54 protein-coding genes and 1 pseudogene (1 of these 55 running past the window's edge) are annotated in these 54,109 nt (G+C 69.8%); 27 read left to right on the top strand and 28 right to left on the bottom strand.

The genetic code is table 11. The annotated features are described in order from the left end of the window. Positions 1–277: 277 nt before the first annotated feature. Complete coding sequence (locus QSK05_RS31450; protein ID WP_285601025.1) at positions 278–1,021, bottom strand: hypothetical protein; 744 nt, start codon at positions 1,019–1,021, stop codon at positions 278–280. Between the two features lie 352 nt (positions 1,022–1,373). Between QSK05_RS31450 and QSK05_RS31445 the strand changes: the two genes are divergently transcribed. The 5 genes and pseudogenes from QSK05_RS31445 to QSK05_RS31425 all read left to right on the top strand — a co-directional run bounded on the left by QSK05_RS31445 (position 1,374) and on the right by QSK05_RS31425 (position 6,242). Beyond that, positions 1,374–2,531, top strand: coding sequence for a PucR family transcriptional regulator (locus QSK05_RS31445; RefSeq protein ID WP_285601024.1), 1,158 nt, complete (start codon positions 1,374–1,376; stop codon positions 2,529–2,531). Positions 2,532–2,638: 107 nt separating this feature from the next. Next, positions 2,639–3,553 (top strand): annotated as a pseudogene (locus QSK05_RS31440) (ACP S-malonyltransferase); the annotation flags it as partial. A 38-nt stretch (positions 3,554–3,591) separates the two neighbouring features. Further along, the gene (locus QSK05_RS31435) at positions 3,592–4,602 is read left to right on the top strand and encodes a beta-ketoacyl-ACP synthase III (RefSeq protein ID WP_285601022.1); all 1,011 of its coding nucleotides are present in this window, start codon (positions 3,592–3,594) and stop codon (positions 4,600–4,602) included. 119 nt (positions 4,603–4,721) lie between these two features. Continuing rightward, positions 4,722–4,979 (top strand): acyl carrier protein, encoded by a 258-nt coding sequence (locus tag QSK05_RS31430; RefSeq protein ID WP_231484633.1) that lies wholly within the window; start codon positions 4,722–4,724, stop codon positions 4,977–4,979. Positions 4,980–4,985: 6 nt separating this feature from the next. Beyond that, positions 4,986–6,242 (top strand): beta-ketoacyl-[acyl-carrier-protein] synthase family protein, encoded by a 1,257-nt coding sequence (locus QSK05_RS31425; RefSeq protein WP_285601021.1) that lies wholly within the window; start codon positions 4,986–4,988, stop codon positions 6,240–6,242. A 130-nt stretch (positions 6,243–6,372) separates the two neighbouring features. Here QSK05_RS31425 and QSK05_RS31420 read toward each other — a convergent pair whose 3' ends face one another. Continuing rightward, positions 6,373–6,876 carry a DUF3145 domain-containing protein gene (locus QSK05_RS31420; protein ID WP_214157210.1) on the bottom strand — a complete coding sequence of 168 codons (504 nt, stop codon included), beginning with the start codon at positions 6,874–6,876 and terminating at the stop codon, positions 6,373–6,375. 344 nt (positions 6,877–7,220) lie between these two features. Between QSK05_RS31420 and QSK05_RS31415 the strand changes: the two genes are divergently transcribed. From QSK05_RS31415 to QSK05_RS31405, 3 genes are all read left to right on the top strand, one after another. Further along, positions 7,221–8,306 (top strand): S-(hydroxymethyl)mycothiol dehydrogenase, encoded by a 1,086-nt coding sequence (locus tag QSK05_RS31415; RefSeq protein WP_352303287.1) that lies wholly within the window; start codon positions 7,221–7,223, stop codon positions 8,304–8,306. After that, positions 8,303–8,941: an MBL fold metallo-hydrolase gene (locus QSK05_RS31410; RefSeq protein ID WP_285601019.1), complete on the top strand. Its 639-nt coding sequence runs from the start codon at positions 8,303–8,305 to the stop codon at positions 8,939–8,941. The genes QSK05_RS31415 and QSK05_RS31410 overlap by 4 nt, the downstream gene beginning before the upstream one ends. Positions 8,942–9,106: 165 nt before the next feature. Continuing rightward, positions 9,107–9,772: a hypothetical protein gene (locus QSK05_RS31405; protein ID WP_285601018.1), complete on the top strand. Its 666-nt coding sequence runs from the start codon at positions 9,107–9,109 to the stop codon at positions 9,770–9,772. An 8-nt stretch (positions 9,773–9,780) separates the two neighbouring features. On the opposite strand, the gene QSK05_RS31400 is transcribed toward QSK05_RS31405, so the two are convergent. Next, positions 9,781–10,542 (bottom strand): hypothetical protein, encoded by a 762-nt coding sequence (locus QSK05_RS31400; RefSeq protein ID WP_285601017.1) that lies wholly within the window; start codon positions 10,540–10,542, stop codon positions 9,781–9,783. A 110-nt stretch (positions 10,543–10,652) separates the two neighbouring features. On the opposite strand from QSK05_RS31400, the gene QSK05_RS31395 reads away from it, so the two are divergent. Further along, the gene (locus QSK05_RS31395; protein WP_285601016.1) at positions 10,653–11,156 is read left to right on the top strand and encodes a metal-dependent hydrolase; all 504 of its coding nucleotides are present in this window, start codon (positions 10,653–10,655) and stop codon (positions 11,154–11,156) included. A gap of 9 nt (positions 11,157–11,165) precedes the next feature. On the opposite strand, the gene QSK05_RS31390 is transcribed toward QSK05_RS31395, so the two are convergent. Then, the gene (locus QSK05_RS31390) at positions 11,166–11,477 is read right to left on the bottom strand and encodes a hypothetical protein (RefSeq protein WP_285601015.1); all 312 of its coding nucleotides are present in this window, start codon (positions 11,475–11,477) and stop codon (positions 11,166–11,168) included. Positions 11,478–11,692: 215 nt separating this feature from the next. On the opposite strand from QSK05_RS31390, the gene QSK05_RS31385 reads away from it, so the two are divergent. Together QSK05_RS31385 and QSK05_RS31380 are read left to right on the top strand one after the other, a co-directional pair. Next, complete coding sequence (locus QSK05_RS31385) at positions 11,693–12,985, top strand: bifunctional glycosyltransferase family 2/GtrA family protein (RefSeq protein ID WP_285601014.1); 1,293 nt, start codon at positions 11,693–11,695, stop codon at positions 12,983–12,985. Between the two features lie 96 nt (positions 12,986–13,081). Next, positions 13,082–13,855: a tetratricopeptide repeat protein gene (locus tag QSK05_RS31380; protein ID WP_285601013.1), complete on the top strand. Its 774-nt coding sequence runs from the start codon at positions 13,082–13,084 to the stop codon at positions 13,853–13,855. Positions 13,856–13,945: 90 nt separating this feature from the next. On the opposite strand, the gene QSK05_RS31375 is transcribed toward QSK05_RS31380, so the two are convergent. From QSK05_RS31375 to QSK05_RS31360, 4 genes are all read right to left on the bottom strand, one after another. Then, positions 13,946–14,179, bottom strand: a complete 234-nt coding sequence (locus tag QSK05_RS31375; protein WP_285601012.1) for an EF-hand domain-containing protein — start codon at positions 14,177–14,179, stop codon at positions 13,946–13,948. Between the two features lie 63 nt (positions 14,180–14,242). Continuing rightward, positions 14,243–14,884 carry an SIMPL domain-containing protein gene (locus QSK05_RS31370; protein ID WP_285601011.1) on the bottom strand — a complete coding sequence of 214 codons (642 nt, stop codon included), beginning with the start codon at positions 14,882–14,884 and terminating at the stop codon, positions 14,243–14,245. Continuing rightward, positions 14,881–15,333, bottom strand: a complete 453-nt coding sequence (locus QSK05_RS31365) for an SRPBCC family protein (protein WP_285601010.1) — start codon at positions 15,331–15,333, stop codon at positions 14,881–14,883. Before QSK05_RS31365 ends, QSK05_RS31370 begins: the two co-directional genes overlap by 4 nt. Positions 15,334–15,408: 75 nt before the next feature. Next, positions 15,409–16,350 (bottom strand): AraC family transcriptional regulator, encoded by a 942-nt coding sequence (locus QSK05_RS31360; protein ID WP_285601009.1) that lies wholly within the window; start codon positions 16,348–16,350, stop codon positions 15,409–15,411. Positions 16,351–16,626: 276 nt separating this feature from the next. On the opposite strand from QSK05_RS31360, the gene QSK05_RS31355 reads away from it, so the two are divergent. Continuing rightward, positions 16,627–17,145: an anthrone oxygenase family protein gene (locus QSK05_RS31355; RefSeq protein WP_285601008.1), complete on the top strand. Its 519-nt coding sequence runs from the start codon at positions 16,627–16,629 to the stop codon at positions 17,143–17,145. Here QSK05_RS31355 and QSK05_RS31350 read toward each other — a convergent pair. Continuing rightward, positions 17,132–17,509 carry a winged helix-turn-helix transcriptional regulator gene (locus QSK05_RS31350; RefSeq protein WP_285601007.1) on the bottom strand — a complete coding sequence of 126 codons (378 nt, stop codon included), beginning with the start codon at positions 17,507–17,509 and terminating at the stop codon, positions 17,132–17,134. The genes QSK05_RS31355 and QSK05_RS31350 overlap by 14 nt on opposite strands. A 130-nt stretch (positions 17,510–17,639) precedes the next feature. Here QSK05_RS31350 and QSK05_RS31345 point away from each other — a divergent pair, with 130 nt between their 5' ends. The 5 genes from QSK05_RS31345 (at position 17,640) to QSK05_RS31325 (ending at position 23,240) form a co-directional block, all read left to right on the top strand. Beyond that, entirely contained in the window at positions 17,640–18,491 is an 852-nt protein-coding gene (locus tag QSK05_RS31345) for an SDR family oxidoreductase (RefSeq protein WP_285601006.1), read from the top strand. 199 nt (positions 18,492–18,690) lie between these two features. Next, positions 18,691–19,821 (top strand): ROK family protein, encoded by a 1,131-nt coding sequence (locus QSK05_RS31340; RefSeq protein WP_285601005.1) that lies wholly within the window; start codon positions 18,691–18,693, stop codon positions 19,819–19,821. A 100-nt stretch (positions 19,822–19,921) separates the two neighbouring features. Beyond that, a complete protein-coding gene (locus tag QSK05_RS31335) occupies positions 19,922–21,427 on the top strand; it encodes a glycoside hydrolase family 3 N-terminal domain-containing protein (RefSeq protein ID WP_285601004.1) in 1,506 nt (501 codons plus the stop codon). Next, entirely contained in the window at positions 21,424–22,434 is a 1,011-nt protein-coding gene (locus tag QSK05_RS31330; RefSeq protein ID WP_285601003.1) for an ROK family protein, read from the top strand. Before QSK05_RS31335 ends, QSK05_RS31330 begins: the two co-directional genes overlap by 4 nt. Positions 22,435–22,460: 26 nt before the next feature. Further along, positions 22,461–23,240, top strand: coding sequence for a glucosamine-6-phosphate deaminase (locus QSK05_RS31325; RefSeq protein WP_285601002.1), 780 nt, complete (start codon positions 22,461–22,463; stop codon positions 23,238–23,240). Positions 23,241–23,370: 130 nt separating this feature from the next. On the opposite strand, the gene QSK05_RS31320 is transcribed toward QSK05_RS31325, so the two are convergent. Then, the gene (locus QSK05_RS31320) at positions 23,371–24,237 is read right to left on the bottom strand and encodes a spermidine synthase (RefSeq protein ID WP_285601001.1); all 867 of its coding nucleotides are present in this window, start codon (positions 24,235–24,237) and stop codon (positions 23,371–23,373) included. A gap of 131 nt (positions 24,238–24,368) precedes the next feature. On the opposite strand from QSK05_RS31320, the gene QSK05_RS31315 reads away from it, so the two are divergent. Together QSK05_RS31315 and QSK05_RS31310 are read left to right on the top strand one after the other, a co-directional pair. Next, on the top strand, positions 24,369–25,079 hold the full coding sequence (locus QSK05_RS31315) for a GNAT family N-acetyltransferase (RefSeq protein WP_285601000.1): 711 nt from the start codon (positions 24,369–24,371) through the stop codon (positions 25,077–25,079). Between the two features lie 44 nt (positions 25,080–25,123). Continuing rightward, on the top strand, positions 25,124–25,600 hold the full coding sequence (locus tag QSK05_RS31310) for an NUDIX hydrolase (protein ID WP_502879842.1): 477 nt from the start codon (positions 25,124–25,126) through the stop codon (positions 25,598–25,600). On the opposite strand, the gene QSK05_RS31305 is transcribed toward QSK05_RS31310, so the two are convergent. From QSK05_RS31305 to valS, 4 genes are all read right to left on the bottom strand, one after another. Continuing rightward, positions 25,597–26,241, bottom strand: a complete 645-nt coding sequence (locus QSK05_RS31305; protein WP_285600998.1) for a response regulator — start codon at positions 26,239–26,241, stop codon at positions 25,597–25,599. The genes QSK05_RS31310 and QSK05_RS31305 overlap by 4 nt on opposite strands. Next, positions 26,238–27,395 carry a sensor histidine kinase gene (locus QSK05_RS31300; RefSeq protein WP_502879841.1) on the bottom strand — a complete coding sequence of 386 codons (1,158 nt, stop codon included), beginning with the start codon at positions 27,393–27,395 and terminating at the stop codon, positions 26,238–26,240. The genes QSK05_RS31305 and QSK05_RS31300 overlap by 4 nt, the downstream gene beginning before the upstream one ends. A gap of 14 nt (positions 27,396–27,409) precedes the next feature. After that, positions 27,410–27,934, bottom strand: a complete 525-nt coding sequence (locus QSK05_RS31295; RefSeq protein ID WP_285600996.1) for a hypothetical protein — start codon at positions 27,932–27,934, stop codon at positions 27,410–27,412. A gap of 399 nt (positions 27,935–28,333) precedes the next feature. Continuing rightward, the gene (gene valS / locus QSK05_RS31290) at positions 28,334–30,949 is read right to left on the bottom strand and encodes a valine--tRNA ligase (RefSeq protein WP_285600995.1); all 2,616 of its coding nucleotides are present in this window, start codon (positions 30,947–30,949) and stop codon (positions 28,334–28,336) included. A gap of 96 nt (positions 30,950–31,045) precedes the next feature. Here valS and QSK05_RS31285 point away from each other — a divergent pair, with 96 nt between their 5' ends. After that, positions 31,046–31,732 (top strand): maleylpyruvate isomerase N-terminal domain-containing protein, encoded by a 687-nt coding sequence (locus QSK05_RS31285; protein WP_285600994.1) that lies wholly within the window; start codon positions 31,046–31,048, stop codon positions 31,730–31,732. Between the two features lie 13 nt (positions 31,733–31,745). Here the strand turns inward: QSK05_RS31285 and QSK05_RS31280 are convergent, their stop codons facing one another. Then, complete coding sequence (locus tag QSK05_RS31280) at positions 31,746–33,446, bottom strand: RecQ family ATP-dependent DNA helicase (RefSeq protein ID WP_285600993.1); 1,701 nt, start codon at positions 33,444–33,446, stop codon at positions 31,746–31,748. 82 nt (positions 33,447–33,528) lie between these two features. Next, positions 33,529–33,903, bottom strand: coding sequence for a nuclear transport factor 2 family protein (locus tag QSK05_RS31275; RefSeq protein WP_285600992.1), 375 nt, complete (start codon positions 33,901–33,903; stop codon positions 33,529–33,531). A gap of 139 nt (positions 33,904–34,042) precedes the next feature. On the opposite strand from QSK05_RS31275, the gene QSK05_RS31270 reads away from it, so the two are divergent. The 3 genes from QSK05_RS31270 (at position 34,043) to QSK05_RS31260 (ending at position 36,921) form a co-directional block, all read left to right on the top strand. Then, entirely contained in the window at positions 34,043–34,861 is an 819-nt protein-coding gene (locus QSK05_RS31270; RefSeq protein ID WP_285600991.1) for a helix-turn-helix domain-containing protein, read from the top strand. A 112-nt stretch (positions 34,862–34,973) separates the two neighbouring features. Continuing rightward, positions 34,974–36,038 (top strand): alpha/beta hydrolase, encoded by a 1,065-nt coding sequence (locus QSK05_RS31265; RefSeq protein ID WP_285600990.1) that lies wholly within the window; start codon positions 34,974–34,976, stop codon positions 36,036–36,038. A 97-nt stretch (positions 36,039–36,135) separates the two neighbouring features. Continuing rightward, complete coding sequence (locus tag QSK05_RS31260) at positions 36,136–36,921, top strand: nucleotidyltransferase domain-containing protein (protein ID WP_285600989.1); 786 nt, start codon at positions 36,136–36,138, stop codon at positions 36,919–36,921. A 9-nt stretch (positions 36,922–36,930) separates the two neighbouring features. Here the strand turns inward: QSK05_RS31260 and QSK05_RS31255 are convergent, their stop codons facing one another. Further along, on the bottom strand, positions 36,931–37,506 hold the full coding sequence (locus tag QSK05_RS31255; RefSeq protein WP_285600988.1) for a GNAT family N-acetyltransferase: 576 nt from the start codon (positions 37,504–37,506) through the stop codon (positions 36,931–36,933). Between the two features lie 201 nt (positions 37,507–37,707). Here QSK05_RS31255 and QSK05_RS31250 point away from each other — a divergent pair, with 201 nt between their 5' ends. Continuing rightward, the gene (locus QSK05_RS31250) at positions 37,708–38,280 is read left to right on the top strand and encodes a hypothetical protein (RefSeq protein ID WP_285600987.1); all 573 of its coding nucleotides are present in this window, start codon (positions 37,708–37,710) and stop codon (positions 38,278–38,280) included. Between the two features lie 22 nt (positions 38,281–38,302). Here the strand turns inward: QSK05_RS31250 and QSK05_RS31245 are convergent, their stop codons facing one another. From QSK05_RS31245 to QSK05_RS31230, 4 genes are all read right to left on the bottom strand, one after another. Then, on the bottom strand, positions 38,303–38,701 hold the full coding sequence (locus QSK05_RS31245) for a nuclear transport factor 2 family protein (protein ID WP_285600986.1): 399 nt from the start codon (positions 38,699–38,701) through the stop codon (positions 38,303–38,305). A 153-nt stretch (positions 38,702–38,854) separates the two neighbouring features. After that, on the bottom strand, positions 38,855–39,901 hold the full coding sequence (locus QSK05_RS31240) for an arabinan endo-1,5-alpha-L-arabinosidase (RefSeq protein WP_285600985.1): 1,047 nt from the start codon (positions 39,899–39,901) through the stop codon (positions 38,855–38,857). Positions 39,902–40,010: 109 nt separating this feature from the next. After that, positions 40,011–40,535, bottom strand: coding sequence for an META domain-containing protein (locus QSK05_RS31235; RefSeq protein WP_285600984.1), 525 nt, complete (start codon positions 40,533–40,535; stop codon positions 40,011–40,013). A gap of 129 nt (positions 40,536–40,664) precedes the next feature. Beyond that, positions 40,665–43,079, bottom strand: a complete 2,415-nt coding sequence (locus QSK05_RS31230) for a fibronectin type III domain-containing protein (protein WP_285600983.1) — start codon at positions 43,077–43,079, stop codon at positions 40,665–40,667. Between the two features lie 321 nt (positions 43,080–43,400). On the opposite strand from QSK05_RS31230, the gene QSK05_RS31225 reads away from it, so the two are divergent. Both QSK05_RS31225 and QSK05_RS31220 read left to right on the top strand, forming a co-directional pair. Next, complete coding sequence (locus QSK05_RS31225; RefSeq protein ID WP_285600982.1) at positions 43,401–43,811, top strand: nuclear transport factor 2 family protein; 411 nt, start codon at positions 43,401–43,403, stop codon at positions 43,809–43,811. Positions 43,812–43,863: 52 nt separating this feature from the next. Continuing rightward, on the top strand, positions 43,864–44,478 hold the full coding sequence (locus QSK05_RS31220) for a TetR/AcrR family transcriptional regulator (protein WP_285600981.1): 615 nt from the start codon (positions 43,864–43,866) through the stop codon (positions 44,476–44,478). A 35-nt stretch (positions 44,479–44,513) separates the two neighbouring features. Here the strand turns inward: QSK05_RS31220 and QSK05_RS31215 are convergent, their stop codons facing one another. The 7 genes from QSK05_RS31215 to QSK05_RS31185 form a co-directional block, all read right to left on the bottom strand. Then, entirely contained in the window at positions 44,514–45,716 is a 1,203-nt protein-coding gene (locus QSK05_RS31215; RefSeq protein ID WP_285600980.1) for an MFS transporter, read from the bottom strand. Positions 45,717–45,958: 242 nt separating this feature from the next. Continuing rightward, on the bottom strand, positions 45,959–46,540 hold the full coding sequence (locus QSK05_RS31210; protein ID WP_285600979.1) for a cysteine hydrolase family protein: 582 nt from the start codon (positions 46,538–46,540) through the stop codon (positions 45,959–45,961). After that, positions 46,537–47,199, bottom strand: coding sequence for a cysteine hydrolase family protein (locus tag QSK05_RS31205; protein WP_285600978.1), 663 nt, complete (start codon positions 47,197–47,199; stop codon positions 46,537–46,539). The genes QSK05_RS31210 and QSK05_RS31205 overlap by 4 nt, the downstream gene beginning before the upstream one ends. A 12-nt stretch (positions 47,200–47,211) precedes the next feature. Then, a complete protein-coding gene (locus tag QSK05_RS31200; protein WP_285600977.1) occupies positions 47,212–48,207 on the bottom strand; it encodes an ABC transporter permease in 996 nt (331 codons plus the stop codon). A gap of 2 nt (positions 48,208–48,209) precedes the next feature. Beyond that, a complete protein-coding gene (locus tag QSK05_RS31195; RefSeq protein ID WP_285600976.1) occupies positions 48,210–49,091 on the bottom strand; it encodes an ABC transporter permease in 882 nt (293 codons plus the stop codon). Beyond that, entirely contained in the window at positions 49,075–50,730 is a 1,656-nt protein-coding gene (locus QSK05_RS31190; RefSeq protein ID WP_285600975.1) for an ATP-binding cassette domain-containing protein, read from the bottom strand. The genes QSK05_RS31195 and QSK05_RS31190 overlap by 17 nt, the downstream gene beginning before the upstream one ends. 1 nt (position 50,731) lies before the next feature. Further along, the gene (locus QSK05_RS31185) at positions 50,732–52,297 is read right to left on the bottom strand and encodes an ABC transporter substrate-binding protein (protein ID WP_285600974.1); all 1,566 of its coding nucleotides are present in this window, start codon (positions 52,295–52,297) and stop codon (positions 50,732–50,734) included. Positions 52,298–52,575: 278 nt separating this feature from the next. On the opposite strand from QSK05_RS31185, the gene QSK05_RS31180 reads away from it, so the two are divergent. After that, positions 52,576–54,109, top strand: the 5' portion of a protein-coding gene (locus QSK05_RS31180) for a methyl-accepting chemotaxis protein (RefSeq protein ID WP_285600973.1). Its footprint extends 233 nt past the window's final position; only the first 1,534 of its 1,767 coding nucleotides appear in the window; it begins with the start codon at positions 52,576–52,578; its stop codon lies beyond the right edge, outside the window.

Here is a 54,109-nt window from a genome sequence, read left to right as displayed (position 1 = left end):
GGAACGTCCGATCCTCCTGCAGCATCGCGCTGATCGCGACCCGCTCCCCAAACGTCAACCGTTCACCCGGCACAAGCACCCTCCACCACCATCAGGACTGGTGCAACGACCGTACTAACCCGCCCCCTTGTTCGTGATCATGCAAAACCTCCCCGGAGTTCTAGAACTGTGGCGTTGAGAGTTCTAGAACCCTGGGGAGGTTTTGCATGATCACGGAAGGGTTATGGGGGCATGACGAAGGGGCCGGCGGAAGATCCGCCGGCCCCTTCGGTGACTTCTAGAACATCGTGGCGACGCCGTTCGCGCCGCCCACGGCGATGGAGCCGGTGGGCGGGGTGGAGCCCCGGCCCAGGCGGCCGCCGAGTTCGTCGCGCAGGGCCTCGGCCGCGGCCTGGTCGGGATGCTCGGCGAGGGCGGCCAGGTGCCGCCGGGCCTCGCTGAGCCGCTCGGTCTCGATCGCGGCCAGGATCAGCTCGCGGGCCGCGCCGATCACGTGCTCGCGGGGACGCCAGTGGCCGACCCCGAGGTTCAGGGCGTCGGTGGAGTGCCCGGCCTCGCGCAGCATGGCCAGACCCTGGGCCAGGGCCTCACCGGTGGCGTCGCGGTCGGCGGCGGTGCTGAGCCGGCGCAGGGCCGTCTCGCGGTCGTCGTCGATGGAGAGGCGGGCCAGCTGGATCAGGGGATACCAGGCGTGGTTGTTCTGGGCAACCTCTTCGGCCAGGGCCCAGATGGAGTTCTCCACCCCCCGCTGGGGGTCGCCGCCCTCGTGGTTCTCAGCGGCCATCGCGCCGACGATCTCGGCGAGCCGGTCGAACGCGGCGAAGTCGTTGGGGTCTTCCCCCAGACGGGCGCGCAGTGCTTCTTCCTCGCTGCGGTCCTCGTCGGTGGCGTGCAGATCACCACCACCGAGCTCGACGGGGGTCTCGACGGAATGAGCTGCGGCGATCTCGGCCCGGTCGCCACCGCCGCCTGCGACGATGTCGTCCGTCGAGCGCCGCTTCAGCCGATCCAGCGCTGACATATCGCCCCTTTCGGCAACCTGCGGTGCAGTCGCGGTGCTGTGTTTGCTGGCTGTGTCCGTGCGGTTCTCGGTGCAGAATCGATCCTGGTCACCGGGCAGCTGATACAACCTCGTGGCGTAACGGCAATGTGACGCCCATGCTGCCTGTGAGCTGCCTCTGAGTGCCTCCTGTGTGACGTAGGACCATCTCGACCCTAACGCGTAGGGCCTGCCGACGGCGACCGCTGATGGCTGCCCCCGCGACGTTCTCGCAGCGTACGTCGCTACGGGCAAGCGCTCACCGGGCCGGGTGACATCTTGACAATCGGCTCCGCCGCAGGCTGCGGGCCCGGCGTGCCCTAATCTCCTTAGCGTGGTGACCGCGGACGAGGCGACCGTCGCGAATCTGAGAGCGGCGCGAGGTGCCCTCGCCGGCGAGGCCGTGCGGCGCATGGAAGACGCGCTGCCCTGGTACAGGGCGATGAGCGCGCAGGACAGGTCGTGGGTCGGGCTGATCGCGCACGCGGCGATTTCCGCCTTCATCGCCTGGTACCAGGAGCCGGGTGGGCAGGTGCAGATCACGGCCGACGTGTTCGGTACGGCCCCCCGCGAGCTGACCCGGTCCATCTCCCTGCAGCACGCGCTGGAGATGGTGCGCACGGTGGTGGACGCCGTCGAGGAGCAGGTGCCCTCGATCGCGGCCCCCGGCGCCGAGCCGCACCTGCGCGAGGCGGTGCTGCGCTACTCCCGCGACGTGGCCTTCGCCGCGGCCGGGATCTACGCCCGGGCGGCCGAGTCGCGCGGTTCGTGGGACGCCCGGCTGGAGGCCCTGGTGGTGGACGCCGTCCTGCGTGGCGCCCAGAGCGAGGACCTGCGCTCCCGGGCGGCGGCGCTGAACTGGGGCGCGGCCGTCAAGGTCGTGGTGGTGGCCGGGGCCACGCCGCCCGAGCCGGTCGAGGAGAGCCTGGAGGGTCTGCGCCGCAGCACCCGCGCCGCCGGTGGCGACCTGCTGGTCGGCACGCACGGCGAACGCCTGGTGGCGATCCTCGGTCACGGTGACGACCCGGCCGCGCTGGTACCCGACCTGGCTCCGTACTTCGGTCCCGGCCCGCTGGTGATCGGGCCGGCGGTGAACGGGCTGATGGCGGCGGCCGAGTCGGCCCGCGCCGCGATCTCCGGGCTGTCCGCCGCCCGCGCCTGGCCCGGGGCCCCACGGCCGGTCCAGAGCGACGACCTGTTACCCGAACGGCTGCTCACCGGGGACGAGGAGGCCCGCCGCACCCTGATCGAGCAGGCCTACCGACCGCTGGCCGACGGCTCGGCCCATCTGCTGGAGACGGTCTGGACCTACGTCGAGCTGGGCGGTTCGCTGGAAGGTGCCGCCCGGGCGCTGTTCGTGCACCCCAACACCGTGCGGTACCGACTGCGCCGCGTGAGTGACATCACTAGGTGGGACCCTACTGACGCGCGTGGAGCATTCGTTCTACGGATTGCCATCATCGCAGGTCGGGTGGGCGATACACCGCCCTGAGCGGATTTCGCCCAGCCCTCCTTTGTAGGAACCCTCCAACACCAGGGCCAAACCTTGGTGCTTCCCACGGCGTCCGCCGCTGCTCCGTTCAGCGCATCGTTAAGCACGTGCTCGTCATCGTCGCGCCCGGACAGGGCTCCCAGACCCCTGGTTTCCTCAGCCCCTGGCTGGAGGAACCGGGCGCTGCCGACCGCCTGAACTGGCTCTCGGCCGTCGCGGACCTCGATCTGGTCGGGCACGGCACCACCTCCGACGCCGAGACCATCCAGGACACCGCGGTCGCGCAGCCCCTGCTGGTCGCGGCCGGGCTGCTGGCCCTGCCTCTGCTGGACGTCCCCGAGGTCGGTGCCTTCTCCGGGCATTCCGTCGGTGAGATCACCGCCGCGGCCGCCGCCGGCGTGATCACGGCCGAGCAGGCGATGGTGCTGGTGCGCGAGCGCGGCAAGGCGATGGCCAGGGCCGCCGCGGCCGTCCCGACCGGGATGAGCGCGCTGCTGGGCGGTGACCCGGACGAGGTGCTCGCGACGCTGGAGCGCCTCGACCTCACCCCGGCGAACATGAACATGGCCGGTCAGGTGGTTGCGGCGGGCACGCTGGAGAACCTGGAGCGGCTGAAGGACGAGCCGCCGGCCAAGGCCCGGGTGCGGCCCCTGAAGGTGGCGGGCGCGTTCCACACCCGCTTCATGGCCCCTGCGGTCGAGGTGCTCGAGGGCTATGCCCGCGCGGTCACCACCCACGACCCCCGCGTCCGTCTGGTCTCCAACGCCGACGGTGCGGTCGTGGACGACGGCCGCGAGGTGCTCGGCCGGATCGTGCGGCAGATCAGCCGTCCGGTGCGCTGGGACCTGTGCCTGGAGACGTTCCGCGAGCTGGGCGTCACCGGCCTGCTCGAGCTGCCGCCGGCCGGCACCCTGACCGGTATCGCCAAGCGCGCCCTGCCGGGTGTCGAACTGGTGGCCCTGAAGACCCCCGACGACCTGCCCGCGGCCCGCGCGCTGATCGAGAAGCACGCCGAGCCGTCGGTCTCCCTGACCACCCCCGAGGAATCGCAGGCCATCGCGTGAGCATCAGCAGCAGGCGCGGCGCCGAGTACGCCCGTATCCTCGCAACCGGCAGCCGCCGGCCCGACCGGGTGGTGACGAACGACGAGATCTGCCAGGTCCTGGACTCCTCGGACCAGTGGATCCGCGAGCGCACCGGCATCATCACCCGCCGCTTCGCCGCACCCGGCGAGACCATCGTCGACCTGGCCGTTCCCGCGGCCCAGCAGGCCATGGAGCGCGCCGGGCTGGCCCCGGCCGACATCGACGCGGTGATCGTGGCCACGATCACCCACATGATCTCCACCCCGTCGGCCGCCTCCATGGTCGCGGCCCGGATCGGCGCGGGCAAGGCGGTCACGTTCGACCTGTCCACCGCCTGCGCGGGGTTCTCGCACGGTGTCAGCGTGGCCAACGACATGATCCGCGGCGGCTCGGCCCGGCACGTGCTGCTCATCGGCGTGGACCGGATGACCGACGTCATCGACCCGGCCGACCGGGGCAGCGCGATGATCTTCGGGGACGGGGCCGGCGCCGCGGTGATCGGCCCCAGCGACACCCCGGGTATCGGCCCGACGATCTGGGGTTCGGACGCCGACCAGTGGCAGGCGCTCCACCAGACCCAGTCCTGGACCGACTACCGCGACGAGCGTGACGCGGGCGGTACGCCGCCGTGGCCGGTCCTGACCATGATGGGACCGAAGATCTTCCGCTGGGCGGTCTGGGAGATGGCTCCCGTGGCCCGTAAGGCGCTGGAGGCCGCCGAGGTCGACGTGGCCGACCTGGCCGCGTTCATCCCGCACCAGGCGAACGCGCGGATCATCGACCAGATGGCCAAGCAGCTCAAGATTCCCGACCATGTCGTGGTAGCCCGCGACGTGATCGACGCCGGTAACACCACCGGCGGGTCCATCCCGCTGGCCATGGACCGCGTGGTCACCGAGGGCCAGGTACCCTCCGGAGGGCTTGCCCTCCTGATCGGCTTCGGTGCCGGGCTGAGTTACTCGGCCCAGGTCGTCGAACTGCCCTGAAGTTCTCCGTCCCGCCCCTCGTGGCGGGGCCGAGCAGCAGGCCCGGGTGAAGACGGTGTCCTCATCCGAAACATGCCGGAACACCCACCAGAGCAACACCCACACATAGGAGAAGAACCATGGCTCACACCCAGGACGAGATCCTCGCCGGACTCGCCGAGCTCGTCGCTGAGGAGACCGGCATCCCGGCCGGCGACGTGCAGCTGGAGAAGTCCTTCACCGACGACCTGGACATCGACTCGCTGTCGATGATGACGATCGTCGTGAACGCGCAGGACAAGTTCGACGTGGAGATCCCGGACGAGGCCGTGGGTGGTCTGAAGACCGTCAAGGACGCCGTGGACTACATCAGCAACGCCGAGTCGGCCAAGGCCTGACCTCTCATGACAGGTTCAGTCGACAGGCAGATCGCCGTCACCGGGATGGGTGCCACCACCCCTCTCGGCGGCGATGTGAAGACCACCTGGGAGGCGGCGCTCGCGGGTAGCTCCGGCGCCCGTGCGCTCGAGGCGGCCTGGCTCGAACGGTATCCGACGCTACCGGTCGAGTTCGCCTGCCGCCTGGCCCAGCCGGTCACGGAGAAACTCACCCTGCAGGAGATCAAGCGGCTCGACCCCAGTGGTCAGTACGCGCTGATCTCCGCCCGGGAAGCGTGGGCCGACGCCGGCGCCCCCGAGGTCGAGCCGGAGCGCCTGGCCGTGTGCATGGCATCCGGTATCGGCGGGCTCTACACCACCCTGCAGGCGTACGACACGCTGAACGAGAAAGGCGCGCGGCGGGTCCTCCCCCTGACCGTGCCCATGCTGATGCCGAACGGCCCGGCGGCCGCGATCGGGCTGGAGCTCGGCGCCCGCGCCGGGGTCCACACCCCGGTGTCGGCGTGCGCGTCCGGCGCCGAGGCCATCGCCCAGGGTGCGGACCTGATCCGCCGTGGCCTGGCCGATGTGGTCGTGGCCGGTGGCACCGAGGGTTGTATCCACCCGGTGACCATCGCGGCGTTCGGGGCCATGCAGGCGCTGTCGAAGCGGAACGACGACATCACCCGGGCCTCGCGTCCGTACGACGTCGACCGCAACGGCTTCGTCATGGGTGAGGGCTCGGGCACCGTGGTACTGGAGTCCATGGCCCACGCCAAGGCTCGCGGGGCCACGATCCACGGCATCCTCGCCGGGGTCGGCGTCACCTCGGACGGCTACCACATCTCCGCACCGGAGCCGGAGGGCAAGGGCGCGGCCCGGGCCATCCGCGCGGCGCTGGCAGACGGTGACCTGACCCCCTCCGACGTTCAGCACCTGAACGCGCACGCCACCTCGACCCCGGTCGGCGACGTCGCCGAGGCCAAGGCCATCCGCCTGGCCCTGGGTGACGCGACCGACGGGGTGGCGATCTCCGCGACCAAGTCGATGACCGGGCACCTGCTCGGCGCGGCGGGGGCGCTGGAGGCGATCTTCACGCTGCTGGCCGTGCGGGACGGCATCGCCCCGCCGACCACCAACCTGGACAACCAGGACCCGCACATCACGCTCGACGTGGTGACCAAGGAGCCGCGCAAGCTGCCCAGTGGTGACCGGGTGGCCGTGAACAACGCCTTCGGGTTCGGGGGCCACAACGTGGCCCTCGCCTTCCGCAGCGCGAGCTGAGTAACCCTTCGTGGTCATGCGGACGTTCCCCCGGGAACGTCCGCATGACCACAGCAGACGTCACGGCACGTGAAAAGGGCCGGTCCCCCCGGGTTGGGGACCGGCCCTTCGTACGTGGTGCGGTGGTGTCTTAACCGACGCGGTGCAGCCAGCGCACAGGTGCGCCGTCCCCCGCATAGCGGAAGGGCTCCAGCTCGTCGTCCCAGGCCCGGCCCAGGGCCAGGTCGAGCTCGCGCTGCATGAGCAGGGGGTCGGCGTGGCCGATCTCCATCGCGGCGCGAATGCGGTCCTCGGGCACCATGACATTGCCGTGGACATCCGTCACGGCATGGAAGATGCCCAGTTCAGGGGTATGACTCCAACGCCCGCCGTCTACCCCCTGACTAGCTTCCTCAGTCACTTCGAACCGGAGATGTGCCCAGCCACGCAGAGCTGACGTCAGCCGTGCACCCATACCCTGCGGTGCCTGCCAGGACAGCTCTGTCCTGTACAACCCTGGCGCCGCCGGCTGTTCTATCCAGTCCAGCGACAAGCGCAGCCCTAGTACGCCGCCCGCTGCCCATTCCACATGTGGGCACAACGCGCTCGGCGCGGAATGCACAAACAGCACGCCTCGCGTGATGGCACCCGACATCTGGCCCTCCTCGACCCGGTTTGAGGTTCGTCTTCCCCAACGACCTCAGCTCGGGACTTGGACCATCGGCACCTGTCCACACGGACGCGTGTCGCGGATCATTGTGCCCGAGTCGGCCCACCGCCGCCAGGGTCACCGCCCTCCACCGATCAGCGGAGATCCCCGGAGACCACCGGCGGACTGCGCCATCCATGGCACGGTGCGAATAGCGCAACTCGGAGCATCCTTCGCAACCACCTCTGCCGCCATGACGCCCCGAGCACATAAGGTCTCTCAGGAAGTCACACGGACAACATCATGGGCAATATCACTGCCCTATCACTGTCTTAGGAGGCCGGACGAGTATGGCGCAGCAGGTGCGTGGAGTGGTGTCACTGGCAAAGGGCGCGCCGGTGTCGGTCGAGACGATCATCGTGCCGGATCCCGGTCCGGGTGAAGCCGTGGTGAAGATCCAGGCCTGCGGGGTGTGTCATACCGACCTGCACTACCGCGAGGGTGGCATCAACGATGATTTCCCCTTCCTCCTCGGCCACGAGGCGGCGGGTGTGGTCGAGAGCGTGGGCGAGGGCGTGACCGACGTCACACCCGGTGATTTTGTGATCCTGAACTGGCGCGCGGTCTGCGGCTCCTGCCGGGCCTGCCTGCGGGGCCGGCCGCAGTACTGCTTCAACACCCACAACGCCTCCCAGGCGATGACCCTGGAGGACGGGACCAAGCTCTCCCCCGCGCTGGGTATCGGGGCGTTCATCGAGAAGACGCTGGTCGCCGCCGGCCAGTGCACGAAGGTCGACCCGGCCGTGCGCCCGGCCGTCGCCGGTCTGCTCGGCTGTGGCGTGATGGCCGGTCTGGGTGCGGCCCTGAACACCGGCAACGTGGGCCGCGACGACACCGTGGCCGTCATCGGCTGCGGCGGTGTGGGCAACGCCGCGATCGCCGGGGCCCGGCTCGCCGGCGCCCGCACGATCATCGCTGTGGACGTGGACGACACGAAGCTGCAGTGGGCCACCGAGTTCGGTGCCACCCACACGGTGAACTCGAAGGCCACCGACGCGGTCGAGGCGATCCAGGCCCTCACCGGTGGCTTCGGCGCCGACCTGGTGGTCGACGCGGTCGGCCGCCCGGAGACCTACCGGACGGCGTTCTACGCGCGCGACCTGGCCGGCACCGTCGTCCTGGTCGGCGTGCCGAACCCGGAGATGAAGCTCGAGCTCCCGCTGGCCGACGTGTTCGGCCGGGGCGGGTCGCTGAAGTCGTCCTGGTACGGCGACTGCCTGCCCAGCCGAGACTTCCCGACGATGGTCGACCTGCACCTGCAGGGCCGGCTGCCGCTGGAGAAGTTCGTCAGCGAGACGATCGCACTGGACGGCGTCGAGGAGGCCTTCGCGAAGATGAAGACCGGCCAGGTGCTGCGTTCGGTGGTCGTGCTGTGAGCGGTCAGCTCCGGATCGACAAGGTCGTCACCAGCGGGGTGTTCTCGCTCGACGGCCAGGACTTCGACGTCGACAACAACGTCTGGCTGATCGGTGACGACGACGAGGTACTGGTCGTCGACGCGGCCCACCAGGCGGCACCGATCGTCGAGGCGATCGGTTCGCGGACGCTGGTCGGTGTGGTCTGCACCCACGGCCACAACGACCACATCAACGCCGCCCTCGCGGTCGCCGGCGCCGGCGGGCAGGACGCCCCGGTGTACCTGCACCCCGACGACCGGATGCTGTGGGACGTGGTGCACCCGGGCCACGAGCCGAAGGCCCTGGCCGACGGCCAGACGCTCGAGGTGGCCGGCACCACCGTGCAGGTGCTGCACACGCCGGGACACTCCCCCGGCGCGGTCTGCCTGTCCGTGCCGGCGCTGAACACCCTGGTCAGCGGCGACACGCTGTTCTGCGGGGGACCGGGCGCAACCGGCCGTTCGTTCAGCAGCTTCCCGGTGATCCTGGACTCGATCCGGACCCGGCTGCTGACTCTGCCCGGCGACACCGAGGTACTCACCGGCCACGGTGACTCCACCTCGATCGGCACCGAGTCGAAGGACTACGACGCCTGGGTCTCCCGGGGCCACTGAGCCCACGACCGAGGACCCCGGCCGGCCTCGCTCCCCCGAAGGGATCGAGGTGAACTGCTCTGGGCTCCCCGGCGCCCGCCACCCGGACCCTCGGGCGGCGGGCGCCGGGTGCCCCGCAGATCCGAACTCGGGTACCGGAGAACATCCACCCGTTAACCTCGCGTGATGGCAGATCAAGGACAACCGGTCTGGGGCACCCCGGACCCGGTCACCCCGGTGTCCCGCACCCCGGCGCCCCCGCGGGCCGGCCGACTCACCCCGGCCCTCACCGCGGCCCTTCAGTCCGGTGACGAGTTCGAGATCGTGGAGAACGCCGACTTCCTCGGCGACGGCGGCTACGAGCTGTCCACCACCGAAGGGGCCCGGGTCGGCACCGTGGTGCGGGAGACCACCGGCGCCGGTCTGTTCTTCGGCGACGCGGTCACCAGCCAGTACCTGGTGTACGACGGCGAGGGCGCCTCGGCCGCCGACATGGTCAGGGAAGGGTCGTTCACCGGCACCGGCCGGTCCGAGCTCCACGACATCCAGGGCACACCGCTCGGCTCGGTCGAGGTGGACGGCGCCTTCTTCGGCCCGCCGCAGCTGCGCATCCTCGGTGCGAACGGCCGGTACCTGCGCCTGATCGGCGGGAGCTGGATCAACGGCAACGCCATCGAGGTGGTGAGCGACGACGCCGAACCCGTCGTGATGGCCAACGTGCAGCGGAGTGTCCACGGCTTCTTCAGCGGCACTCACCGCTACTGGGTCGGCCTCTCCCCGAGCCTGTCCCCGGTCGACCGTTTCCTGATCATGATCGCGGTGATCCGGGTGGACGAGGTCAAGGACCGGTAGTCAACGGGTCACCACCAGGCCAGCGCCGTCTGGGTACCCGGCGCGACCTCGGTGAAGCCGCCGTCGTGCACGGCGACCCGGGCGGTGCGGACGGCCTGTGCCCACCCCGCCGCGTCGGGGGTGACCACCCGCACCGCCCAGCCGGACTTCTCCCAGCGCAGCCGCTCATCATCGGTCATCGCCCCCAGCGCCAGCTGCGCGGCGTGAGCGCTCTGCGCCGCCGACTTCCCCGTCGTCATCGGGGTGAGCGGAGTCAGGGCCACGGTGATCCCGCCCTCGACCGGGGCCGACGACTCACCCCGCCCGGGCATGTCGGTGCCGCCCACCTGCATCTTGGCCAGCGCCGCGGGCACCTGGTCGACCGGGCCCGGCACGAACGCCCGCACCTGGGCCCCGGCGTGCTCGACCTCCGCCCCGGCGAGCTCCTGGATCCGGGTGAAGGTGACACCGCGGCCCCGGCGCACCACCTTGCGGATCGGCCCCGACGCCCAGTGGTGCACCAACGGGTACCACTCACCACCCGGTGCGCTGCGCGGGTCGGTCAGCAGCGTCACCACCGCGCTCGCGGCCGCCTCGCAGACCGCCAGATGCGCGGGCCGCGAGGCCCGCTCGTCCCGCACGGCCAGCTGCATCGCCCACGGCTGGGTGGACGAGAACGGGTCCGGTGCAACAGAGGACGCGTCGGTGGACTCGGTGAATCCGGTGGACGAGATGGTGGACGATGCGGTGGACGTGGTCGGCCCGGTCAGGTCGGGCGGCTCGATGGACACCGCGGCAGTATCCCCGATCGACCCGACCCGGCACCCTCGGGAGAAAAGTCACCTTTGCCCAGTCCGCGCGTCCCCCATTTCTCCCTGGCCCTTCGTGATACCGACTAGGCATGGACGGCAGCACGCACCGACTCTTCGCCGCCTCCGTGAGCATCGCCACGTCGACCGCCACGGGGGCGCCCCTCTGGCAGGCCGCCGCGTCGGCCGTCATCGGGACGGCCTCGGCCGCGGGCTGGACCAGCCCGGACGCCGACCAGTCGTGGTTGCACTGGGTACCGGGCGGACACCGCGGACTGACCCACTGGTGGGGCATCCCCGCCCTGCTCTCCGTGGCCGTTCTCGTGTTCGTGCCGCCGGAGGCCGCCTGGGCACTGTGGGCGCTCATCCTCGGCTGGGCGTCACATCTGCTGGCCGACTTCATCTTCGGCGAACGGCCGCCCGGCATCCCGATGGCGCCCTGGTGGTCCTACGCCGGGCTGGGGCTCAATTCCGGTGGTGGCGTGGAGAAGTGGCTGCGCTGGGGACTCCCGATGTTCATCACCTGGCAGGCCCTGGTGCTCGTCACCGGCGGCGATTACCTGTTCGGCTGGGACCCACCCGCCCCGTCTGCCTGAGACACCTTCTCACCAGCGGCGTTTGGACTGACCCGAGATGGTGTGCGGCGGAAGCGCGGTGTCGTCGGCGAGATCCGGCAGATCGATCTCGCGGGTCACGTCGCTGGCCGCCACCCAGTCGGAGCGCAGGCCCCCGCCGATGTCCGGCTCCCAGCTGATCTCCACGGCATCACGGGTCCACGCGGTGGCGGTGGCGGGCACGGTGCGGTTGATGCCGTGGTGCCAGCGGATGACCGCCACGACCGGCAGCCCCTCCCCCTTCTCGAGGCGGTGGACCGGGCCGTGCGGAGTGGCGCGGCGAATCCGAGGCACGCTGGGCATGACTCTCTCCAGTTATCTTCTCAATACCGACATAACGAACTCGACCCGCGCATCTCACGGTAGCGAATATCGAACGTATGTTCGAGTGCAGTAAGCGTGCCGGTAGCCGGTTCACCCGAACGGCGGAGTGTGACGCACAGTGATCGAAATCCCTCACAGCAGACGCCTAGCCGGGATCCACCGACATACCAGCGTCGGCCGACAGGGTTGCCACCATGACCGCGATCCAGACGTTCCAGAGCCAGGGCAGCCCGGTTGACGAGGCTGCCGGCGCGACACAGCCCCACCACCAGCCCGTGCTCGTACCCGCCCTGGACGTCGTGGTCCCGGTCTACAACGAGGAAGCGGGGATCGAGCCCTGCATCGAGCGCCTGCACGCCTACCTGAGCAGCACGTTCCCCTACCGCTTCCGCATCACCATCGCGGACAACGCGAGCATCGACTCCACCTTCGAGATCGCGACCCGGCTGGCCGCGCGCTACCGCGAGGTGGAGGCCGTGCACCTGGAACAGAAGGGCCGCGGCCGGGCGCTGCGGGCCGTCTGGAGCGCCTCGGACGCCACCGTGCTCGCCTATATGGACGTCGACCTCTCCACCGACCTGACCGCTCTGCTCCCCCTCGTCGCGCCGCTGCTGTCGGGGCACTCCGAGCTGGCCATCGGCAGCCGCCTGGCCCGCGGTTCCCGGGTGGTGCGGGGCACCAAGCGCGAACTGATCTCGCGCTGCTACAACCTGATCCTGCGCGGCACCCTGGCCGCCGGATTCACCGACGCGCAGTGCGGTTTCAAAGCGATCCGGGGTGACGTGGCCAAGCGCCTGCTGCCCCTGGTCGAAGACACCGGCTGGTTCTTCGACACCGAACTGCTGGTGCTCGCCGAGCGCAGCGGCCTGCGGATCCACGAGGTGCCGGTGGACTGGGTGGACGACCCGGACAGCCGCGTCGACATCGTCGCCACCGCCACGGCCGACCTCAAGGGCGTGGCCCGCGTGGCGAAGGCCCTCACCTCCGGCGAGCTGCCCCTGGCCGGCATCCGGGCCGAGCTGCGGCCCGTCTCCACCGACGGGGGCCACATCTCGGCCACCGGCCGCACCGTCGACCCTGACGGTGTGCCGCCGGGCCTGACCGGGCAGGTCATCCGCTTCGCCACCGTCGGCCTGATGAGCACCGTGGCGTACGTCATCCTCTACGCCCTGATGCGCTACGGGATCGGGGCGCAGGCCGCGAACCTGGTCGCGTTACTGATCACCACGGTCGGCAACACCGCCGCCAACCGCAGCCTGACGTTCGGTGTGCACGGCCCGCACCGCTGGTGGCGCCACCAGTTCCAGGGCATGGCCATCTTCCTGCTCACCCTGCTCCTGACCAGCGGTTCCCTGGCGTTGCTGGGCTCGGTGACCGGCTCCGTGCACCACGTCGTGGAGATCACCGTGCTGGTGCTGGCCAGTCTGCTCGCCACCGCGCTGCGTTTCACCCTGCTGCGGACCTGGGTCTTCAAGGCCCACCACTGAGTCCGAAACAGCTCACGCACCGTCACTTTTTGACACTTGTCCCACCCGTCCGGATACGTTGTCCCCCCTGATCAATGTGAATAAGGAGCCGCGCGGGTGGGCAAGCGGGATCTCGAGCAGGCACGCATCCTGGAGGAGCGTTTCGCCGAGCACGCGGACGCCGGACGTGCGCAGGAGGCCCTGGCGGCCATCGACGAAGCCATCGACCTGCGACGCCAGGACAGCCAGGACGACCAGGACGATGCCGAGTCGTTGAACGCACTGGCGAACGCTCTCTATAGCCGCAGCCTGGTGCTGGCGGCCACGGACGGGTCGCAGGCCGCGCTGGAGGCCATCGGTGAGGCCACGGGCATCTGGCGTCAGGTGACCGAGAAGGACCAGGCGATCGGCATGCCGAACCTGGCGCTGGCGCTGACGGCCATGTCCGACCAGCAGGCCGCGGCCGGTGACGACGAGGCCGCGCTGAAGTCCCTCGACGAGGCGGTGAAGATCTACACGTTCCTGCAGAGCGTGGTGCCCGACCAGGCGATGCTGCCCACGGCGAGCGCTCTGGGCGGCCTGGCCACCATCCGGTTCCGGATGGGCGACCACACCGGCGCGCTGGAGGCGATGACCGAGGCGGTCACGACAGTGCGCATGCTGGCGGTGCAGGACCCGGAGCCGCACCGCGACCCGCTGGCGGTAGCGCTGAACAACCTCGCCACCCTGCAGGTGCGGACCGGTGAGATCGCCGCTGCGGTGGGCACGCTCGAAGAGGTGGCGACGATCGTCAGCACACTCGCCGACACCGAGCCGGACGTGTACAAGCCGGTTCTCGACACGGTGCTGGCCAACCTCCAGCAGGCCCAGGCCCACGCCGCGGCGTCCTGAGCAGAACCCGTTCGAGGGGGCGGCGGTGCGGCCCTCTCGAACGGTTTCAGGGCTGGTTCAGGGCTGGTTCAGGGCTGGTTCAGGGCTGGTTCAGGGCTGGGGAGATCGGGGCGCGTTCTCACCGAGGTAGTCGGCCAGCTCGGGCAGGGAGACCAGACCGTCGCCGTCGGTGTCGATGACCGTGACGGCGTGCTCGGCCATCTCGTCGCTGACCTCGCCGCCGAGCGCGATCATCAGGTTCTTCAGCTCCGCGGCCGAGATCAGGCCGTCGTGGTCGACGTCGATCAGGTCGAAAGTAGCCTTGTAGTCGACGTTCTCAGTCATGTTCATACCCCGTCCGTGGGAGTCGTGGTGACATGTTCTGCCGCGACCGTACCGTGACCTTGATCAGCCCGCCAGGAGGAACGAGACCGTGACCGAGCCCTCCACCCGCACCGGCTCGGTGTTGCTCAGGTCGATCTCGGGCCGTTCCGCCGCGCCCGCGCCGCGGGCCCGCATCGCGAACATCGGGCCGCCCGCCATCGGGTGCATGCCGCTGGTCTCCGGGTCGCTGACGCTGAGCACCTGCCCCACCCGCAAACCGAGCGCGGCGGCGTAGTCGTCGGCCGCCTCCCGGGCGTCGGCGATCGCCTTCACCCGGGCCTGGCGGCGCAGTTCCCGCAGGTTGCTGAGCTGCCACTGAAGATGACCGACCTCGAGCCGGTCGGCCTCGAGCACCTGCTCGACCAGCCGGGGCAGCACGGTCAGGTCGTCGACGGTGACGACCAGATCGCTCCAGACCTGGTGCCGTGAGCGACGTTCCTTACCGCCCTCCCACGACGTCACCGAGCCCACCGAGTAGGTGCACCCGAGCTCGTCGAGCATCGCCCGGGCCGCGGCCAGGGCGGTCGCGAAGGTGTCGGTGGCGCCCTTGGCCGACGACTCCGCCACCCGCACCCGCAGGTTCAGGCGCACCCGGTCGGGAGCGGCTTCGGCGAACGCGGTGCCCGAAACCGTAGCGACGACATCGCGCGCGGTGTCGGTGCTCACGCCGGGTCGGCCGCGATCTGCTGCTGCAGGTTGTCGAGCTTCGCACCGTAGATGCGCCGGATGCCGCCCGGGGCGAAAGTGCGCTCGAAGAAACCCTTCACACCGCCGGCGCCCTGCCAGCTGACCTGCACGGTGACCTTGCTGCCACCGGGGGCGGCAGCGACGTCCCAGAGCACACGCAGTGTGGACCCGGTGTCGGACTCCAGCAGCTGCTGCCCGGCCGGGGGCTCGGTGACGACGGCCTCGACATGCCGGGTGCGCTTCTTGGTGGCGTGCAGGTCGTAGGTGATGCGCGTGCCCTCACCGGTACCGCCCGCGGTCACCTGATAGCCGGTGAACTGCTCCGGCAGCACCTTCGGCCGCATGATCGTGTAGTCGGCCAGGGCGTCGAACGTGACGTCCGGCGGGGCCACGACGTCTCGCTCCAGAACGACCGAGATCTCGCTCACGCAGGTCACCTGTCCCATCTCATTGCTCCGCCCGATCTGGGCTGCTCGCAACCCTATGACCTACCCCCGACAAACTCAGTTCGACATCCGGTACCCGGCCGGGCTCACCCCCCGCACCCGTTTGAAGGCGGCGCTGAGCGCGAACGGGGTGCCGTACCCGACCTGCCGGGCCACCGCCTCGAGCGTGAGGTCGGACGAGCGCAGCAGGTCGGCGGCCAGGGCCAGGCGCCAGTTCGTCAGGAAGGCCATGGGCGGCTCGCCCACCAGCTCGCGGAAGCGCCGGGCCAGGCCCGCCCGGGACACCCCGACCTCGGCCGCGAGGTCCTCGACCGTCCAGGCCCGGGTGACGTCGTCGTGCAGCAGCCGCAGCGCCGGACCGACCACCGGGTCGCCGTAGGCCGTGTACCAGCCGGGAGCGCCGCCCCCGGGCCGGGCGAACCAGGCCCGCAGCACGCTGATCAGGGTCAGGTCGAGCAGCCGGTCGAGCACCGCACCCTGCCCGGGCTCGTCCCTCACGATCTCTTCGGCCAGGAGGGCCACCAGCGGGCCGCCCCGACCGGGGTCGGGCAGCAGCGCCAGCTCCGGCAGGGCGTCGAGCAGGCGCCGGCTGGTCTCCCCCGGCAGCTGGTAGGTGCCGGTGACGAGCACGGTGTCGCCGTCCGGGTCGTTGCCCCAGCTGCGGGTGCCCAGATCGGCCATCGGAGTGACCTCGCCACCCTCCTGATCGGGCCCGACCCGGCACAGCTGCCCCGGCAGGATCGTGATCTGCGGTGCGGTGTCAGGGTTGTCGGCGACCGTGTAGGGCCGCGGCCCTTTGAACAACGCAACGTCGCCGGGGCCGAGCCGGTGCACCCCACCCCCGGCGGGCAGCACGCAGGCCGTTCCCGAGACCACGGTGCACAGGGTCAGCGCGGCCCCGTCGGCCACCCGGATAGACCAGGGCGGGCTCAGGGTCGAACGCAGCAGGAAGGCCTCGCGGGCGCGGGGACCGTCGAGCAGTGCGGTCAGACCGTCCATCCGGCACCCCTCACCAGTCATTATTTGTTCGTGATCAGGCGCACTTTCCTGGGGAAAGTTTGCCTGATCACGAACAAAAGGCTCCGCCCACCAGCACCCGCGATCCGGCCCCGTGGTACGCCCCGCTATGCGGCCGGGCTCTGTACCCCGGCACTGTGCTCCGACTCTGTGCCCCGGCACGCCACACCACGCTGCGCTGCCACTCTGGACGATCGCGTATGCGCATGAGCCTGACGACCATGGGAAACGCTCAGCGGACCGGGCTCAATGGAGCGCATGAGCGAACTGAGCCGTACCGGCGAGATCGTCGTCACCCTCACCGCCCTGGGCTGCGGCCTGATGGCCGGCGTCTTCTTCGCGTTCTCCGGGTTCGTCCTGGCCGGGCTGGACCGCGCCGGCCCGGGCCCGGCCGTGGCCGCCATGAACGGGATCAACGCGGCCGCCGTGCGCGCACCCCTGATGCTCGCCCTGTTCGGTACCGCCGCGGGCGCTCTCGCCGTGACGGTGATCGCGACCCGCTCGGCGTCCGGCGGCACCCGGGTGTGGCTGATCGCCGGGGCCGTGCTCTACCTGGCCGGTGTGGTGCTTGTGACCGTGGTCCACCACGTACCGCTGAACGACGCCCTGGCCGGGGCCGACCCGTCCACCGGCCAAGCGGCCGACGTGGCTGACGTGGCTGACGTGGCCCAACGGTGGCTGCGCTACCGGACCCGCTGGGCCCTTGGGAACCACGTACGCACCGTCGCCTCCCTGGCCGCGGCCGGCTGCCTGACCAAGGCCCTCAGCGGGGGCTGAGCATGCTGTCGGCGTTACGGACGGTCCAGAGCAGCAGCGGACGCAGCAGGGTCACCAATTCGTCCCCGAGCGGGGTCAGGCTGTACTCCACGTGCGGCGGGATCACCGGCAGGGCCTCGCGGGACACCAGCCCGTCGGCCTCGAACGTCTTCAGGGTCTGGGCGAGCATCTTCTCGCTGATCCCCTGGACCGCGCGGCGCAGTTCACCCCAGCGCAGCGTGCGGCCGGACAACGCGACGAGCACCAGCACACCCCACTTGCTGGTGACGTGGTCCAGCACGATGCGGCTGGGACAACCCGACGGGAACAGGCCGCCCGGGAAGATCTGCTCCAGCTCGACCGCAGCCTGCGTGCTGACCGTCATGCCTGCTCACCTCATCACTTTCCGACTGGCCAGTACCTTACCTGAAAGTGGGTACTGTGGATCGGGAAGCATGCAGGCAGCAGGCGCCTTGACCGCATGACAAGCCACCCAGCCAGGGAGAGAATCACCCATGACCATCGTCGTCACCGCCGCCACCGGACTGCTCGGCCGCCTCGTTCTCACCGAGCTGCTGAAGAAGGGCGTCCCGGCCGGCGACATCGTGGCCGGCGGCCGCAGCGTGGAGAAACTGAGCGACTTCGCCGAGCAGGGCGTGCGCGTCCAGGTCATCGACTACGACAAGCCCGAGACCCTGACCGCCGCCTTCACCGGCGCCGACCGCGTCCTGTTCATCTCGGGCAGCGAGGCCGGCCGCCGCATCCCGCAGCACAACAACGTCGTCAACGCGGCCAAGGCGGCCCAGGTCGGCCTGATCGCCTACACCGGCATCGCGGGCGCCGACAGCACCACGATGAAGCTGGCCTCCGACCACCTGGCCACCGAGGCCGCGCTCAAGGCCTCCGGCCTGCCGGTCGTGCTGCTGCGCCACGGCTGGTACCTGGAGAACTACACCGACCAGATCGCGGGCGCCCTGGAGCGCGGCGTGGTCGCCGGTGCCGCGGGCAGCGGCCGGGTCAGCGCCGCCACCCGGGCCGACTTCGCCGCCGCCGACGTCGAGGCGCTGCTGAGCAGCAAGGGTGGCGAGGTGTTCGAGATGGGCGGCGACGAGGCGTTCACCCTGACCGAGTTCGCCGCCGAGCTGAGCAAGCAGTCGGGCAAGGAGGTGCGGTACCAGAACCTCCCCACCGACAAGTACGCCGAAATGCTGGCCGGCGTCGGCGTACCCGGCCCGTTCGCCGAGGTCCTGGCCGACTGCGACCGCGGAATCCGCGACGGTGAGCTGCACGTCGGCACCGGCGACCTGTCCAACCTGCTGGGCCGGCCCACCACGTCGCTGGCCGAGGCGATCCAGGCCGCTCTCTGACGGGCTGCCGATCTCTGGCAGGCTGAGGCCACGGACGGCGACGGGCCGACCCTCGTCGCCGTCCGCCCGGCGATACCCGCCCCAACGGTGACACAGCGTTTCCATGATTTCACTGTGTCACCGCCAACCACGGACAATGAACTCGTTTGGGGCCCCGCGAGGCCTTGACGTCGTTTTATAAAGACGCTTCACTAAAAAAATGCCAGCCACCCCGGGGCGAGCCCTCCGGCCGACCACCAAGGTCATGCCCGGCCAGGCACGGGTCTACAACCGGTCCCTGGTGCTGCAGTCGCTCTACAGCGACGGGCCGCAGAGCCGCGCCGACCTGGCCCGGGTCACCTCGCTGACCCCCGTGACGATCGGCGCTCTGGTGAGCGAGCTGATCTCCGAGGGGCTAGCCGTGGAACTCGGCCCCCGGGCCGGTGCCCGCGTCGGAAAACCAGCCACCATGGTCGGTTTCGACCCCTCCGCCGCCCACATCGTGAGTGTCGACCTGTCGCGCGACGTGATGTTCCACGGCGCCGTGCTCGACCTGGCCGGCACCGTGCTGGCGACCGCCGAAGCCCCCCGGGACGGCCGCCTGGGCGAGGGCGCGGCGCAGGTCGCGCTCGATCTGGCCCGTGAGCTGGTGGAGAAGGCCGGCCGGCCGGTGCTGGGTATCGGTGTCGGCAGCCCGGGCGTGGTCGACCCGGAGGGCACGGTGCTGAGCGCCCCCAACCTCGGCTGGTCGGGCATGCCCCTGGCTCGCATGCTCAACGAGAGTCTCGGCCGCCCGGTCCATGTCGCGAACGACGCGAACGCCGCCGCCCTCGCCGAGCACAGTTTCGGGGGCGCCACCCGCAGCGGTGTCCTGGTGCTCACCGTCGGCCTGGGCGTCGGCGCGGGCATCCTGCTCGACGGCGCCCTGGTGCGCGGTGACCGCTTCGCCGCCGGTGAGATCGGGCACCTGATCATCGAGGAGCCCGGCCCGCCCTGCGCCTGCGGCCGCTCCGGCTGCCTGGAGAGCATGCTCTCGGTGCCCCGGCTCCGCGCCCGCCTCGCTGATCTTCCCGAAACCGAGCGGCAGCAAGCAATTTCCAAGGCCGGCACCAGCCTGGGCATCGCGCTCGCACCGGTGATCAGCACACTCGATCTCGGCGAGGTCGTGCTCAACGGCCCGCCTGACCTGCTCGGCGGCGCCTTCCTCGAGGCGGCCGCCACCGCGGTGCGCCGACGCGTGCTGCCGGTCGTCGGGCACGCCCTCGAGCTACGCCTGTCCACCCTCCACGAGAACGCCGTACTGCTCGGCTCCGCCGTGCTCGTCCTCTCCGGCGAGCTCGGCGTCTCCTGAAAACATAGATTCCGCAACACTTCCCCCGGCGATCAGCAATGAGCACCAAGGAGACCAAGAGCCGGATGACCGAGAGACTCGTGGCGGGAGCAGTCAAGCGATGAGCGATATCCGTTATCAGGCACACCGGGTGCTGATGCCGTCGTTCCACGGCACCCGGTTACCCGACTGGATGCGTGAGCGGCTGGCCGCCGGGGTCGGGTCGGTGTGCCTGTTCGGCACCAACCTGACCGGGGACGACACCCAGGCCACCGATCTGGTGGCCCAGGTGCAGAAGAGCTCACCGAACGGTTGCCTGGTGACCCTCGACGAGGAGGGCGGCGACGTCACCCGACTGGACGCGCGGCGCGGCGGCAGTACCGCCGGGCACGCGGTGCTGGGGGCGGTGGACGATGTCGCGCTCACCCGCGCGGTCGCCGCCGGCATCGGAAAACGGCTGCGTTCCATCGGGATCGACCTCGATCTCGGGCCTGTGGCCGACGTCAACTGCGAGCCGGACAACCCGGTGATCGGGGTCCGCAGTTTCGGCGCCACGCCCGATCTGGTCGCCCGGCACGTGAACGCGTTCGACGACGGCCTGCACAGTGCCGGAGTCGCCGCCTGCATCAAGCACTTTCCCGGCCACGGGGCCACGGTGACCGACTCGCACCTGGCGATGCCGCGGCTGGACATCGACCTGGACACGGCCCGCTCGCGCGAGCTGGTGCCGTTCGCGGCCGCAGTCGCGGCCGGGGTCCCGGCGGTGATGACGTCGCACGTGGTGCTGGCCGCGCTGGATCCTGCCAACCCGGCGACCACCAGCTCCGCAGTGCTCGATATTCTGCGCCACGAGATGGGTTTCGAGGGAGTCATCGTCACCGATGCCCTCGACATGGCCGGTGTGGCCAAGCCCTACGGCGGCCCCGGGAGGGCCGCGGTGGCGGCTCTCGCGGCCGGTGCCGACCTGCTGTGCGTCGGCCCGGAGCGGGCTCCCGGTGAGATGGAGCCGATCCTGGCGTGGATGGTCAACGACGTGGTCGCCGCGGTCGCGGACGGCCGCCTTCCGGCGCAGCGGCTCGCCGACGCGGCCGCCCGGGTGGACGCCCTGGTCGGTGCGGTCCGGTCCGGCACCCTGCCGACGACGGACGAGGTCGCGGAACCGATCACCGACCCCGACCTCGAGGCTGCCCGGCGGGCGGTGTTCGTGCGTGGTCCGGACGAACCTCTTGACCTGAAACACGCTCTGCTACTTGAGTTTCACGTCACTCCGGGGATCGCCGCGGGTGAGGTACCGTGGACCTTACCGCTGGAGAAGGCGGAGAAACGCTCCCTCTCCCCCGCCGACGATCTGGAATCCGTTCTGGCCGAGGCGGGCGACCGGCCCCTGGTTGCCCTGGTGCGCGACGCGCACCGGCACGCCTGGGTCGCCGACCGGCTGGATCGGATCGCCCGGGCCCGCCCGGACCTGATCACGGTCGAGACCGGCTGGCCGGTCGTGGATGCGGCGGGCGCGCCCACGGGACTGCCCGGGGCGGTAGCAATCTGGACGTACGGAGGATCGTCGGTGAGTCTGCGCGCAGCCGCGGAAGTTCTGACTGGTGCGAGCGCGCCGGGACGTGTCCGGTGAGCCGTCTGCTGGCGGGCCTCGACATCGGTGGTTCCAAGGTGCTGGCCGTCGCGGTCGACATCACGGGCCCCGACGGACGGGCCCGGGTGGTCGAATCGGTGCGACTGAACACGGGTCTCGGCCCGGAGGGCGTGGTCGACACGGCGGCCCGGGCGCTGCGGGCGCTGGCGGCTGCGCTGTCCGGCGACACCGAGGCCCGGCCCGACGACTGGTTCAGCGGCGTCGGCATCGGTATCCCCGGGCTGGTCGACGCCGAGAACGGCAAGATCACACACGCGGTCAACCTAGGGGTGGGCCCCGGCGGGCTGGCGCTGGCCGACCGGCTCGGCCGCCGGCTGAACCTGCCCGTGGTGGTCGAGAACGACGTGAATGCCGCGGCTCTGGGCGCCGCGGCCCATCTGCGGCTGGGCCGGGTGGACATGGCCTACCTGAGCATCGGCACCGGCATCGCCGCGGGCATCGTCCTGGACGGCGAGCTGCGGAGGGGACCGCACAGCGCGGCCGGCGAGATCGGGCACATCCCGGTCGACCCGACCGGCCCGCTGTGCGGCTGCGGGCAACGCGGCTGCCTGGAGTCGGTGGCCTCGGGAAGCGCGATCGCCGCCCGCTGGACCTCCCGCGAGGGCAGCGACCTGCCCGCCGGACAGGATCTCTTCGCGGCGGCGGAGGCCGGTGACCCGGCCGCGACCAGCCTGCGCGACGAGGTGGCCGGCTACCTGGCCGCCGCCACCCGGCTCCTGGCGCTCACGGTCGACGTCGACCTGGTCGTGCTCGGCGGTGGGGTGGCCGAGGTGGGCGAGCCGTTACGGCACGCCGTGGCCCACGCCCTGGAAAAGCAGGCGACCGGTTCGGAGTTCCTGCGCGGGCTCGACCTGTCCGCACGACTCTCCGTGGTGCCGGGCGATCAGCCGGTGGCCGCGATCGGCGCCGCGCTGCTGGCCCGGACCCCGCCGGGCTCCTCGATCCCGGAGCCCGAGACGGTGCTCCAGCCCGATCTGACAGCCTGAATCGCGTTGAAGAGGACCCCGGTCTGATGGAAGTCATTGTTCTGCCCACCGCCACCGACACCGCCTCGCTGGCCGCCGACATCATCGAGCAGCTGGTCACCCGCCGGCCCGACCCGGTACTGGGCCTGGCCACCGGCTCCACTCCCGGCCCGCTGTACGAAGAGCTGACGCGCCGGCACAAGGGCGGCCTGAACTTCGCTCACGCCCGGGCCTTCATGCTCGACGAGTACGTGGGTCTGCCCGCCGGCCACCCCGAGCGCTACGCCGCCGTGATCCAGCGGGAGGTCACCGAGCCGCTCGACATCCCGGCCGGCTCGGTGCACGGCCCCGACGGCACGGCGACCGACCTGATCGCCGAGTGCGAGCGCTACGAGCAGGCCATCATCGACGCCGGCGGCATCGACGTGCAGATCGCCGGGATCGGCTCGAACGGGCACATCGCCTTCAACGAGCCCGGTTCGGCCCTGACCTCGCTGACCCGCCCGAAAACCCTGAACGCCCGCACCCGGCAAGACAATGCGCGGTTCTTCAACTCCCTCGACGAGGTACCGAAGCACGTACTCACGCAGGGCCTGGGCACGATCGGGCGCAGCCGCCACCTGCTGATGCTGGCCGGCGGCGCCGGGAAGGCCGACGCCGTGGCCGCGGCGCTCGAGGGCCCGCTGTCGGCGTCCTGCCCGGCGTCCGTCGTGCAGCTGCACCGTCACGCCACGGTGCTGCTCGACGAGGAGGCTGCGGCCGGGCTGCGGCTGCGCGAGTACTACGCCGACATCTGGGCGAACCGCCCCACCTGGCAACCCCTCTAACCCCTCTCTTCCTTGTTCGTGATCATGCAAATCCTCCCCGGCGTTCTAGAACTCTTGACTGCACAGTTCTAGAACCCTGGGGAGGTTTTGCATGATCACGGAAGGTTGGGGGGTGCTCTCGGGCCGACAGTCAGCCCTTCAGCAGGCCCGTCGGGGGTTCCGGGGAGGCTTGGGCGAAGTCGTCGGTGGTCGGCTGGGCGCCGGCCACGAACTTCTCCAGGTCGCTGCCCGCCAGTACCCGGGCGGCGAACACGTCGGAGGCGGTGCGCCGGGCCAGGATCGGCAGTGGCAGGCTGTGGTTTCCCGCGACCAGCACCAGGTTCCCGAAGCGGCGGCCGCGCAGCACCGGGGGCTGGGCCACGATCGCGGTGGTGGTGAACACCGTCTGCGCGGTGACCACCTGGCTGCGGGCGAAGTGCAGGCCCGGACCGTCGGCCAGGTTCGCCGCGTAGATCCCGCCCGGCCGCAGCACCCGCGCCGCCTGCGCGACGAACTCGGCGGAGGTCAGGTGGGCGGGGATCCGGGCTCCGGAGAACACGTCGACGATCATCAGGTCGACGCTGTCGTCGGTCAGTCCGGTGAGCACCTCGCGGGCGTCGCCGCCCCGCACCCGGATGTTCGCGTTCTTCGGCAGGGGCAGGTGCTCCCGCACGAATTCGATCAGGGGCTCGTCGATCTCGACCACGCGCTGGCGGGAGCCGGGCCGGGTGTGGGCGATGTAGCGCGGCAGGGTCCACGCTCCCCCACCCAGGTGCAGCACGTTGATCGGCTGCCCGGCCCCCTCACCGATGACGTCGATGAGGAACCCCAGCCAGCGCATGTACTCGAAGTCCAGCCGCGCGGGGTCGGCCAGGTCGACGTGCGACTGGGCCGTGCCCTCCACCAGCAGCGTGAACGAGTCCGGGCGCTCGGGGTCGGGCACGATCTCGGCCGTTCCCTGGTCCACCTGTTTCCGGGCGTGCGCATCCATCCGCCGCACCGTGTTCCGAGATCCCACGCACCCGATCATGCCCCAGTGAACGGACAACACCGAACCCACGCGATCCTGGAGGCCCACCGAAGCCGCCCGTGAGCCGCCCACAGCGGCGCTCACCGACGTCCACCATTGATGAGAAGGAACCACGCACCATGAGCGACACCGCTGTCTGGCTGCACGCCGCGAACACCGCGGCCCGCTGGAGCGCGATGGATCTGCCCACGGCCGGACTGCCCGACGATGACGACGTGTTCTCGCGGCTGACCACGAGCGGCGCCGAGATCAACACCCGCAGGCCGTTGTCACCGGACCGGATCGAGGACCTGCTCGACACCCCGGTGCAGGGAGCGCGCAACGCGATCTGGGACCCGTTCGGCGTCGGCGGTGTGCGGATGCCGGAGGGTGTGCGGATGATCCCGCTCCCGGTGATGACCCGGCCGGCCGGACCGGTCGAGGTGAGGCCGGGCGCACAGGTCGTCCAGGTCTCGAACGGGACCGACCTGGCCCGGGCCGACCGCGTGATCATCGACGGTTTCCCCCGGCCCGAATTGCAGCCCGGACAGCTCTTCCCGCCGCACGTACTGGACCGGCCGGGCTGGCAGACCTGGCTCGCCCTGCGGGACGGCGATCCGGTGGCCGCCGGGGTCAGCTACGACGACGGCCACTGCCTGGGCGCCTACTGGCTGGCCAGCCTGCCTCAGCACCGGGGGTCGGGGCTGGGGGCCACGCTGCTGACGTCGATGCTCGTCGCCCGGCCGGATCTTCCCGCCGTGCTGGTGTCGACGCCGCCGGCCCGGTCGCTGTACGAGCGGCTGGGTTATCGCACGGTGTCCACGGGTTGCTGGTACGTGCGCAGGAGCTGAACGCCGGGCGTCGGGGCACCGTTCCGGGGGCCCGGTCGGGCATGATGCTGCCCGTGGTGACGAGAAGCGCGGCAATGCTGGTCTACCGGTTCGACCCGAACGGCGATCTGGAGGTGCTGATCGCGCACATGGGCGGGCCGCTGTGGGCGCACAAGGAAGATCACGCCTGGTCGATCCCCAAGGGCTTGTTCGAGCCCGGGGAAGACGCCCTGACCGCGGCCCGGCGGGAGTTTCACGAAGAGATGGGCTCGCCCTCCCCGGAAGGGCCCTACCTGGAGCTGGGCGACACGAAAACATCCAGCGGAAAGGTGATCACGACGTTCGCGGTGCACGGTGACCACGACGTCTCCACCTTCTCCAGCAACCTCTTCGAGATGGAGTGGCCGCGCGGTTCGGGCAACATCCAGGAGTTCCCGGAGATGGACCGGGCCGGCTGGTTCGACCTCGACACCGCCGCGACGAAGCTGGTCAAGAGCCAGGGATCGATCCTGGCGACTCTCCGCGCCAAGCTCACGCCCTAGGCGAGTCCCGCGCTGATCGCCCGGCGCACCGCCTCGGCCCGGTCGCGGATACCGGCCTTGGCGAACAGGTTGTTGATGTGGGTCTTGACCGTGGCCTCGCTGATGAAGAGTTTCTCGGCGATGCCACGGTTCGAGAGCCCCAGGCCGATCGCGGCGAAGACCTCGCGTTCGCGCGGGGTCAGGTCGGCGGGCACCTCGGGTTCGGTGGTCTGCACAGCCTTGCGGACGCTCGCCAGCAGTCGGTCCTGGACAGCCCGGTCGAGCACGGACTGGCCGGCGGAGGCCGCGCGAATGGCGCGCGTGATGTCTTGCCGACCCGAGTTCTTGGTCAGGTAACCCCGTGCCCCGGCGCTCAGCGCCGCGAGGATCGACTCGTCGTCGGCGAACGTGGTCAGGACGACCACGGCGACGTCCGGGTACTCCTCGCTCAGCCGGCGGGTGGTCTCGATCCCGTCCAGGCCGGGCATCCGCAGATCCATCAGCACCACGTCGACCGGTTCCCGGGCCAGGATCTGAAGCACCTGCGCACCGTCGGCGACCGCGGCCACCACGTCGATGTCGTCCGACAGGTCGAGCACCGCCGCCAGCGGTTCCCGCACGGCGGCCTGGTCGTCGGCCACCACCACCCGGATCGCGCTCATGCCGGCACCACGGCCGCGACCTGCCAGCCACCCGCGTCGGTGCCGTCGGTGACCGGCCCCGCCGTGAGCGTCCCCCGCAGGAGCGCCACCCGCTCACGCATGCCCACCAAACCCATCCCACTGCTTGTGCCGTTCGTGATCGCCCTGGTAGCAGGCCCGTTCGTGACCGTCAGGGCGATCTCGCCCGGCCGGTGGTCAAGTTCCAGGTGCACGGGCCCTCCCGGGGCGTGACGGGCGGCGTTGGTCAGGGCCTCCTGTGCGATCCGCAGCAGGTTCTGCACGGCGGCGGCCGGTATCTCGCGCACCTCGCCGGTGACCATGAGGGCGTCGTGATGGCCGGAGGAGTCGAGCATCGCCGTCAGGCTGTCGAGCAGCGGCAGAGTGTCCTCGCGCAGCGCGTGCACCGTCCACTGCGCTTGTTGCAGGCTCTCTTTCACCAGGCTGTGGGCCCGATCGGTGGCCGCGCGCACCCGTTCCAGATCGCCGGTATCGAGCAATGCGTCGGCCAGTTCCAGCTGCATGTTCACCCCGGCCAGCGAGTGCGCGAGCACGTCGTGCACGTCCCGGGCGATCCGGGCCCGCTCGGCCAGCAGCACCGACCGGGCCTCGGCCCTCGCGGCCCGTTCGGACGACCGGGCCGCTTCCAGGGCGGAGCTCAGGGCCTGGCGGTGCGACCGGTTCACCATGCCGATCAGGACCGGCAGCCCGGTGGTAAGACCCACCAGCCAGGGGATCTCGCTGCCTCCGGGCCCGATCCCGGTGAGCAGCACCAGGGCGGTGAGGCACCCGATCAGGATCGCGACGAGGGCCGCCGGGCGGGCCTGCAGCCGTAGCCCGGCGTGCCCGGCGAGGAAGTAGGCGAAGAGATAGGCCGTGCCCTCACCCGCGGCGGCCATCAGCGCGGCGACCGCGAATGCCGCCACCACCAGCCAGATCACGGCCGGCCGGTCGGGCAGAACCCGGGCGGGCAGATGACGCAGGGCCAGGAACAGGCAGTTCAGCGGGAGCAGGATCGCGGCGGCCAGCGCCCATCCGGAGGTACCGAGTGGGCGGACCGTGGCCAGGGCCGAGGTGATGATCGCCGCGCTGGCCACCACCTGCAGGATCTGGTTCGGGGCGGCCGGTGTCTCGATCTGGGGCACCGGCACGCCCAGACCATAACGCACGGTCAGGCAGCCCGGGCCGGCACCCGGACCAGCGGTGTGGAGGTCTGCACCATCCGCGAGCGCAGGTAGATCGTGCCCAGCCGGGTGACCACCTCGGTGAGCGCCATCAGCACGAACGCCGCCACCCAGGCCTGGTCGCTGGTGATGGAGTGGGCGACGCTGAACCGCGCGATGCTGTCCGCGCCCCCGTGCTCGCTCCACAGCTGGAAGGTCATCCGCGACCCCATCCCCAGCACCCACAGCAGCGCCGAGACCACGCCGGCCTTGATCAGCACGTGCTCCCCCACGGCCCGCACCCGGGTGTAGATCCCCCCGACGATCCCGAGCACCGCGCCGATCGCGATCAGCACCCCGACCAGGACCAGGTCGTTACCGTCGGTCGGTACCGAGCTCAGGTACTGATGCGCCACGAAACTCACGATGCCCAGCGGCAGAAGGAAACTCTTCAGGTCGAGCCGGCTCTCCCGCAGCTGCCGGAAGACGACGAGGAGAAGGGCGATGTCGGTGATCCACTGAGTCGCTGTCATGTGCTCAAGCTTGCTGTTCAGCGCCCCGGAACACCTGGACCCAGGGGTGGAGATCAGGGTGGAGAAGGCCTGGGGAGGAGGTGGAGGAGGCCTGACGTGGGCATGCCAACGCCCGCCCCCCAACCTTCCGTGATCATGCAAAACCTCCCCAGAGTTCTAGAACTCTCGGCCGCAGAGTTCTAGAACGCCGGAGAGTGGGGGCACCTCCCGGCCGAAGGCTGGGGGATCTGCATGATCACGGACAAGGTATGGGGCCGCGGCTCAGCTCGGCGACCAGGCGGGACAGGACAAGGCAGGACCGGACAGGACACGACGAAGGGCCGGTGCCGACCCGTGACAGGTCGGTACCGGCCCTTCGGCCGTTGCGGGGTTCAGCCGGGTGATGAGGCCCGGGTGGGGTCAGCCGGCGGTGGGCTCGGTCTCCTTGAGGGTGACCTCGACCTTGGCGTCGGCCTCGTCCACTGCGACCGTGGTCAGCTCGGCCACGGTGCCGGCGGCCTTCAGGTCACCGAGCACGGCCTGGACGGCGGTGATGCGGGCCGTGGTGTCGTGGACCACGACCTTCTCCACCTCCGAACGCACCGACTTCTTGGCGTCGGACTTGGCCTTGCGGATCTGGCGGAGCACGTCGGCGGCGACCACGAGCACCGAGACCTCGCCGGTGGCCGGCTCGTCCGAACTCTTCAGCAGGTCGCGGACCTCGACCGGGCTGGGCCAGGCCGACCGGTGGATCGAGCCGCCGGCGAAACCGGGCAGCCGCTGGCCATTCTCGAGGGTGGCCATCGACCAGGCCTCTTCGGTGACGTACGGCAGGAACGGCGCCAGCAGACGCAGCACCGTGGAGACCGCCGTGCGCAGCGTGGTCTGGGCCGAGACGGCACCCTCGCCCTCACCGTAGGCACGGTCTTTGACCAGCTCGAGGTAGTCGTCGCAGAACTGCCAGAAGAACTCTTCGGTCTGCTTCAGGGCCTTCGAGTAGTCGTACGCCTCGAACGCCTTCGTGGCCTCTTCGACCAGCGCGACGAGCTGCGTCAGCAGGGCCTCGTCGACCGGCTCGGTGATCGAGCCCTCAGCCACGCCCGAGCCGGAACCGAAGCCCAGCGCGAACTTCGACGCGTTGAGCACCTTCATCGCCAGGCGCCGGCCGATCTTCATCTGGCCCGGGTCGAAGGCGGTGTCGACACCGAGGCGGGCGCTGCTGGCCCAGTACCGCACCGCGTCGGCGCCGTGCTGCTCCAGCAGGTCGCTCGGGACCACGACGTTGCCCTTGGACTTGGACATCTTCTTGCGGTCGGGGTCGAGGATCCACCCGGACAGGTTGGTGTGGGTCCACGGCAGCGAGTCGTGCTCGTAGTGGCTGCGGACCATGGTGGAGAACAGCCAGGTCCGGATGATGTCGTGACCCTGCGGGCGCAGGTCCATCGGGAAGGTACGGGCGAACAGGTCGTCGTCCTCGCTCCACCCGGTGGCGATCTGCGGGGTCAGCGACGAGGTGGCCCAGGTGTCCATGACGTCCGGGTCGCCGGTGAAACCGCCCGGCTGGTTGCGCTGCTCGGCCGTGTATCCGTTCGGCACGTGCGACTGCGGGTCGACCGGCAGTTGCGCGTCGCCGGGCACGATCGGCTGGTCGTACTGCGGCTCGCCGTCGGCGTCGAGCGGGTACCACAGCGGGATCGGCACACCGAAGAAGCGCTGACGGGAGACCAGCCAGTCGCCGTTCAGGCCCTCGACCCAGTTCTCGTACCGGTGCCGCATGTGCTCCGGCGTCCAGTCCAGGGCCTGGCCGCGCGCGATCAGGTCGTCGCGGACCTGCTCGGAGCGCCCACCGTTGCGGATGTACCACTGCCGGCTGGTGACGATCTCCAGCGGCCGGTCACCTTTCTCGAAGAACTTGACCGGGTGCGTGATCGGCTTCGGGTCGGCCAGCAGATCGCCCGACTCCTTCAACAGCTCGACCGTGGACTGCTGCGCCCCGAACATCGATTTACCGGCGATCTGGGCGAAGGCCTCACGGCCCGCGTCGGTGGTCAGCCAGGCCGGCGTCTCCGAGGTGATGCGGCCGGTCTTGGTGACGATCGGGCGGGTCGGCAGCTCCAGCTCACGCCACCAGATCACGTCGGTGAGGTCACCGAATGTACAGATCATCGCGATACCCGTGCCCTTGTCGATCTGGGCCAGGCGGTGCGCGACGATCGGCACCTCGACACCGAACACCGGCGTGGTGACCGTGGTGCCGAACAGCGGCTGGTAGCGCTCGTCGTCGGGGTGCGCGACCAGCGCGACACAGGCGGCCAGCAGCTCCGGGCGCGTGGTCGAGATCGTGACGCCCTCGCCACCCTCACGGTGGAACCGCAGGTCGTGATAGGCGGCCGGGCGGTCCCGGTCTTCCAGCTCGGCCTGCGCGACCGCGGTCTGGAACGTGGTGTCCCACAGGCTCGGCGCCTCGGACGAGTACGCCTCACCCCGCTCGAAGTTGCGCAGGAACGCGCGCTGGCTGATCTTCTGCGACTTCTGCGAGACCGTGGAGTACGTCAGCGACCAGTCGACCGACAGGCCGAGCGTGCGCCACAGCTGCTCGAAGACCTTCTCGTCGGTCGCCGTCAGTTCTTCGCAGAACTCGACGAACTTACGGCGGCTGACCGCGATGAAGTCCTGGCGCTTGGACGGCACCTTGGCCGGAGGCGTGAACGACTCCTCGTAGGGAACCGACGGGTCGCAGCGGATGCCGTAGAAGTTCTCCACCCGGCGCTCGGTGGGCAGGCCGTTGTCGTCCCACCCCATCGGGTAGAACACCTCGCGGCCGCACATGCGCTGGTACCGGGCGATCGTGTCGGTCTGCGTGTAACTGAAGACGTGACCGACGTGCAGGGAGCCCGATACGGTCGGCGGAGGCGTGTCGATGGAGTAGATCTCGGCGCGCTCACGGGTCCGGTCGAACCGGTACGTACCTTCGCGCTCCCAGGTCTCGCCCCAGCGGGCTTCGAGACCGTCGACGGCAGATTTCGGGCTTCCCATACCTTCGACTCTATCGGCTCGGCGCGAGGAGTTTTTCCCCCTGTGGACAACTCCCCGCACGCACCCCCACCAGGCAGACTCCGGCAGACTGCGGGCATGACGCAGGAGCGCCCGATCGTCATTGCCCTGACCGACGCCTACACCGGACTGACCCAGCTCATCGCCTCGCTGGCGGAGGAGGACGGCTGGGCGGCGACCCCTCTACCCGGCTGGAGCGTGCGCGACCTGATCGTGCACCTGCTCGGCGACGCCCAGCGGGCCCTGGTGGCGCTGGCAACGCCCGCCCCGGGCCCGGCCGACCGCGACGCGGTGACCTACTGGGCCGACTTCGCCCCTACGACCACCACCCCTGAAACCCTGCAGCGCAGCAACCGCCAGATCCGCGTCGTCCGCTCGCTCGCGGTAGCCCACCCCTGGGAGTCGCTGGTCGAGGCCTACACCGAGACCACCGCGGCCGCGTGCACCCTCGCCGCCCGCACGCGTCCCCACGACCTGATCAGCACCCAGGGCCACACCCTGACCACCGACGACTTCCTGTCCACGCTGGTCGTCGAGGCCGCCGTGCACCACCTCGACCTGACCGGCACCGGCACCAGACCCGGCCCGCCCGCGAGCGCCCTCCACCTCGTCCGTAAAACTCTCGACGGCCTGCTCGGCCACCCGGAGCCGGTGGGCTGGGACGATGTCACCTACGCCTGGACCGGCACCGGACGGCGAGCGCTCACCGACGACGAGACCCGGACATTGAAGGACGACGCGGGCCGGTTCCCGCTGTTCTCGTGAGAACAGCGGTGGTTCAGTCTTCGTGCACCAGCAGTTCGGCGTCCGCCGCGATCACGGCCAGTGCCAGGGTGCGGTAGCCGACCTGCTCGAAGAGCACGGTGATCCGGTCGGACTCGTCGCGCATCACCACGCCCGGCCCCCATTCCCGGTGCCGCACCCGGTCGTTCGTGTCGAACCGGACCGCCCCCGCAGGCAGCGGCACGGCGTCCTCGTCGGGTTCCGTGCTCTCCGCGGCCAGGCCGGAGCGGCAGGTGTCGCAGTTGCCGCAACCCTCCTGGCCCTCGGGCAGCACCAGCTCCTCGCCGAAGTAGCCCAGCAGGAACTCCCGCCGGCATCCGGTGGTCTCGGCGTAACCGCGCATCATCTCGACCCGGGACCGGTCCATCCGGGTGTGCTCGGCGTCGACCTCGGCGGCGGCCACGACCGCGGCCGCCGCGGGGACCGCCACGTCGGTGTAGGCGAGGCGGGAGTCGTCTTCCATCTTCACCGCACCGGCCTGCTCGAGCAGGTTGATGGCGCCGGTGAGCTTGGTGGCGCTGAGATCGAGCTCCTCGCGCAGTTGCGTCGCCCCGACCGAACCGCCGGCCTCGGTGTGCTCGCGCACCGCCCCGGCGACCTGGGTGAGAACTTCCTCGTCGGGCCCGCCGGAGGCGAAGAACTTCCGTAGGGAGAGGTCTTCGGGACGGTAGTAGAGGCAGATCAGCGCGGGTTCGCCGTCGCGGCCGGCCCGGCCGATCTCCTGGTAGTAGGAGTCGATCGAGTCGGGCACGTCGGCGTGCACCACGAACCGCACATCGGCCTTGTTGATGCCCATCCCGAACGCCGAAGTGGCCACCACCACGTCGATCTCGCCGTCCAGGAAGCCGGCGTGCACCTCTTCGCGCTCGGCCGCCTTCATTCCCGCGTGGTAGGCCCGGGCCGTGCGCCCGGCCTCGCGCAGCTTCTCCGCGTACTCCTCGGTGGAACGCCGGGTGGCCGTGTAGACCAGCCCGCTGCCCTCGAGCGAGGCCACCCGCTCGATCACGCCCTTCTCCTTGTGCCGCGCCTCGACGAAGCGCCGCACCTCGAGTTCCAGGTTGGGCCGGTCGAATCCGGTGACGATGCGCACCGGGTCGTTCATCTTCAGGCGCTCGACGATCTCGGCGCGCACGGGTGGCGACGCCGTGGCCGTCAGGGCCACCACGCGGGGCCGGCCGAGGGCCTCGATCACGTCGCCGATGCGCAGGTAGTGCGGGCGGAAGTCGTGGCCCCACGCCGACACGCAGTGTGCCTCGTCCACTGCGAGCAGTGAAACATTGAGCTTGGAAAGCTTTTCCAGCACTGTGGCATTGGCCAGCTGTTCCGGGGCGAGGAACATGAACTCCGCGTCACCGGCCGTCAGCGAGTCCCAGGCGTCGTCGGTCACGCCGCGGCTCTGCGCGGAGTTCACCGCCACGGCCCCCAGCCCGGCGTTCTCACCGTGCTTGGCCAGGCCTTCCAGCTGGTCGCGCTGCAGGGCGATCAGCGGCGACACCACCACGGTCGGCCCGTCGAGCATCAGCCCGGCCAGCTGGTAAACGGCAGACTTGCCCGCGCCGGTGGGCATCACGACCAGCACGTCGCGGCCCTTCGACAGGGCCTTCACGGCGTCGAGCTGACCGGGGCGAAGCCGGGCCAGACCGAGCCGGGTACGGGCCAGTCGGCGGATTCTGAATGCAAGGGGAGCCAGCTTCACGAGCCCATCCTGATGGAAAGCGGGCGGGAGAGCACATTCGGCGCACTCCCCCACCCAGGGTAATGATCTGGTCATGTTCCGGTCACACCCCGGGAGCCCGATCGAGGAATCCCAGGACGCGGTCCAGCTTCCCGTCCGGGGCGATGAGCAGCACGTCGAAACCGACCACCACCGCCTCCGACCCCGTCGATCCGGTGGGCACGAGATCCCAGCCGAACCGCACCTGGTCGTGATGCCCGTCCACGGCCCCGGCCAGGCGCAGGGCGTGCCCGGTGAACTGTTGCTGCACCTGCCCGATCACCGCGTCGATCGCGGACGTCCCCTCCACGTCCACCATCGGGTCGGTCAGCCGGCAGGTGGGGGCGAACAGCTCCTCGGCCAGCACCCGGCGCTTCGTGTCGTCGGTCTCGTTCCAGACGGCCAGGTACTGCTCGGCGAGACTGGTCCAGTCGGTCATGTCGGCCTCCGGTTCCCGAAATTGCTTTTGGACGATCGAATCCTCCGGTCCCGCAGGGGTCCCGGTCGATGACCCGGCAGGTCATGTACGGCGCCACCGACGGGCGGCTACCGTCGATGGAATGACGGGGATGACGGGGATGACCGGGACGAGGGGGACGGTGAGCGAGGGCGCCCCGCCGCTGGGCGACGCGGGCGGCATGATCCGCTGGTGGCGGGAACGGCGGCACCTGACCCAGCTGGAGCTCTCGGGCCTCAGTGAGGTCTCGACGCGCCACCTGAGCTACGTGGAGACCGGCCGCTCCCGGCCCTCCAGCCAGCTCGTGCTGCACCTGTGCGAGCACCTGCGGGTGCCGTTGCGCCGCCGCAACGACATCCTGCTCGCCGCCGGCTTCGCCCCGGCCTACGCCGAGCACCGGCTCGCCGACCCGCCCCTGGCCGCGGTGAACTCGGCCATCACCACGATTCTGGCTGCGCACGAACCTCTTCCGGCGCTGGCGGTGGACGGCCACTGGGAGCTGATCGCGGCCACGGCGGCCATCTCCACGCTCACGTCCGGCTGTGACCCGGCCCTGCTCGAACCCCCCGTCAACGTGCTGCGGCTCAGCCTGCACCCTGACGGCATGGCCCCCGGTATCGCCAACCTCGGTCAGTGGCGAGGCCATCTGCTGCACCGGCTGGAGAGCCAGGTGCTCACGACCGGTGACCCGGTGCTGAGCGAACTGCTCGCCGAACTGCGCTCCTACCCCGGCGGCGAGACGCCCGCCGACCCGAAGGACCAGGTACTCGTGCCCTTGCGCTACCGCCTGGGTGACACCGAGCTCTCCCTACTGAGCACCACCACCGTGTTCGGCACCCCGGCCGAGATCACCGTGTCCGAGCTGGCGATCGAGGCGTTCTACCCGGCGGACGCGGTCACGGCCCGGACCCTGGGCGTCGACCCCTCCCGCTTCGTCTGACCTGACGCATCCCGACAACACCCCCGACGACACCCTGACGCCCCGGAACTGCTGAGAAGCCCCTGAGTCGGGGTTTCCCCACACTGCGCGGACCCCCCGTAACCTGGACGACATGTCCTTCACCTCCCTCGGCCTCACCCGCCGGGCCGGGCTGGGCGCGCTGGCCATGACGAGCCTGGGCGCCCTGGTCGCCTGTGCGAGGGGTTCGCGGAGCTCGACGTCCACGAGCTCACCCACCACGACCGTGGGAGAGGGATACACCCGCCACACCGACCTGGCCTACGCCGATCCCGTCGGCCGGGCCCACCTCCTCGACCTCTATGTGCCGACCGGTCCGGCCGGTGTCGAAGGCCCCTTCCCCGTCGTCATTTTCCAGGCCGGTTCGGCGTTCGGCAGCGACGACACGAAGAACGCCACCTCCGACCTGAGCGGCGCCACCACGGCCGAGGCCCTGGCCACCCGGTGGGCGCCGCACGGCTACGCCGTCGTCGGGCTGAACGTGCGCAGCAGCAGCCAGGCCCGCTTCCCGGCCCAGGTGCACGACGTGAAGGCCGCGATCCGTTATCTACGCGCCCACGCCGACGAATACCGCCTGGACCGGAACAGTTTCGCCACCATGGGAACGAGCAGCGGCGGCTGGGGCGCCGTGATGGCCGGGGTGACCGCCGACGACGCCGACTTCGAGGGCGACCTGGGCCATCCTTCGGAGTCCGGCGCGGTGCAGGCCGTGGTGGACCTGTTCGGCCCCACCGACTTCCTGACCATGGACGAGCACCGCCTGCCCGGCGGCCAGAAGCACGACCCGGCCTCGTCCCCGGAGTCGCGGCTGATGGGCTTCGCCATCCAGTCCGACCCCGCAGCCACCGCCCGCGCGAACCCCGCCGCGTACGTCACCGCCCAGTCCCCGCCGATCTGGATCTCCCACGGCACGAAAGACCCCCTGGTGCCGTACAACCAGTCCCAGATCCTGTTCCGGGCCTACCACTCGGCCGGTGCCCCGGCCACGTTCACCCTGGTGCACGACGCCGTCCACACCGACGCCTACCTGGCCGGCACCGACCCCGTCCCCGCGGTGACTGTCCACACCACCACCGGCGGTCACCTGACCCGCTCAGAAACCCCGGCCCCCACCTTCGACGTGATCCGCGCCTTCCTCGACGAGCACCTGAAGCGCTGAGCCGTCCGGGTCGGCCCGGGAAATCGGGATGCATTCGCGCCGCTGATGTTGCACGATGTCCGACTGCCCAAAATCCGGGCGGAGTGAGGAGATCGTGATGGAACTGCTGGCAGACCCCGTGCTGGAGTACGGCGACCGGAGCGTGGCGGAGAAGGGTCAGATCCTGCGCACCACCGTGGGCTCCGGCCTGCACGGCATCGCGATCGCGGGCACCGACGACCACGACGAGATGGGCATCTTCGTCGAGCCGGCCTCCTGGCTGATGGGGCTACGTCCCACGCGGGACAGTTACGTGGCGCGGTCCCAGGCCGAGGGGGCCCGCTCCGGGCCGGGTGACGCCGACCTGGTGATGTACTCCCTGCGCAAGTACCTGAATTTGGCTCTGAAGGGCAACCCGACGGCTCTGCTTCCGCTGTTCGCCCCCGCGCAGGACGTGCTGTTCAGCAACGAGCTGGGGCGCGAACTGCGATCGCTGCGCCAGCATTTCCTGTCGCAGACCGCGGCCTGGCGTTTCCTGGGGTTCATGCACTCCCAGCGCGACGCCCTGCTGAAGGGCGGGCGTAAGGTGCCCAACCGTCCTGAGCTGGTGGAGAAGTACGGCTACGACGTGAAGTACGCCTCGCACGCCCTACGGCTGGCGATGCAGGGCCGGGAGCTGGTGCACCACGGCCGGCTGTCGCTGCCCATGCCCGAGGCCGAGCGCCGGCGGGTGCTCGAGGTGAAGTCCGGCCAGGTCAGGGACATGCAGGTGGTGCTGGACGAGATCGATGCCGTCGCCGCCGAGGTGGTTGAGGCCCTGGAGTCGGGCCGGACTCCCCTGCCGCCCGAGCCGGACATCGACGTGATCGAGGCCTGGGCGATCAGCGCGCACAGCCGATCCTGAACGAGGGGTTCAGGCCCGCCACAACGTCCGCTGGGGCGGGCCTGACCTCACCACCAGATCACCCGTGACCCGGAATCCGTGACGCTCGTAGAAGGGCAGGTTGCGGACGTTGGACGACTCCAGATAGATCGGGGTGTCCGCGAAACGGCCGAGGGCGTCGGCCATCAGCGCCGTTCCGTGCCCCTGACCGCGCACGTCGGCGGCCGTGCCGATGAACTCCAGGTACCAGTGGTGAGGTGGCTGGAGTTCATGGGCCCGCTCGATGTCGCCCATCCGCTGCAGCAAACGGGGCAGGCGCCGGCCGGCACCGCGCACCATCGATGGCGCCGCCCGGATCACCGTGGGCAGCGGCAGTTTCCACTCCCCCGGAGCTGTCCACATCGCCACGGCCCGGCGGTCCCCGGTCGTGCGCACGTGGCCGCGGGGAATGGTGTGGTCCAGCAGCGCCCCGAACACCCGGGCCAGGCGGGCGTGGCGATGGCGCTCGGGGATCATCCAGGTCCACAGCGGGTCGTCGGCGAAGGCGTCGGCGAGGGTCGCCGCGAGGGCGGGCAGGTCGTCGGGTTTTGCCGGGCGCACGTCCACCCGCACATTTTCACCAGTCGGTGCCAGTTAGCCCAGGGGGTCGGGTTACGTGTGTGCAGATGGTGGACGTCCCACCGCCTGCGTGCCTGGCTCACCTCAGGAACGGGTCAGGTCGCGGGACTTGTCAGAAAGGCCCGGCTCCGCCCACGATGCATGATCGGGGAAGAGTGCACCACGGGTAGATACGGGTGGAAGGCAACGATGGCCAGGACGAACGGGCGGAACCGCACCCGGGGCAGCGCACCACGGCTCAACCATCCCCGCGGCAAGCCGCAGGACACCCGCGGCAGCTGGGGCGCGATGGTCTCGGCGCTGCTGGTGGCGGGGCTGATCTTCACGGCGGCCGTGATGCTGCACTACGGCGAGCTGCCGGCGTTCCTGGCCCCGGCCACATCGCTGGGGCACGAGAAGACGATCGAGACCGAGACCGGGACCGGCGACGCCGTCCAGAAGATCGCGCTCGTGGTGTCGGTGCCGGCCGGGCCCCAGGTCTCCAAGGCCGACGGGGAACCGGCCCGGAGAACGGTCACCGTGTCGGTGCGGGTGCGGAACGAGTCACAGGTGCCGGTCGAGGTGCCCGGCACCGGGCAGTCCCTGCGCACCGACGAGGCGCACTCCTACGACAGCGTCACGGACGGCCCGGCGAAGGTGACGAAGGTGGCGGCGGGCAAGGGCAAGACCGTCAAGCTGCAGTTCCGGGTTCCCGACGGCGAGACCCCAGCCACGCTGACACTGAAAGTGGCCGGGGAGCAACGTAAGTTCGACCTGTCCTGAGCCGGCGCCGAGCCGCCGGCGTTCAGCCCCGCAGCGCCTGCACCAGGGGCCGCATCTGCTCGGCGTCGAAACTACCGGTCAGCCGGACGATCCGGCCCTCGCGCACCAGCACCACGTCGGTGCCCTTGACGTCGATCGCCGTACCGTCGGGCAGCGTGCCGGTGAGGTTGAGCTCCACGGTGATCTCGTCACCGTCGCCGCTCACCCGGGAGGTCTCGGCGTAGTCCGGCATCAGGGTGGTGAACAGTTCCTCACGCTGGGCCAGGACCTCCAGCAAGGTCTTCGCCGGGTAGACGCCGTCCGTCGGGTCGGCCGGCTGATGGCGCACCTCGATCTCGTCCGCCAGGTACCGGGCGAACACCTCACGCATCGCGACCGGGCTGACCGTGGAGGCCTGGACCAGGTCTTCCAGAACCGACATCATCGTCCCCCGTTTGACCGTCTCGAAAACCGCTGCCGCCCCACTTTTGCCGACCACGCACCCGGCCGCAAGCACCCCGCCGCCGCTCAGGGAAAAAGCTCCCGGCGGCGATCGCCGCCGGGAGCTTTTCCGGAACTGCTGGAGAACCGTATGTCAGGACACCGCGGGCCAGTTCGAGGAGTCCCAGGTGAGCCGGTTGATGCCCAGCTTGGCCACGCCGTTGTCCGCACCGTCGTAGTAGTGGTAGACGAGGACGTCACCGTCACCGTCCTGGATCAGCGACTGCCCACCCGGACCGACGATCGTGCCGTGCGTACCGAGGATCTGGGTGCCACCGCCCGCGGTCAGCAGGTTGCCCGGACGGTCCTTGTACGGACCGGTGATGGTCTTGGAGCGACCGACCATGATCTTGTAGGTACTGCTCGTGCCCTGGCAGCAGGCGTCCCACGAGGTGAACAGGTAGTAGTAACCCGCGTGGTAGATGATCGCCGGGGCCTCGATGGCCGTGCTGTTCGCCCGGGAGGCGATGCTGTACACCGTTGAGCTGCTCGAAATACGCTTACCCGTCGAGGGGTTCAGCTCGATCATCTTGATGCCGGTCCAGAACGAACCGAGCGAGAGGTACCACTTGCCGCTGCGGTCGATCACCAGGTTCGGGTCGATGGCGTTGTGGTTGCTGCTGGTCGTGGTGGAGTAGATCTTGCCCTGGTTGGTCCAGCTGCCCGGCTTACCGGTGGTGCTGGTGGCCAGGAAGATCGCCGACTTGTTCTTACCGAACGACGAGGCCGAGTAGTACAGGTAGTACTTGCCGTTCTGGTACGACAGGTCGGGCGCCCAGAGGTTGCCGTTGCTCGTGCCGGTGTACTCATCGGTCCAGGTGGCGGTCCCGTTCGGGAAGGCCAGACCGGTGTAGGTGAACTTGGTGCGGTCGGTCGACGTGCGCAGCGCGATACCCGGGGCCGTCGCCGCCAGCAGGTACGTACCGTCCGGGCCCTTCACCATGGACGGGTCGTGCACGGCGACGTTCCCGCTCACGGCCCCCGGGCCGGGGTACTCGGCGGCGCCGGCCGATCGCAGGTGCAGGGCGGTCGGCACCACGGCCGCGGCCACGAGGGCGGCGGCCACCAGCCCGGCGATCCGGGTGCGACCGCGCCACCCGTTCCTACGCACCCCGGACGGTACTGAGAAGACGCTGGACATGACACCTTTCCTGGTTCGTCGAAAGACCGGCCACGCGGGCCGTGCTCATCACCAGGTCGGTTCCGGCACCGTCCACGTTGCCCATACCAGGATCAATTCGACCCTAATTCTACGGTGGTGGAGGCGTGCTCGCCTCGGTGCGCTTCCGGATCCCGTCCGCCACCGATGAGGTGGCCGACGGTGTCGAGGTCGGCGGCGGGTTCTTCTCGCGGGTGTACCGGGCCAGTTCGGAGGGGTGTTCACCGGATGCCTCGAAGACCAGGGTGTCGCCGTCCACCCGCACCTGTGTCGCCCGGCCCATCACGTCGACGTGGGGCACGTTCGCACAACCCGTCTCCGTGGACGCGGCGGACTCCATCCCGAACGCCCCCTCGGCCGTCAGGTCATAGGTACCGCGCTGGCCGTTGCAGCCGTCACTCGCCTTCCAGTCACCGTCGTCGAACCTCAGGTAGGCCTTGCCGTAACTGGACCGCCCGAAGTCCGAGACCGTCCAGCCGGCGATCTCGAGCGGGTACCAGGTGCCCGCGACCTGGTCCCGGACGTCACCGCCGCTCGAGGCGGGGGCGACCGACTCGTCCCCGCATCCTCCGAGAACCAGCACTGCTGCCACCACCGGCCAGATCACGCGATTCATCCCCGTACCTCCCGCAAGCATCCGGCAAACCTCGGAACCACCCCTTGGACGTCCAAGGGGTGGTTCCGGTTCCGGTTCGGGTGGGTGGTTACCGGGTGGGTGGTTACCGGGTGGGTGGTTACCGGGTGATCATCGGGTGAGGAAGGACGTGGTGCGCCCGTTCGTGGAGACGGAGGTGATCGCGCGGCCACTCAGGGCGGCCGTGATCTGCACGGGCACCGGGATCTTCGAGCCGGTCACCGAGCCGTTCGCCAGGTTGCCGTAGGTGTCGGTCGTGCCCCAGCAGGCGGCGGTGCCGTCGGTGGTCACGGCGCACCCGGTCGCCGCGTACGGGCTGTTCTCGACGAAACCGGTGGTCACCTGGGTGACGGTCTTGCCGGCGAGCGGACCGGAGGTGGCCACGACCGGCACCGGGTAGGCCCGGTTACTGGTGGAGTCGACCCCGAGCGGGCCGTACACGTTGTAGCCCCAGCAGTAGGCCTTGCCGTCCGCCACCGCGCAGGACGAGTAGCTGTGCGAGTCGATGCTGGTGACGGTCTTGCCACCGAGACCGTCGTTGGCCGAGTACACCGCGACCGGCACCGAACTGTTGTTGGTGGCGAAGTTGCCCAGCGCACCGTAGGCGCCGTAGCCCCAGCAGTACGCCTTGCCGGTGGCGATCACGCAGTTCTGCAGGTAGCCCGTGCTCAGGGCGGTGACGGTCTTGTCCTTCAGCACGCCCGTGGTGTTCACCGCGACCGGCACCAGGCTCTTGGTGGTGGTGTTGTTGCCGAGCTGCCCCCAGGCGTTGTCACCCCAGCAGTACACCTTGCCCTCGGCGAGGGCGCAGCTGTGGCCGCTCTGGGTGCTGACCTGCGTCACCGTCTTTCCGATGAGCAGACCGCCCACCTCGACCGGCAGCGGGCTGGGGGTGGTGGTGCCGTTACCCAGCTGGCCGGAGCCGTTGGCGCCCCAGCAGTAGGCCTTCCCGTCGGCGACGGCGCAGGTCTGGTGCACGCCGGCCTGGATGTCCGTGACCGTCCTGCCCGTGAGCGCCCCGCCGACCGCGGTCGGCAGCATGGCTGAGCCGCTGCTGCCGGTGCTGCCGTTACCGAGCTGGCCGTCGGGGTTGGCGCCCCAGCAGTAGGCCGTGCCCTCAGCCAGGGCGCAGGTCGCGAACTCGCCCACGGAGAGGTCGCTGAGAGCCTTGGACGCGATCGGGTTGTCCAGGACCGGCATGGCCAGCGCCCCGGTGTGCGCCACCGTGTCGGTGCTGCCCGTGAGCAGCTGACCGCTCGCGTTCCACCCGGCCGAGACCAGGGAACTGACGACCGCGGGGGCGGTCGGGGTGGCGGGGGTTTCGGTCACCTCCGGTGTCGCTACCGGGATGTCAGTAGCTGCGGGGATCGGGTCGGTTGTGGGGTCCGCCGTCGGGGCTGCTGTCGGGTCGGTTGTCGGGTCGGTTGTCGGGGCTGCCGTCGGGTCCGTTGTCGGGTCCGCCGTCGGGGCTGCTGTCGGGTCGGTTGTCGGGTCGGTTGTCGGGGCTGCCGTCGGAGCTGCCGTCGCTGACAGGGTCGGGGTGACCTCCGGGGTCGCGAGGACCGGGGCCTGCGGCAGGGCCGAGGCCACGACCGAACTGGCCCCGGTGCCGGCCACAGTGATCGCGGCGACCGAGATCTTGTACGCAACACCGTTGCTCAGGCCGGACACGACCGCCCGGGTGCCGCTGACCGGCTGCACGACCTGGGCACCGGCCTGCGTGACATAGGTCAGCGCGTAACCGGTCACCGGCGCTCCGCCGGTGTCGGCCGGGGCGTTCCAGGTGGCGGTGAAGGAGCCGTCGCCCGAGTCGACCGCCAGGCCCGAGGGCGCCTGCGCCACCGTGAGCGGCGTGACCGTCACCGAGGCAGAAGCCGCTCCGGTGCCCGCGGCGTTGACCGCCGCGACCCGGACCCGGTAGGTGGTCCCGTTGGTCAGGCCGGTCACCGTGGCGGTGGTGGCGTCGAGCTTACGGACGACGTCAGCCCCGGTCCCCGGGGTCGCCGTCAGCACGTACCCGGTGATCGGGGCGCCGCCGGTCTGCGTCGGCGCGCTCCAGCTCGCCGCGAACCGGGCGTCACCGGGAGAGGCCGAGACCCCGGACGGTGCCGCGGCCACGGTGAACGGGGTCGAGGTGACCGCGGACGATGCCGGGCCGCTGCCGGCCGAGCTGGTCGCCGTGACGGTGATGGAGTAAACGGTGCCGTTGGTCAGACCGCTCAGGGAGCTCTTGGTACCGGTGACCGTCGTCGTGCGGGCCGCCTGGCCCGAAGCCCGGTAGCTGATCGTGTACCCGGTGATGGCCTTCTTCGAGGACGGCGCGGTCCAGGTCAGGTCGACCCGGGAATCCCCCGCGACCGCGTTCACGCCGGTGACCTGGGCCGGGAGCTGCGCGGCAGCCTGAGCCGCGGCCTGGGCGGCCGCGTTCGCAGCGGCCTGCTCCATGGCCTTCTGGAAGGCCTCGAAGAGATCGGCGAAGAATCCGCCGTTCTGCTGAGGGGCACTCTTCTGTGCAGTGAAAGCCACTGGCACGACGATGTCTTCGCCCTGCCCGGCAGCGCTGTCCGTTGTCAGGTGAACCGCGCCGGGGGGCGGCGCGTTGGTGCCTACCGCGAACGTGGCGACAAGAACTGCCGCCGCGGCCGCTGAGGCCAATGTTCCGCGTGAACGCATGGGGGTGGGCTCCTGCCAACGTGATGCGCCCGGATTGGCCCGGGGTGAGCGAGTTACCTGAGCGTACACAGAGTTATACGCTGTGTAATGGGGCTGTGAGGGTGACGACCTGGCCCGGCGCCACGTCACCCACCTGGACCAGAGCCTGTTACATACGAGTGATTCGATGGGGCCATGAACCACTCGGAATGGATCGAGAGATACGCTTCCGCCTGGCGCGCGAGGAGTTCCGCGGATGTCGTGAAGCTGTTCACACCCGGCGCCGTGTACTACTACTCCCCCACGAAGGCGCCGCACCGGGGGCACGACGAGATCGCCGCCCACTGGAAGCGCGCCACCAGCACCTTCTCCGAGCTCGATCTGCGGTTCGGCACCCCGATCAGCCAGGGTCGGCGCACCTTCGTCGAAATGTGGGCCACCCTGCGCGATCCGGCCTGGAACGCGGCAGCCCCGAGCGACCTGGTCACATTTCCCGGATGCCTCGTGCTGCGCTTCACCGACGAGGGCCTGTGCGAGGAGCACCGGGAGTACTACAACACCGTGTTCGGCGAGAACATCGCCGCACCGGCCGGCTGGGGCGATTGATTCCGTAGCACCGACACTGGATTTCGGACTCCGTACAGGGCAGACTGGGTGAATGTCCGAGACCGTGGACGCCCCGGCCGCGCGGTCCGAGAGCCACCCCCGCAGTTCGGCCCGCCAGCGCATCGTCGAGGCCGCGACCGAGCTCTTCAGCACCCGCGGCTACGCCGCCACCACCACGCGCGACATCGCCGACCGCGTGGGCATCAAGCAGCCCTCGTTGTACTCACATTTCGCGGTGAAGGCCGACATCCTCATCGAGGTGGAACTTCAGACGTTCCGCCCCACCGTGGAGCGCTTCCAGGCCATGCACGCCGACGAGACCCTGACGGCCGGCGACCGGCTGGGCCGCCTCGTGGAGTTCGACGTGCGCATGCTCTGCGAAGGCTCCTGGAACGTCGCCCTGCTCGGCTACCTCCCGGAGGTGCGCCGCGAGGGCCTGGCCGCCGGGATGGCGGCCCACTCACACGAGCTGTTCCTGGTCTACCGCACCCTGGTCGGCGAGGCACTGACCGAGAACGGCCGCACGGAAACCGATCTCGAGACCCTGACCGAAGTGGTCTTCAGCCTGGTCGAGGGCATCATCCTGCGTCGGGTGCACGACCCCGACCTCGACGCCGACCGCCTGGCCCCCGCCGTCCGCGACGCCGCGCTGGCCATCGTCCGGTAGCTCTTGGGGCCCGACCTCCGCACCAAGCTGAATGGCTAACCGATTGCTGCTGCCCTGCCGACGGTCTCGCGCTTCTCGCGGGCCCGGCGACTCATCAGCAACGCCAGCGCTGTGAGACACAGGGCCACGACGCAGACCCACCAGAGACTCGCCGCGCCGAACCGGGCCAGCGCCAGCCCACCGAGTCCGGCTGCCAGCACGCGTCCCACCGGCCAGCTGAGGCCGTGGATGCCCTGGTACGTGGCCTCCAGCGAGTGAGGGGCGATGTCGGCGATCACCGTCGAGGCGACCGGGAAGATGCCCAGTTCTCCGACGGTCCAGAGCACGACCGCCAGGGCCCAGTGCCACCACTGCGTCGCGAAGACCTGCACCAGGTAACCGACGGCCGTCAGGGCCAGCCCGCCACTCATCACCAGGGTCTTCGGCAGACGCTCCACCACCCGGATCATCGGGATCTGCAACAGGCACAGCAGCGCCCCGTTGATCGTGAGCAGGGTGCTGTAGGCCGGTACGGAGAAGCCGTCGTCGGTCATGACGATCGGCAGGGTGGCCGTGCCCTGCAGGTACACGGTCAGGTAGAGCGTCATGATCGCGGTGAACACCCAGAGCACACCGTCGTGGCGAACTTTCGCGATGGCATGGAGCAGGGTCGGCATCGCCACCGAGGGGGGCGTGGTCGAGCGCAGCAACGGCACCATCACGAGCAGCACCACCAGCAGCAGCACGGCCTCCAGGTAGAAGACCAGCGCGAACGAGTACGTCGACAGCCAGCCGGCAAAGGCCGGGCCGATCGCGTAGCCACAGTTGATCGCCCACATCCGCAGGGAGTAGGCCCGTTCCCGCAGAGCCGGAGGAACCAGCCGGCCGATGAGTGAACTGAGCGCCGGTCCCGGCAACAGCGACATGGCCCCGTAAGCGAACAACAACCCGGCCAGTGTCCCCATCGAGACCGGCTGGGCGAGCGCCACCAGCAACCCCGCCGACGCGAGCTGCCCGACGACCACCACCCGTACGCCACCGAACCGGTCGGCCAGGTAGCCACCGCACAGACTGGCCACGATGCCACCACCCCCGAAGGCGGCCACGACCAACCCGATCGTCGCCGCATCCAGACCTCGGTCGCGGCTGAGCCAGGCCGACATCAGCGGGGCGACGAAGTGCCCGACCGACAGCACCAGGGTGACCGCCCAGAGCGCCCAGAACGAGACCGGGAGCCCGTACAGGCCAGGCGGTCTCACCGGTTGACGGCTCACTGTGCTCTCACCCCAGGGATATTACCCTTGCCCTGAGCAGGCCGATCCCAGGTCCGAAAGACCCCCGTTCCGGACCACCAACGGCCCCACCCGGTGCCGACGCCATGAACGTTCGCCCGTGTGCCGATCCCTCCCTGGTTCGTGATCAGGTGATCCCCCGGTATCTGAGGTCCGGGAGGTGCCCCCACCGCCCCGGGGACCACCAGGACCACCACCCCACCCACGCCTCACACCGCTGGTGCCGGCTCTGCCAGCCAGCCCATGACCTCGTCGGAGGTGACCAGGGCATCACGCTGCAGATAGTTGATCATTTTCAGGGCGTCGTCGTGGGCCTGGATGCTCGAGCCGGAGGTCAGGTCGGTGGCGACCCGGATGAAGAAGTCGCGCTGGTGCGCGTCGACCGAGGTGTACAGGATACAAATGTCGGTGAAGCCACCGATGAGAATGAGGTTTTCGACGCCGTACGACTTCAGCACGATGTCGAGCTCGGTGGCGAAGAAGGCGGAGTAGCGCCGCTTGCGGATGTGGAACTCCTCGCCCACCGGCCCCAGGCCGGTCGCGATCTCGGTACCGGGGTTTCCCTCGATGCAGTGCGGACCCTCGGAACCGTCGAGCTCGCGGCCGATGTCGGTGAGGTGGGGCTTGTGCACCTCCTGGATCCAGACCACAGGCACGCCCTGGGCCCGGCACTCGGCGACCATCGCCTGGGCCTTCTCCAACTGGCCAAGGCCGTAGGCGGCCTGCGGACCGGAGAGGTCACCGCCCTGGAAGTCGACGACGACGAGGGCGGTCTTGCCACTGATGTTCATGCGGTCTCCTTGATCGAGACGGTCTCCAGCCAGTCGTAGACCGCGGTGCTGCTCACGAGCGAGTCGCGCTGCAGGTACTTCATGGCGCGCAGCGCGGCGTCGTGCAGTTCCTGGCCCGAGCCGACGACGAGGTCGCTGACCGTGCGGAAGTGGTAGTCGAGCTGGTGCGCGTCGACCGCCGTGTAGTGGATGCAGACGTCGGTCATGCCACCGATGAGAATCACCGTCTCGGCCTTGTACCCGCGCAGCAGCAGGTCGAGTTCGGTGCCGAAGAAGGCCGAGTAGCGGCGCTTGCGGATCAGGTACTCCTCCGGACGTGGCTCCAGGCCCGGGTGCAACTCCGTGCGCTGCTCACCCTCGATGCAGTGCGGCCCCTCGGAACCGTCCAGCTCGCGCCCGATGTCGATCAGGCTCGGCTTGTGCACCTCCTGGATGAAGATCACCGGCACCTGCCGGGCCCGGAACGCGGTGACCAGCTCGACGGCCTTCGGGTTGCGCACCTCACGACCCGGCATGTAGGTCAGCGCCGGGTTGTTGCCCGGGTAGGGGTTCTCGAGACCACCGCCCTGAATGTCGACCACCACGAGCACGGTGTTGCCCACGGGCCGCAGCTCGTCGGACGGTGTCCAGTCGGTCACCTGAAGCGGATTGTCTGACACGGGTTTCCTTTCTCAGCTGAGGCGCACACGCGGATCGAGCACCGCGAGCCCCAGGTCGACGAGCGTGTTGACCACGACGTACACCGCGCCCAGCAGCAGGCTGATCGTGGCGACGGAGTTGGTGTCGGCGGCATTGATGGCCGTGACCAGGTACTGACCCAGCCCGTTCCAGGAGAAGATCTGCTCGACCACCACCAGGCTGGAGAGCATCATCCCGATCTGCACACCGAGCAGGCTCAGGGCCGGGCCGGCCGCGTTGCGCAGCCCGTGCCGCCGCAGCAGCTGTGACTCGGTCTCACCCAGAGACCTTGCGGTGCGGGCATAACCGGAGCGCAGGCTGGTGTCGAGACCGTCGGCCAGCACCCGGGCCAGGGCGACGCCCGGCCCCAGACTGGCCGCGGTGGCCGGCAGGATCAGATGTTTCAGCGCGTCGAAGGCGTACGGGATGTTGCCGGTGAGCAGCCCGTCGAGCACGAAGAAGCCGCTCAGCCCGCTGCTCGCCCCGTACGACGTGCGGCCCGCGACCGGCAGCCAGCCCAGCTGCCCGAAGAACAGCAGCAGACCACCGGTGGCGATGAGGAACGCCGGAGCGCTGGCCGCGCTGAAGAGCACGAACCGGATGACGCCCCCGGCCCGTCCGCGCAGCGAAGTGGCGCGGGCCAGCACCAGACCGATGACGATCGACAGGAGCACCGTGGCGACGGCCAGTTCGAGCGTGGCCGGCAGACGCCCGCCGAGCTCGTCGGCCACCGGACGTTTCGTGCTCAGGCTGAGCCCGAGATCGCCCTGCAGCAGCCGGGTCAGGTAGTCCCAGTACTGCACCACGACGGGCTGGTCGAGACCGAGCCGGACGCGGGCCGCCGCGATCGCGTCGGGTGAAGCGTTGGCCCCGACGTAGGCGTGCACCGGGTCTCCGCCGCCGAACCGGCTGACCACGAAGATCAGGACCGACAGCGCGAACAGCACGACCACCAGCGAACCGATCCGGCTCACGGTGAAACGCAGCATGATCAGGCCCCTCTCGCCCGTAGAACCGACCGCAGCCCGTCACCGAGATAGTTGAAGATCAACGACAGGAGGCCCACCGCGACCGCCGGGAACACCGGGATCCACCAGGAGTCGAGCAGGTACTGCAGGCCGGCGCCGGCCATCAGCCCCAGCTCCGGCGAGGGAGCCGGTGAACCCAGCCCGATGAAGGCCAGGGCCGCGAGCGTCATGATGACACCGCCGATGTCGAGGCTGGCGGTGACGAGCACGGTCGGCAGCACGGTGGGAACCGTGTGCCGCACCATCAGCCGGGTGCCGTGCGTGCCACTCATCCGCGCTGCCTCGACGTGCAGACTGGTTGCGGCACGACGGATCTCGCCACGGGCGATGCGGGCGTACAGCGGCCACCAGACGATCGCGATGCCGATCATCGAGCTGCGCAGACTGGGCCCGAGAGCCGCCACGATGGCCATCGCCACGATCGTGGCCGGGAAGGCCAGGAACAGGTCGGTGATCCGCATGAGGAGACTATCCACCCAGCCACCGACAAAACCGGCGACGGCGCCGATGAGCAGGCCCAACAGCGCACTGCCCCCGGTCACGACGAGCGCCGCGAACAGACTGATGCGCGTCCCGGCCAGCACCCGGGTGAGCACGTCGAAGCCGAGGTTGTCGGTACCGAGCCAGTGCCCGCCCGAGAACGGCTCCAGATAGGGGGTTCCGGAGGGTACGTCGGTCGCGTAGGGCGAGAGCAGCGGGCCGAGAAGGGCCAGCAGGACGACGATCACGAGGGCGGCCAGAGCCACGGTCTCCGGGGTCGTCTTCCGGCGGGCCCGCGGCGCACCGGCCGAGGACGAGGTGTTCGCCGCGGTCCCGGAGGCGTCGGTCTCAGTGGAGGACGGCATGCAGCAACCTCCGACCGTACTCGCTGGTGATGGCGGCGCCGAGGTCGTCCGCGGGGACGCTCTCGACGATCGCGCCCTGACTGATCACGACAACGCGGTCGGCGATCACCCGGGCCGCCGCCAGGTCGTGGGTGACGAAGAGCATGGGCAGTCCCAGGTCATGACGCAGAAGGTTGAGCAGGTTGAGTACCGAGCAGGCCACGCTGACATCGAGCGCGCTGGTCGGCTCGTCACACAGCAGCAGCGACGGGGGCACCACCACGGCCCGGGCGATCGCGACGCGCTGCCGCTGACCACCCGAGAGTTCGGCCGGTTTCGCGTCGAGCACCGAGGCCGGCAGAGCCACGCGTTCCAGCGCCGTCCGCAGGTGTGCCTCACGCTGAGACCGGTCGAGACCGGCTCCGGTGACGGTATTCCCGAGTCGTTCCATCAGTAGCGAGCGAACGGTGAGCCACGGGGTCAGGGAGGCACCCGCGTCCTGAAAGATGACCTGAACCCCCTCCCCACGACGCCGGTCGACCACGACGTCCCCGGTGTCGGGCTGCTCGAGGCCGGCCGCGATCCGCAGGATCGTCGACTTCCCCGAACCGCTCTCCCCCACCAGGGCGACGCTCTCGCGCGTCCCCACCCGGAGGTTCACGTCGTGCAGCACGTCTTTGCGGTGACGCCGGCCGAAGCCTCCGGTGGAGAAGGACTTCTTCACCTTGGCCAGCTCGAGGGCCGGTGCGCTCGAACGCGGGCCACCCTCGGCCTCGGCCCCGAAGTCGCTCCACCGCAAACTGCCCTCGGCCCACTGACGTTCCAGATCCGCGTCCTGGATCCCGCGGGCCTCGGCCATCGACGCGACGACCGTGGCCTCGGGAAGCCCCACCGGGCGTCCCCGATCGGAATGCAGGGTGAGCCGCGAGGCGACCAGCCGCTGCGTGTAGGGGTTCTGCGGCTTCTCCAGTGTGTCGGCGGTGTTGCCGTGCTCGACGATCTTCCCGTTCCGGAGCACGGCCACCTCGTCACCGACGGCCCGGGCGACGCCCAGATCGTGCGTGATGAACAGGACTGCGCAGCCGAGCTGTTCGCGCTCCCGACTCAGCAGCTTGAGAATCTGTGCCTGGACGCTGACATCGAGAGCGGTGGTCGGCTCGTCCGCAATCAGCAGGGAAGGACGCCGGGCCAGGGCGAGGGCGATCATCACGCGCTGACGCATACCGCCCGAGAGCTGATGCGGGTAACTGCGCAGCACGGTGGCTGGTTCGCGGATCTCCACCTCTTCCAGCCACCGCGTGCTCTCCGCCGTGCTCCCGGTGACCAGGCCGAGCAGCCGCCCGATCGTCATGGTCGGGTCGAGCGACGACATCGGGTCCTGGAAGACGGTGGTGACCCGGTGACCGCGGACGCCCCGCCAGCCCGTCTCCTTCGACGGGTCGAGCGAGGTGCCCGCGACGGTCACCGTGCCGTGGGTGGTGACGCCGCGCAGGTCCGTCAGAAGCCCCTGCACCGCGAGCCCGATGGTGCTCTTCCCGGAGCCGGACTCCCCTACCAGGCCGAGGCATTGCCCCGGCTCGATGGTGAAGGAGACGTCGTCGACCGCGGTCGTGCGGGTGTAGTGGACGCTGAGGTTGGCGACGGACAAAGCGGCGGTCATGTCAGTCTCCCGACGGGCTCAGGTGCGCCAGCTGCAGCACACCGGTGATGACCGGGTTCCAGGACTCCTCGACGCCGGTGACGTCTTTCTGGAAGACGGCCGTGCCCAGGCTGTTCGCCACCGAGTACCAGTAGGCCGACTCACTGACCATGCTCGCGGCGTCGCCGTACAGGGCATCGTCGTCCTTCGTCGCGGCCTGCGCCAGCTTGTCGGCCAGGCCGGGAACACTTGCCCCGAAGAGATCGAGTCCGCCGTCGGGTGTGTAGAAGACGGTGCCCCAGGCGTCCGGGCTGGCGGTGTCGGGGAAGCCGGAGAAGAACGTGACGTCAGGGGCGTCGGCGCCCTTGGCCAGGCCCGAGTAGTAAGTGCCGGCCGCGTATCCCGTGCTGTCGGCCTTCACCCCGGCCTGGTTCAGCATCGCCGTCAGGTTGTCGCACAGCGCCTGGCCGGACGAGCTGCTCTCGGCGTACCCGCACGAGATCGTCCTGTCCTGGAGAGCACCACCGGCCAGATCGGCGAGCGCACCCTCGTCGTAACTGATCTTCTGCTGGTTCACGGCCTCCGGCAGCAGGTTCTGCGGGAAGACCTGAGTGGTGGAGGTTCCGGTGTCGCCGAGCGCCAGCTTCGCCAGTTCGGGGAAGTCGATGCCGCCGACGAACTGCTTGCGGGTGGTGTCGTCGCCGAGTTCGGGGCTCTTCGGGTTCACGAACAGCGTGGGTGTCTGCATGCTCGGGAAGGCGTAGGTCTTGAGGTTCTCGACCTTCTTCAGCGAGCTGAAGGAGGAGCTGTCGGTGTACCCGATCAGCCCGTCCACCTCGCCCTTCTTGAGCTGGAGCTGCACGGTCGACATGTTCGAGACGACATCGAAGTGGACGTCCTGGTAACCGGGTTCGTCACCCCAGTACTGGGCGTAGGTCTTCAGGTCGTACGAGACGCCCGGGTCGAAACCGGTGTACGTGTACGGCCCGGTGCCCGCGTCGTTGGTGGCGAACCAATTGTCGTCCTCACCCTTCCACGGGTGCTCCTTCAGCGCGGTCGGGCTGATCATCTTCGGCCCGAACGGTGAGGCGAGCAGGTCGAGGAAACTCGAGTTGGCGCTCTTCAGCGTGACGGTGACCTGGTAGTCGCCGTCGGTCGTGACGTCTTTCACGCCCTTGACCATGTAGGCGGGGCCGGCGTCGACGTCGACGCGGCGGTCGAAGCTGGCCTTGACCGCGTCGGCGTTGAAGGGGGTGCCGTCGTGGAAGGTGACGCCCTCGCGCAGGGTGAAGGTGAACTCGGTGTTGTCGTCGTTGGCCTGCCATGCGGTGGCGAGCCGGCCTACGAGCTTCGGTTCGGCCTGACCGGGCTGGTAGTCGAGCAGGCCCTCGTAGGCACTGTTCACGAGGTTGAGCTCGTAGCCGTCGTAGGCCGAGTCCGGGTCGGGCGTGGAGATCGCGCCGAGGAAGGCGAGGTTGAGTGTGGTGTCCGAGCTACCGGTGCTGGTCGTGCCCGGGGTGCTTCCGGAGCAGGCGGTCAGGGCCAGGGCAGTGACCGCGAGGCCTGCGGTGAGAGCGGTGAAGCGCATCCGATGAGGCATGGGGCCTGTGCTTTCTCGGGACGGCTGGACGGTGTGGGTCTATTAGCTATCGCTCGATAGTTACGAGGAGCGACAGTGGTCGTTACCCGGGGGTTTCTCAGCGAGCCCATCAGAATGTGACCCGGGCCACGGACGAGTCGCGGTGGCTCGGTCGACCGACAGCAAAGTGCGGTTGCGGGGTCGAGCGAGATCTACCCCCCGAAGGCCGAAAGCTCGCCCATCGTCCGGACTCAACTGCGCAGGACGGTGGTCGAAGATCACCACGGATGGCCCGGGTACCTTCACCGGGCATCGCAGCGACCATCGCCTGGGTCGCTGGTGTCGTGGTGAAGAACTTCAACTCTGGGAGACCCTCGATGGTCAGCGTTCAGGCAGAGACGGTGCCACCCCGGTTCGGAGTGACGCAGCGTTTTCTGGAACCCCTGTCCAACTTGTCGCTGTTCCAGAAAATCATCAGCGTCCGTGTCGTCGCCGCCATCTTCAGTGGCGGCGCGGTGCTGATGACCCTCATGCTTCTGGCTGACACGGCTCCCCAGATCAGCCGCAGTTACATCGTCCCCCTCACCTCGGTGGACGACCTGCGCGCCGACGTCCTTCAGTCCCGGGCGGACCTGCTTCTCGCCCAGGCAACCAGCGGCGCCGCACAGACCCAGGCCATCGCCCAGGCCCGCTCGCTCGACGAGTCGGCTGCCCGAACCCTCGCAAGCTACGCTGCTTCTGACGGAAGCTCCTCATCTTCAGCAACTTTGAGCGAATTATGGACCGCGTACACCACCTGGCGAGATTCCACCCTGGTGCCGGCGCTGACCACCGACCCGGAAGCTGCTCTCTCGCTGTTGACCGGCGAGGGCGAGACTCAGATGCAGAATCTGCTGACCGGCCTCACGACCGTCCGGGCCGCCACGGTCAGCCAGGCCGCCGCCGATCAGAACCAGCTGCTGGCCGATCACCGCCGCGATCGCTGGGAGGTGATCGCCCTCTGGCTGGTGACCGAACTCGCCGCCTTCACCATGGCTCTGCTGGTCGCCCGGATGGTGCGTCGTTCCGCCCGCCGGGTCCAGACCGTGACGCACGCTCTCGCCCAGGGAGACCTGACCCATCGCACCGAGATGACCACTCGGGACGAAATTGGCCGGATGGGAGCCGATCTGGACGGCGCCCTGGACAAACTCTACGACGTCGTGCGCACGATCAACGCCTCCGCCGGCCAGGTCACCGAGCACGGGGCCCATCTGAGCCGGATCAGTGACGAGGTCGCGGAGGGGGCCGCCGAGTCGTCCGCCCAGTCCCAGGCCGTCACGGCTGCCTCTTCCGAAGTGGCCGGAATCGTGGCGGCCGTGGCCGCCGCGGCCGAGCAGATGAACGGATCGATCGCCGACATCTCCCGCAACGCCGACGAGGCCGCCCGGACCGCGACCGAGGCCACCGGTGGTGTCGCCGTGGTCCAGGAGAAGATCCAGCGCCTGGGGTCTTCGTCCGAAGAGATCGGCAACGTGATCGAACTGATCAACTCGGTGGCCCAGCAGACCAACCTGCTGGCCCTCAACGCGACCATCGAGGCCGCCCGGGCCGGCGAGTTCGGCAAGGGCTTCGCCGTCGTCGCCAACGAGGTGAAGACGCTGGCCGAGGAAACCCGCAGCGCCACCAGCGACATCGCTACCCGGGTGGCGGCGATCCAGGCTGATGTGTCATCGGCGGCCGGCTCGATCGAGCAGATCACGGAAACCGTCACCCAGATCAACTCCAAGCAGGGGCTGGTGGCCGGGGCGGTGGACAGTCAGAGGTCGATCATCGCCGACA

It is taken from the genome of Kineosporia sp. NBRC 101731 (assembly GCF_030269305.1).
Lineage (GTDB): Bacteria > Actinomycetota > Actinomycetes > Actinomycetales > Kineosporiaceae > Kineosporia.
The sequence above is the reverse complement of the archived record's forward strand: the minus strand, read 5'-3'. Positions and strand labels throughout refer to the sequence as shown.

What these genes read in the sequence shown, in the direction of transcription:
- QSK05_RS31450 (WP_285601025.1), bottom strand. Translation starts at nt 1,021, where the DNA reads ATGTCAGCGCTGGATCGGCTGAAGCGGCGCTCGACGGACGACATCGTC.
- QSK05_RS31430 (WP_231484633.1), top strand. Translation starts at nt 4,722, where the DNA reads ATGGCTCACACCCAGGACGAGATCCTCGCCGGACTCGCCGAGCTCGTC.
- QSK05_RS31425 (WP_285601021.1), top strand. Translation starts at nt 4,986, where the DNA reads ATGACAGGTTCAGTCGACAGGCAGATCGCCGTCACCGGGATGGGTGCC.
- QSK05_RS31420 (WP_214157210.1), bottom strand. Translation starts at nt 6,876, where the DNA reads ATGTCGGGTGCCATCACGCGAGGCGTGCTGTTTGTGCATTCCGCGCCG.
- QSK05_RS31415 (WP_352303287.1), top strand. Translation starts at nt 7,221, where the DNA reads ATGGCGCAGCAGGTGCGTGGAGTGGTGTCACTGGCAAAGGGCGCGCCG.
- QSK05_RS31405 (WP_285601018.1), top strand. Translation starts at nt 9,107, where the DNA reads ATGGCAGATCAAGGACAACCGGTCTGGGGCACCCCGGACCCGGTCACC.
- QSK05_RS31395 (WP_285601016.1), top strand. Translation starts at nt 10,653, where the DNA reads ATGGACGGCAGCACGCACCGACTCTTCGCCGCCTCCGTGAGCATCGCC.
- QSK05_RS31390 (WP_285601015.1), bottom strand. Translation starts at nt 11,477, where the DNA reads ATGCCCAGCGTGCCTCGGATTCGCCGCGCCACTCCGCACGGCCCGGTC.
- QSK05_RS31385 (WP_285601014.1), top strand. Translation starts at nt 11,693, where the DNA reads ATGACCGCGATCCAGACGTTCCAGAGCCAGGGCAGCCCGGTTGACGAG.
- QSK05_RS31375 (WP_285601012.1), bottom strand. Translation starts at nt 14,179, where the DNA reads ATGACTGAGAACGTCGACTACAAGGCTACTTTCGACCTGATCGACGTC.
- QSK05_RS31360 (WP_285601009.1), bottom strand. Translation starts at nt 16,350, where the DNA reads ATGGACGGTCTGACCGCACTGCTCGACGGTCCCCGCGCCCGCGAGGCC.
- QSK05_RS31355 (WP_285601008.1), top strand. Translation starts at nt 16,627, where the DNA reads ATGAGCGAACTGAGCCGTACCGGCGAGATCGTCGTCACCCTCACCGCC.
- QSK05_RS31350 (WP_285601007.1), bottom strand. Translation starts at nt 17,509, where the DNA reads ATGACGGTCAGCACGCAGGCTGCGGTCGAGCTGGAGCAGATCTTCCCG.
- QSK05_RS31345 (WP_285601006.1), top strand. Translation starts at nt 17,640, where the DNA reads ATGACCATCGTCGTCACCGCCGCCACCGGACTGCTCGGCCGCCTCGTT.
- QSK05_RS31340 (WP_285601005.1), top strand. Translation starts at nt 18,691, where the DNA reads ATGCCAGCCACCCCGGGGCGAGCCCTCCGGCCGACCACCAAGGTCATG.
- QSK05_RS31335 (WP_285601004.1), top strand. Translation starts at nt 19,922, where the DNA reads ATGAGCGATATCCGTTATCAGGCACACCGGGTGCTGATGCCGTCGTTC.
- QSK05_RS31325 (WP_285601002.1), top strand. Translation starts at nt 22,461, where the DNA reads ATGGAAGTCATTGTTCTGCCCACCGCCACCGACACCGCCTCGCTGGCC.
- QSK05_RS31315 (WP_285601000.1), top strand. Translation starts at nt 24,369, where the DNA reads ATGAGCGACACCGCTGTCTGGCTGCACGCCGCGAACACCGCGGCCCGC.
- QSK05_RS31310 (WP_502879842.1), top strand. Translation starts at nt 25,124, where the DNA reads ATGCTGCCCGTGGTGACGAGAAGCGCGGCAATGCTGGTCTACCGGTTC.
- QSK05_RS31305 (WP_285600998.1), bottom strand. Translation starts at nt 26,241, where the DNA reads ATGAGCGCGATCCGGGTGGTGGTGGCCGACGACCAGGCCGCCGTGCGG.
- QSK05_RS31295 (WP_285600996.1), bottom strand. Translation starts at nt 27,934, where the DNA reads ATGACAGCGACTCAGTGGATCACCGACATCGCCCTTCTCCTCGTCGTC.
- valS (WP_285600995.1), bottom strand. Translation starts at nt 30,949, where the DNA reads ATGGGAAGCCCGAAATCTGCCGTCGACGGTCTCGAAGCCCGCTGGGGC.
- QSK05_RS31285 (WP_285600994.1), top strand. Translation starts at nt 31,046, where the DNA reads ATGACGCAGGAGCGCCCGATCGTCATTGCCCTGACCGACGCCTACACC.
- QSK05_RS31275 (WP_285600992.1), bottom strand. Translation starts at nt 33,903, where the DNA reads ATGACCGACTGGACCAGTCTCGCCGAGCAGTACCTGGCCGTCTGGAAC.
- QSK05_RS31270 (WP_285600991.1), top strand. Translation starts at nt 34,043, where the DNA reads ATGACCGGGACGAGGGGGACGGTGAGCGAGGGCGCCCCGCCGCTGGGC.
- QSK05_RS31265 (WP_285600990.1), top strand. Translation starts at nt 34,974, where the DNA reads ATGTCCTTCACCTCCCTCGGCCTCACCCGCCGGGCCGGGCTGGGCGCG.
- QSK05_RS31260 (WP_285600989.1), top strand. Translation starts at nt 36,136, where the DNA reads ATGGAACTGCTGGCAGACCCCGTGCTGGAGTACGGCGACCGGAGCGTG.
- QSK05_RS31250 (WP_285600987.1), top strand. Translation starts at nt 37,708, where the DNA reads ATGGCCAGGACGAACGGGCGGAACCGCACCCGGGGCAGCGCACCACGG.
- QSK05_RS31245 (WP_285600986.1), bottom strand. Translation starts at nt 38,701, where the DNA reads ATGTCGGTTCTGGAAGACCTGGTCCAGGCCTCCACGGTCAGCCCGGTC.
- QSK05_RS31240 (WP_285600985.1), bottom strand. Translation starts at nt 39,901, where the DNA reads ATGTCCAGCGTCTTCTCAGTACCGTCCGGGGTGCGTAGGAACGGGTGG.
- QSK05_RS31235 (WP_285600984.1), bottom strand. Translation starts at nt 40,535, where the DNA reads ATGAATCGCGTGATCTGGCCGGTGGTGGCAGCAGTGCTGGTTCTCGGA.
- QSK05_RS31225 (WP_285600982.1), top strand. Translation starts at nt 43,401, where the DNA reads ATGAACCACTCGGAATGGATCGAGAGATACGCTTCCGCCTGGCGCGCG.
- QSK05_RS31220 (WP_285600981.1), top strand. Translation starts at nt 43,864, where the DNA reads ATGTCCGAGACCGTGGACGCCCCGGCCGCGCGGTCCGAGAGCCACCCC.
- QSK05_RS31210 (WP_285600979.1), bottom strand. Translation starts at nt 46,540, where the DNA reads ATGAACATCAGTGGCAAGACCGCCCTCGTCGTCGTCGACTTCCAGGGC.
- QSK05_RS31200 (WP_285600977.1), bottom strand. Translation starts at nt 48,207, where the DNA reads ATGCTGCGTTTCACCGTGAGCCGGATCGGTTCGCTGGTGGTCGTGCTG.
- QSK05_RS31195 (WP_285600976.1), bottom strand. Translation starts at nt 49,091, where the DNA reads ATGCCGTCCTCCACTGAGACCGACGCCTCCGGGACCGCGGCGAACACC.
- QSK05_RS31190 (WP_285600975.1), bottom strand. Translation starts at nt 50,730, where the DNA reads ATGACCGCCGCTTTGTCCGTCGCCAACCTCAGCGTCCACTACACCCGC.
- QSK05_RS31185 (WP_285600974.1), bottom strand. Translation starts at nt 52,297, where the DNA reads ATGCGCTTCACCGCTCTCACCGCAGGCCTCGCGGTCACTGCCCTGGCC.